The following is a 56,281-nucleotide window of genomic DNA, read 5'->3' on the forward strand; positions in this document are numbered from 1 at the left end:
AGCCCTTCGCGTTGCGCGAGGTCCGCTCAACTTTCCTGCCCACCCTAACGGCAGTCCGGCCGGTCGTGTTCCCGAGGGAGCCCCGCCCCCATCCCCGGCCGACGCCGCCCCCGCGTCCGGGGCCGCCATCCGCGCCTCGCACCAGCCCGGCCACGCGCAGCACCCGCGGGTGCCGGCTGATCGCCGGACGGCTGACGCGGAACGGCGCCGCCCATTCGTCCGTCGTCTTCCCCGTCGGGGCGCCGTCCGCACGCTGCAGCGTGCGGGCGGCGCCCCGAGGGCGAGAGCGGGGGACGCGACGGACCGGTCAGCGGACGCCGGCGAGCCGCGCGTAGACGACGACGTTGTCGCGGTAGCTGCCGCTGGCGCGGTCGAAGGAGCCCCCGCAGGTGATCAGGCGCAGCGCCGCGTGGGCGGTGTCGCCGTAGACCTCGACCGTCGGGAAGGCGTCCTTGGGGTACCGCGCGACCCGGTCGACGGTGAAGACCGCCGTCGTGCCGCCCGCGCGGTCGACGAGGATCTCGGCGCCCGGCTGCAGCTCGGCCAGCCGGAAGAAGACCGCCGGCCCCTCGGCCGCCGAGTCCACGTGCCCGGCGATGACCGCCGGGCCCAGCTCGCCCGGGGCCGGGCCGCCGCGGTACCAGCCGGCCACGTCGTAGTCCGCCGGTACCTCGAGCGAGCCGTCAGGCAGCAGCCCGAGCGACGCCAGCGGTGGGGTCGCCGTGTCGATGGAGGGGATGGTCACCGCGAGCGGTTCCGCCTCGGGCAGGACCGGGCCCACGACGGCCGGCGCCGGGGCGGGTGCCGGGGCGGGTGCCGGGGCGGGTGCCGGGGCGGGTGCCGGGGCGGTCGCCGCCCCCCCGGGCGACGGCCCGGCGGAGGGCGGGGCGGCCGAGGGCGGCATGGGTGCCGCCGCGGCCGAGGGGACCGTCGGCATCGACTCCTGGGTGGCCAGACCCGCGCCGATCAGCGCGGCGCCGCCGAAGGAGAGCGCGGCGATGGCCGCCCTCGCGAGACGAGGGCGGCCATCGGCACGGGAGTGTCGACCCATCTGCGACGGTCAGACGTCCCCGCGGGCGGTGCGACGGCGGTAGGCCAGCGCGCCGGCGCCGGCGAGCCCGGCCGCACCGAGGGCGAAGAGTGCCTCGTTCTCGATGCCGGCGGTGCCACCGCCACCGGCGTCGACGCCGCCGGAGGGCATCTGACCCATCTGGTCGGTGGCGCCGCAGAGAGCCGGCGCGGTCGCCTCGAGCGGCAGGTCCGGGTTGAGCGGGCTGGCCGGCGGCGGCGGGCCGTACTGGCCGTTCGGGCTGATCGAGTCGATGCCGTGCTGCACCACGACCACGTCAGCGAGGTTGATGTCGCCGTCGATCTGGCTCAGGTCGAACGTGCGCTCGTAGCTGACCTCGCCGCTGTCGCTGGCCACCGGGAACCGCTCGACGGCGAGCGCGCTGTCAGGCCCGAAGTCACCCTCGGTGGTGAGAGAGAGCTGGATGCCACCGTAGAAGGGCTGCCCTTCGGGCGTGCTGACGATGCCGTCGTCACCGGCGGCGGACATCGGGGGGCAGATGTTCTGGCCGCCGATGTGGATGTGCTGCGCGTGCGGCTGGCCCGGCACGACACCCGTCGTGTCGACGCTGACGGTGAGGCTGTTGGCCTCCTCGTCGAGGACCAGTTCGGCGGTACCCGAGGCGCCGCTGTCGTTGAGCGCCCCCAGATCGATCGTGGCGGACTCCGCAGCGGCGGCCGTGCCGGCGGTGGCGAGCGCCAGGGGGAAGGCGAGTGCGGCGGCGGACAGGTATCTCGTACGCATCGGGCGACATCCTTCTGTCGAACGCCGAGCTCCGGTCGAGCGTCGGTCACCCGACATCTGCCCAGCTCACCGGAGTGCGACTCGGCAGGACGCCGATCTGTCACGCCTGCAATTCACTGGATGACGATCCCGTGACGAGCCCCGGCCCGCGGTGCCGCAACCTGGCTCGCTCCCTAGGATCTTCGGCCCCGGATCCCCTACCGCCTACCCGACGGCGGAACCGGCATGTCTCCGGATGCCGCGCCGACCTCGCGACCTCCACCCCCGGCGCAAGGACGACGGCGGTGCCAGACGGGCGGAGGAGGGACTCCGCTCCCGCAGCCATCCGCGGGTGGGCGCGGCGCACGACTTGACCGGCTGGCATCGAGGCGCAGCGCCCCGGTTACCCGCGAGTAGCCTCCTCGTGCGCCCGCTATCGTGCGACGCAGTGCGGCAAGCTGCCCGCACGCGATCCGCGCGCCGACCCCAGGGCCGGCGCCGTCGGTGCGCGCACCACACACAGCTCCGGCCCCCTCCGTGGCGGACCGGGGACAGCCGACGCCGCCAGGCGTACGGGAGGGGAAGAGATGACGGGCCCGTTGCAGATCGTCCTGGGGACGATCAGCATCCTGTTCCTGATCGTGGCGAGCGTGATGGCCTACCGGGCCGTGCGGGCGATGGTGCGGATCATCCGCACCGGACAGCCCGACGGCACCCGCTTCGGCCCGGTCAAGAGCCGCCTGAAGACGCTGCTGGTCGAGTCGCTCGGCCACACCCGCATGCTCAAGTGGTCGAGCATCGGCATCGCCCACTGGTTCGTCTTCGTCGGCTTCTACGGCCTGTTCCTGACGCTGGTCGAGGCCTTCGGTGAGGTCTGGAACCCGGCGTTCCACCTGCCGCTGATCGGCGAGTGGGCGCTGTGGAACCTGTTCGCCGACATCATCGGCACCGGCACGATCCTCGGGATCGTCTACCTGATCTACCGGCGCCAGAAGGACCACCCGCGCCGGCAGGGCCGCAAGAGCCGCTTCGCCGGCACCAACGAGGGCCGCGGCTACTTCGTCGAGGCCGTCGTCCTCACCGTCGGGGTCGCCATCCTGCTGATCCGGTCGCTCAAGGTCTCCTCCGACCTGACCGACGCGCCGGCGTGGTCGCACCCGGTCTCCGGCGCGCTGGCCACCGTGCTGCCCGACAGCCCCGACCTGCTGAGCATCGTCGCGTTCGTCAAGATCGTGGTCTCGCTGACCTGGCTGGTCGTCATCAGCCGCATCCTGAACATGGGTGTCGCCTGGCACCGGTTCAGCGCCTTCTTCAACATCTACTTCAAGCGCGAGGCCGACGGCCGCCAGGCGCTCGGCCCGCTGCCGGCCATGACCAGCGGCGGCAAGCCGATCGACTTCGAGGACCCGGGCGAGGACGACGTCTTCGGCCGCGGCAAGATCGAGGACTTCACCTGGAAGGGGATGCTCGACTTCACCACCTGCACGGAGTGCGGGCGGTGCCAGAGCCAGTGCCCGGCGTGGAACACGGGCAAGCCGCTCAGCCCCAAGATGGTGATCATGGACCTCCGCGACCACCTCTACGCGAAGGCCCCTTACCTCCTCGGTGAGAAGACCGCCTCCGAGACGGCCCCGGACTACGACGTCCTCAAGCCCAGCGACGAGCAGGTCTGGGCGAGCGGCTACGCCCGCATCGAGGGCACCAACGACGCCCAGGCCCACCGCCCGCTGGTGGGCACCCTCGAGGAGGGCGGGGTCATCGACCCCGACGTCCTGTGGAGCTGCACCAACTGCGGCGCCTGCGTGGAGCAGTGCCCGGTGGACATCGAGCACATCGACCACATCGAGGACATGCGCCGCTACCAGGTGCTGATCGAGTCCAACTTCCCGTCCGAGGCCGGGGTCATGATGACCAACCTCGAGAAGCGCGGGAACCCGTGGGGCATGGGCGGCAACGTCCGCGAGGACTGGATCAAGGAGCTGGACTTCGAGGTCCGCGTCGCCGACGGTCCGCTCCCCCACGAGGTCGAGTACCTGTTCTGGGTCGGCTGCGCCGGCGCCGTGGACGACCGCGCCAAGAAGGTCACCAAGGCCGTCGCGGAGCTGCTGCACACCGCGGGCGTCGAGTTCGCCGTCCTCGGCAACGGGGAGACCTGCTCGGGCGACCCGGCCCGCCGCATGGGCAACGAGTTCCTGTTCCAGCAGCTGGCCATGGAGAACGTCGGGACCCTCGACGGCGTCTTCGAGGGGCGCGTCCCCGGTACCCGCAAGATCGTGGCGACCTGCCCGCACTGCTTCAACTCGCTCGGCCGGGAGTACCCGCAGGTCGGCGGCGAGTACGAGGTCGTGCACCACACCCAGCTGCTCGGCCAGCTCGTGGAGGAGGGCCGGCTCACCCCGGTCACCCCGGTCGACCGCAAGGTGACCTACCACGACCCGTGCTTCCTGGGCCGGCACAACAAGGTCTACACGCCCCCGCGGGAGATCCTCGACTCCGTCCAGGGCCTGTCCACGCAGGAGATGCACCGCTGCAAGGACCGCGGCTTCTGCTGCGGCGCCGGCGGTGCCCGCATGTGGATGGAGGAGAAGATCGGCAAGCGGATCAACATGGAGCGCACCGAGGAGGCCCTGGAACTCGATCCCGACGTCATCTCCACCGCGTGCCCGTTCTGCATCACGATGCTCAGCGACGCGCTGACCAGCAAGAAGCAGAACGGCGAGGCCGGCGAGCACGTCGAGGTGCTCGACGTCAGCCAGATCCTGCTGCGCTCGATGCAGCCGGTCGCCGTCGGCGCGCAGGGCGCCGAGCAGGGGGCCGACGTCGGGACCAAGGGCGACGACGTCGTCGGCCTCGACTCCGCCGCCACGGACCACGACCCGAACTGAAGGACCCCCTCGCCCCCCACCACTCGCTAGCTCGCGGTGGGACCCTGCGAGGGGGCCGACAGGGCAGCGACGGCGCGCATCCCGAGGGGTGCGCGCCGTCGTCGTTCCGGGGACGCCGGCCGGGCCCGAGGTGGTTGCCCTGCGCACCGACCCGGGGCCGGTGTGCGGCACGTCATGGAGGACGCTTGCCGGGTGACCCGCACCGCCCCCGACCGCAGCAGCACCGGCACCGGCACCGGCACCGGCACCGGCACCGATCGTCGTCGGGGTCTCGGCCTCATGGCCGTCGCCATCGTGCTCACGGCGCTCAACCTCCGGACCGCGGTCACCAGCGTCGGCCCCGTCCTGCAGGAGATCCAGCGGGGGCTCGGCATCTCCAGCGGCCTGGCCGGGGTGATCACCACCATGCCGGTGCTCTGCTTCGCGCTGATCGGGTTCACCGGCCCGGCGCTGTCGGCGCGCTACCGCGACGCGCACGTGCTCGCCGGCGCCCTCATCGCGATGACCGCCGGGCTCGCGCTGCGCAGCCTGGCCGAGGCCTTCCCCGTCTTCCTCGCCGGGACGGCGCTGGCCATGGCCGGCGGGGCCCTCGGCAACGTCATGCTCCCGGGCCTGGTGAAGCGCCATTTCCCGGGGCGGACCGGCCCGCTGGTCGGCGCGTACAGCACGGCGATGGGCCTGGGCGCGACCCTGGCCGCCGTCACCGCGCAGCCCATCGCCGACGCGACGGGCACCGACGGCGGGGGGTGGCGCTGGGCGCTGGTCGTCTGGGCGCTGCCGGCGCTCGTGGCGGCCGGCGTGTGGCTGGCCGTCCCGGCCGCTCCCGACGTCTCCCGCCGGAGCCACTCGGCCGTCCGGATGCGGGCGCTGGTGCACAGCCCGACGGCGCTGGCGATCACCGCGTTCTTCGGCGTCCAGGCGCTGCAGGCCTACGTCGTCATCGGGTGGTCGGCGCAGTACCTGCGGGACTCGGGGCTCAGCGCGGCGACGGCGGGGCTGCTCCTGGGCCTGAACTCCGTCGTCGGCCTGCCGCTGAGCGCCGTCATCCCGTCGCTCACCGTCCGGCCGCGCCTGCAGCGCCCGCTGCTGGTGGTCTTCATCGCCAGCTACGTGACCGGCTGGGTGGGCCTCTGGACGGCGCCGACCGCCGCGCCGTGGCTGTGGATGGTGCTGATCGCCGTCGGCATGGGCACCTTCTCGATGGTGCTGACCCTGATCGGCCTGCGCGCCCGGACGCCCGAGACCGTCTCCGCGCTCTCCACCGTGAGCCAGAGCTGGGGCTACGTCGTCGCGGGGGCCGGCCCGCTGCTCGTGGGCGTGCTGCGCGGGGCGACCGGCAGCTACGACGGCATGTTCGTCATCGTCCTCACCGGCGTCGCGGTGCTCGCCGTCGCCGGGTGGATCGCCACCCGGCAGGTGTTCGTCGACGACGAGGTGGACCGGTCGGTGCCCGGCTGGTCACCGGCGGGGCGCTGCTCCGAGGTGCTGGAGAGCGCCGGCGTCGAGGTCCCCGCGGCCGCACGGGTCGACGGCACCCCGCCGCCGCGCGGCTAGTACTGCGGCCGTCAACGTTCGCCCGCCCGGCGGCTGCCTTCCCGAGACCGCCGCGGATGGCGACGGAGTGCGCAGATGGCCAGTTTTCGGCACGGGAATGGCGCGTCTGCGCACACTGTCCTGACGCGAAGCGCTACCCGGCCCAGCTTGGACCAGTCGAAGGTTGCGTGACGCGGTACTAGGGGCGCCGGGTCTCCGCCCGGGTGAAGTTGCGGAACGAGCGCGACGGGGTGGGTCCGCGCTGGTCCTGGTAGCGGGAGCCGTAGACCGCCGAACCGTACGGGTGCTCGGCCGCGCTGGTCAGCCGGAACAGGCAGAGCTGCCCGATCTTCATGCCCGGCCACAGGGTGATCGGCAGGTTCGCCACGTTGGACAGCTCCAGCGTGATGTGCCCGGAGAAGCCGGGGTCGACGAAGCCCGCCGTCGAGTGGGTGAGCAATCCGAGACGTCCCAGACTCGATTTTCCCTCGAGCCTGGCTGCGAGGTCGTCGGGGATGCTGACGACCTCGAGCGTGGAGCCCAGCACGAACTCTCCCGGGTGCAGCACGAACGGCTCGTCGCCCTCGGGCTCGACGAGGGTGGTGAGGTCGTCCTGCTGCTTCGCCGGATCGATGTGGGTGTACCGCGCGTTGTTGAAGACGCGGAAGAACCGGTCCAGCCGGACGTCGATGCTGGACGGCTGCACCAGCCCCGGGTCGTAGGGTTCGATGCCGAGGCGTCCCCCGGCGATCGCGGCCGTGATGTCGCGGTCGCTCAGCAGCATGGCGCGGAGTCTAGGGAACGCCGTCCCCCCTCCGTCCGGGTGAAGGCCGCCGTCCGGCCCTCAAGCAGCAGCCGGCCGGCGCCGTAGCCGCCCCGGAGAGCCCCGCCGTGACCGGCCGGGCCACGCGGCGCGCCGGAGGACACGGGATGACGAGCAAGCGGGTGCTGGGCGCCGTGCTGACCGGGGCGGTCGTGGCCGGTTACGCGGGTGCGGCGGCCTGGTCGGCCTGGGCCGCGCCGACCATCGAGGAGGCGACCGGCTTCGGGCCGGGCGACGGGCTGACCCGTTACGCCCTCACCGCGCAGGCGGGCGTCGCGGGCGACCTGCTCGGCGCCCTCGAGGCGGTGCCGGGCGTCGCCAGCGCCCAGTGGGTCGGGGGCGGTCGCGCCCTCGTCGCCGTCGGCGGCGTGACGCCGGAGCGGCTGCGCGCCGTGCCCGGGGTGGCCGACGTCGAGCTCTCCCCGTCGGTCCCGGTGCTGGGCACCGTCACCGACCCGTTCTTCCCCCAGTACGGCTGGAACCTGGAGAACACCGGCAGCAACGCCTACCTGCAGACGGCCGTCGCCGACGCCGACGTGGACGCCACCGCGGGCTGGGACAGCGGTACCGGCGCCGGCCGCGTCGTCGCCGTCGTCGACACCGGCTTCGACTCCGACCACCCCGACCTGGCCGGTTCGCTGTGGACCAACCCGGACGAGCCGTGCGGCACGGCCGACACCGACGGCAACGGCCTGGCCGGCGACTGCCACGGGTGGAACTTCTACGCGGACAACGCGGACGTCGACAACGGCGCCATGGGAACCCACGGCACCAGCGTCGCCGGCGTGATCGGTGCCCGGGCCGGCAACGGCGCGGGCTCGGCCGGCGTCGCACCGGACGTGCGGATCATGCCGCTGGTCGCCGGCGGCGGGGAGACCGTCGACGTGTACCTGTGCGCCCTCGCCATCCGGTACGCCGTCGACCACGGGGCGGACGTCGTCAACGCCTCGTGGGGCGGGCCGTTCAGCGGCCCGGCGCTCGACGAGCTGCGCTCGGCCATCGCCTACGCCGAGGCGCACGACGTGCTGGTGGTCGCGGCGGCGGGCAACGACTCGGCCGACCGCGACACCACGCCGATGTACCCGGCGAGCCTGACCGAGGCCAACGTGGTCACCGTCGGCAGCTCGACGGCGGCCGACACGCTCGCCGGCCACTCGGCCTACGGCGCCGCCTCGGTCGACCTGTTCGCCCCCGGCTACAAGGTGGCCACGACCTCGAACGACGGTGGCCTGCGCCTGGTCGACGGCACCTCCGTCGCCGCGCCGCACGTCGCCGCCGCGGTGGCCCTGTACCGGGCCGCGCTGCCCGGGGCCTCCGCCGCCGAGCTGAAGGCCGCGCTGCTGGCCGACGTGGATTCCGTGCCCGCGTTCGTCGGCCGGTCGGTGACCGGCGGGCGGCTCACGCTGAGCCGGGTCGGGAACGCCCTCGCGGGCGCCCCCCGCTACGCGTTCACCTCCATGACCGCCCCGCCGGGCACCGTCACGCCGGCGATCGGGGTGAGCGGCTCCGCCGGGCCCGGCCGGTACTCGGTCGCCATCGGCCTCGGCATGGAGCACGCGGGCGAGATCTGGGCGCTCTCGCAGAAGCCGGTGACCCTGCACGGGGTGACCGTCCCCACCGACGACGCCGGTGACGCCGTCTTCGACCTCGGCGCCCTGGACGACTTCGACGGCATCGGGCTCTCCCCCGCCGTGGAGCTCGGCGACGGGCGCTACGTCCTGGCCGTGCAGCTGTACCGCGACGGGGAGCCGCTGGGCCGCACCCACGCTGCCCCGCTGCTCGTGTCGGCGACGGGCACGACGCCGGACGCGCCGGCGCCGGATCCCGCACCCGACGGCAGCACGCCGGACGGCACGACCCCCGACGGCACGACGCCCGGGGGCAGCAGCCCCGGCGGCACCGCTCCGGGCGGCACCACACCTCCGCCGACGACCGGCTCCCCCGGCCTCCCGGGGACGACGCCAGGCACCACCCCGGACGGCGGCAGCACCCCCGACGGCACCACGCCGGACGGCACGGCCCCCGAGGGGGGTACCCCCGAGGAGGTCGCGCCCGAGGGCAGCACCCCCGACGGCACCGCCCCCGAGGACAGCACCCCCGACGGCACGAGCCCCGGCGGCACCAGCCCGGGGAGCACCACGCCCGGTGGGACCACCCCGGACGGCACCACCCCGGGGAGCACCACGCCCGACGGCGGCACACCCGGGACGACCACGTACCCCGAGGTCGGCGTCTTCCGCATCACGTCGCTCAGCCCGAACCTGGTGGGCACCGACGGCGGCACGCTCGTGACGATCACCGGCCGCGCCCTGCCCGCCGACCCCACCGTGCGCATCGGGGCGACCACCACCGCGGCCGTCGTGCACGGCGACAGCGGCAGCGTCGTCTTCCGGGTGCCGGCACGGGTCGCGGGGGTCTACGACGTCTCGGTCTACGCGCCCGACGGCCGGTCGACCGTGCTGAGCAACGCGCTCACCTACGCCGAGGAGGTCGCCCCCGCACCGGAGGCGCCGTCCGGGACGGCCCCGGACGGCACCTCGCCCGAGGGCACCACCCCGGACGGCACGGCTCCGGAGCCGACCACGCCGGGTGGGAGCACCACTCCCGGCGCGCCCGCTCCGGGCGGCACCACGCCCGGCGGGCCGGCTCCGGACAGCGGGCCGGTGGTCCGCGAGGGTCCGGCCGGCGAACGGCTCGTGCGCTCGGACCGGTTCCGCGCCCTGAGCTCGATCTGGTCGGTGGACTGCGCCTCCTCCTGCACCGGCGTCGCCCTCTGACGGCCGCCGCGCCGCACCGGCGTCCCTGAGCCACCGCGCCCCGTCCGACTTCCCCATGCGGACGGGGCGCGGTGTCGTCTCGCTCGTACCGGCCGGGGGTGCGCCGGCCGAGGAACCGGACGCAGCCGGTCGGAGTGCGACGGAGGTGTCGCTGAACACCGGCCACGAGGACGTCACCGGGCTCTCGCAGATGGCGGAGGAGCTCCGGTCGGAGGCGACCGGCTTCCTGGCGGAGATGCGGCGCTGAGGAGGCCGCTGTCGCGGCGGCGGGGCGACGAGGTAGTCTCGGCGCCGTCCGCGGGTGTAGTTCAATGGTAGAACATCAGCTTCCCAAGCTGACAGTGCGAGTTCGATTCTCGTCACCCGCTCCACTCCCGAGGCCCCGGTCGCAGCGACCGGGGCCTCGGTGCGTTGCGGCCTTCCACCGGCCGATCACGGAACGGAACCGGGCCCTTGGTCCCTGGGGGACGAACGGATGGTGCCGCACCATGGCCACAGCGCTTCCCCCCGGCGGGTCGCGCTCCTACGGTCAGGCCGTGTCCCCGCCCGACCGCCGGCACCACCGGTGAGCGACGACGCCGCGGCGCTCACGGCTGCGCTGCGTGCCGCTGCCTCCGGCGGGCAGCTGGAGGCGACCCTCCGGGAGATCGTCGAGGCGGCCGTCCGGCACGTGGGCGCGAGCTACGGCGCCCTGGGCGTGCTCACCCCCGACGGGCGCGCCCTGGACCGGTTCGTCACGGTGGGCATGGACCAGGAGGACCACGAGCGCATCGGCCGGCCGCCCGCGGGCGCCGGCATCCTGGGCCTCCTGGTCCAGGACCCGACGCCGCTGCGGCTGGCCGACCTGGGGCGGCACCCGGCGTCCGTCGGCATCCCGCTCGGGCACCCGCCGATGCGGTCCTTCCTGGGCGTGCCGGTCCGGGTCCGCGACTCCGTGTTCGGCAACCTCTACCTCACCGAGAAGCGCACCGGCACGGCGTTCACCGACGCCGACCTCGAGGTGGCCCAGGGGTTGGCGGCGGTGGCGGGGCTGGCCATCGAGAACGCCCGCCTGCTGGAGCACGCGGAGCAGCGCCGGGCGTGGTCGCAGGCCGGTACCGACATCGCCACGGCGCTGCTGTCGGGCCGCCCGACCGGCGAGGTGCTGCGCGCCGCGGCGGCCGGCGTCGCCGAACTGGCCGGCGCCGACGCCGTCGGCATCCTCGCGCCCCTGCCCGGGGACGAGGGGACGCTGACCGTCACCGCCGCCGTCGGTCCGGAGGCCGCCGACTCCGAGGGCGTGCGCATCCCGCTGACCGGCACCCGCCTGGGGGAGGCGCACCGCTCCGGCACCCCGGTGCTGGTCGACGACGTCGCCATCCCGCAGAAGCCGGGCACCGTCCACGCCGCGGTGATCGGGGAATTCACCGACCGGTACGGCCCGGCCCTGTTCCTGCCGCTGGGCGGCCCCTCGCCGCCGACCACCCTGGTCGCGCTGCGCCTGCGGAGCCGACCACCCTTCGACCCAGCGGTGCTCGAGCCGGCCGCGGCCTTCGCCACCCACGCGACCGTCGCCATGCGCCTGGTCCGCAGCCAGCAGCGGGAGCAGCGGCTGCAGGTGCAGGCCGATCGCGACCGCATCGCCCGCGACCTGCACGACCATGTGGTGCAGCGGATCTTCGCCACCGCCCTGGCGCTGGACCGGCTGGGCCGCTCCCTGGGAGAGACCGCTCCCGACGTCGCCGGCCGGATCGCGGGGCACGTGGACGAGCTCGACGGGACGATCGCCCGGATCCGCGCGTCGATCTTCGAGCTGCACGGTGCGCAGGACTCCTCGTCGGACGCCGTCCGGCGACGGCTGGCCGAGGTGGTGCGGTCGGTGACCGACGGGCACGGCGTGCGCCCCGACCTGCGCGTGCGCAGCGAGGTCGAGGACCTGCCGCCGGACCTGGCCGGCGACGTGGTCGCCGTGGTCCGCGAGCTGGTCACCAACGTGGTGCGCCACGCCGGCGCCACCCGCGTGACGGTGGCGGTGGCCCTGGGCGACGAGGTCGGCGTCGTCGTCACCGACGACGGGGGTGGGCTGCCGGCGGTCACCGTGCGCAGCGGGCTGGCCAACCTCGCCGATCGCGCCGAGCGCCGCGGCGGGCGCCTGGCGATCTCCACCGGGACGTCGGGGACCGAGATCCGGTGGACCGTGCCGCTGCCGGCCTGACCGGCACCGTCGTCCTCAGCGGCGGACGTCGCGCAACTCGGTGGCCAGGATCGCGGCCTGGGTGCGGCGCTCCAGCCCCAGCTTGGCCAGCAGGTGGCTGGTGTAGTTCTTCACCGTCTTCTCGGCCAGCCCCATCCGCTCGCCGATCTGGCGGTTGGTCAGCCCCTCCCCGATGAGCGCCAGGACGGTGCGCTCCTGGTCGGTCAGCACCGCCAGCCGGTCACCACCGGACCTCGGTCGGGGCGGGGGTCCGGGCTCGGCCAGGGTGCCGCCGCCCGCCACGGTGCGCACCGCCTGCACCAGCGCCGAGCCGCGCACCTGCTTGAGGACGAAGCCCGCCGCCCCGGCCCGGACCGCCTCGTCGCGGGCCGCCCGGTCGGCGTAGCTGGTCAGCACCAGGCACCGCAGGCCCGGGAGGCGCGCGGTCAGGTCGCGGCAGAGCCCGGCACCGTCGCCGTCGGGCAGCCGCATGTCCAGCACGGCGACGTCGGGACGGACGGCGGGCGCGCGGGCCAACGCCTCCGCGCACGAGCCGGCCTCTCCCACCACGGAGATGACCGGGTCGTCCTCGAGGACGTCGGCCACGCCGCGGCGCACCACCTCGTGGTCGTCGACGAGGAAGACCCGCACGGTCGGTGGCCGGCCCGCTGCACGCTCCACGTGCCAACGCTAGACCCGTGACCCCCTCCAGGGCACCGCCCCGAGCGTGCGGGGGGCCCTTCCCTACGCCGGGAGCAGCAGCGCGGCGTACAGGGTCAGCCCCGGCCCGAACGCCATGGCCACGATCGGGCCGTCGACGTCGGCAAGCTCCTGCAGCACCAGCAGCACGGTCGCCGACGAGCAGTTGCCGTGCTCGGCCAGCACCCGGCGCGAGGCCCCGACCTGCTCCTCGCGCAACCCCAGCTCGTCGCGGACGACGTCGATGATGCGCGGGCCCCCGGGGTGGACGGCCCAGCCGGCGACGTCCTCGGTGCGCAGGCCGGCCCCGGCGAGCAGTTCCCCGACGACGTCGCCCACGTGTCGCGACAGGACGTCGGGCACGCGCGGCGACAGCCCCATGCGGAAGCCGAGGTCGGTGACGTCCCAGGTCATGTGGTCGGCGGTGGAGGCGTCGGTGCGCGCCACGACCCCGGCCAGCCGGCGCCCGCGCCCGGCGCCGGGTTCGACGACCACGGCCGCGGCGGCGTCGGAGAAGAGCGCGTGCGCGACGACCTGCTCGAGGTCGGCCTGGGCCGGCTGCACGTGCAGGCTGGTCAGCTCGCAGCAGAGCAGCACCGCGGGCCGGGACCGGGCGGTGACGAAGTCGGCGACGGCCGCGAGCCCGGGGATGGCCGCGTAGCAACCCATGTGCCCCACCAGCAGCCGCTGCAGCCCCGGCGGCATGCCGAGGTCGCTGGCCAGCCGGATGTCCAGCCCGGGGGTGGCGTAGCCGGTGCAGGTGGCGACGGCGAACAGCCCCACGTCGCCGGGAGCGAGCCCGGCGGAGTCCAGGGCGCCGGCCACGGCCTGCTTGCCCAGCGGCAGCGCCTCCTGGATGTACCGGGCCATCCGCGCGCCGGTGCCCCAGCCGCTGAGGTCCTCGTCCATCGGGTTGGCCACCGCGTGCCGACGGCGGACCCCGGCGCCCAGGAAGATCCGCCGGGCGGCGCGCACCCCCGCGTAGTGGGTCGAGAAGAACCCGTCCCAGGCGGCTTCCTGGTCCAGCGTGCTGGGCAGCGCGGCCCCCGCCCCGGTGAGGACGGCGGCGGTCACGACCGCGGCTCCACGGCCGCCCTGATCGGGATCATGCTGCCGACGGTACGTGCGCCGCCGTCGCGTCGCCCGGTCACCGCTTCCGGCCGTAACCGGCGAAGACGACGGCCGTGGACCGGATCGGTTTCATGCGCACCGAGTCGCGGCGGCCCAGCCGCCAGGCGATCGCGTCGCGCACCGACGGGCGCAGGCCGACCAGGCGGAGGTCGAGGCCCAGCCGGTCGGCGGCGGTGAGCAACCGGTCGCGGTCGACGAAGAGCGCCGGGTCGTGGATGCCCGGAGGGGGGCCGCCGGGGAGCCGCTCGGCCACGGTGACCATGAGGAAGCGGCCGATGCGGGTGGCGGCCAGCGCGTCGACGACCAGGACGCCGCCCGGCCGCAGCAGCCGGACGCACTCGGCGAGCACCGCGACGTCGTCCGCCACGTGCTCGAGGATCTCGCCGGCGACGACGACGTCCGCGCAGCCGTCGGTCAGCGGGACGGCGAGCACCGAACCGCGCACCGGCAGCACCCCGTGCGCGCGGGCGGTCCGCAACCCCTCCGTGCCGAGGTCGACGCCGACGTGCCGGTAACCGAGTCGGGCGGCGTGCGGGGCCATCAGCCCCCCGCCGCAGGCCAGGTCGACCAGCAGCCCGCTCCCGCTCGCCGGCGGGATGTGCTCGGCCCGGGAGGCGGCCAGCCAGTGCAGGGCGGCGAAACCGCCCGCGGGCTGCCACCACTGGTCGGCGAGGTCGTCGTACTGGGCGGGGTCGTTGCGCGGCAGAACGGTGTCTCGCACGGAGGCCTAGCCCTTCTTCAGCGGATCGTGCCCCCAGTTCATCAGGCTGTAGCGCCACCGGGAGGTCTCGACGTCCTCCTGGGCCGGCTGCTGGGCGAGGTGGCGCGCCACGTAGCCGTGCACCTTGCGCATGTGGGCGAGGTCGTCGTCGTCCAGGTCGCCCTTCTTCGTGCGCAGCAGCTCGACGATGCGCCGCCCCGAGGCGTGGCCGGTGGACGCACCGTCACCGTCCTTCTGCCCGACGGACTGCGACTCCTCGGTCTCCAGCCACTTCTCCAGCTCGCCCGCGGTCATGTTCACCGCCTCGCCGAACTCCCGCCGGATCGTGTCGGGGTCGTCGCTCGCCATGCTTCCTCCGCTCGGTCGGTCGCCCTCCCCGGTACCGCCGCACCGGCCGGGGGAAACGGGGCGTCTGGTACTGCTGGTACCCCTGTCCCGTCCCCGGAGGTCCCCGTGTCCGTCACCGTCGTCGGCAGCCTCAACGAGGACGTGCTCGTGTCCGTCGACCGGCTGCCCGGCCGGGGGGAGACGGTCGTGGCCCGCGACTCGGCGCTCGCCCCGGGCGGGAAGGGGGCCAACCAGGCCGCCGCCGCCGGCGTCCTCGGGGGCGGCGTGCACATGGTGGGCCGGGTCGGCGACGACCCCGCCGGTGACCGGCAGCTGGCCGCACTGGCCTCCTCCCGGGTCAACGTCAGCCGCGTGCTGCGCACGATCGGCACGCCCACCGGCACCGCGACCATCCCCGTGGAGGCGGGCAGCGGCGAGAACCTGATCGTCGTCGTGCCCGGTGCCAACGCCGAGCTCGCGCCCGAGGACGTCGACGTGCCGTCGGTGCGCTCGGCCCGGGTGCTGCTGCTCCAGCTCGAGGTGCCGCTGCCGGCGGTGGAGGCGGCGGCCCGGGCCGCGTCCGGCACCGTCGTCCTCACGCCGGCGCCGCCCGCCCCGCTGCCCGACGTGCTGCTGCAGCGGGTGGACGTGCTCGTCCCCAACGAGCACGAGCTGGCGCTGCTGGCCGGCGCCGAACCCGGCGACCGCTCACCCGCCGAGCTGGTGCAGCTCGCCCGCCGGGTGACGACGGGCGCGGTCGTGGTCACCCTCGGCGCGCGCGGCGCCCTGGTCGTCCCCGCGGAGGGCCCGGCCCTGCTGCAGGCGCCGCCGCCGGTCACCGCCGTCGACACGACGGGCGCCGGGGACTGCTTCTGCGGTGCGCTGGGGCAGGCGCTGGCCGGTGGCGCCGTCCTCGCCGACGCCGTCCGCCAGGCCGTCGCCGCGGCGGCGGCCTCCACCACCGGTCCGGGAGCGCGCGGCGCGCTGCCCGACGAGGAGGCCGTGCGCGCCCTCCTCCCCCGGGTGCCCCCGGCCGGCCCGGTGGGCTGACCCCCGGTTTCCCCGGCGGCCGACCGGGCACAGGCTCCCCGACCGAACCGAGGAGGAACCCGCGATGAGCGAATCCCACCGCACGCCCCGCAGCGCCGAACGCGCCGAGGGCGACCCGGCCGGCGAGCAGCCCGGCAGCGGCCGCACGCCGCACCCCGAGGAGCCGGCCGAGGGCCGTGCCGACACCGCCGGCGGTGGCGCCGACACCCCCGACACCTGACCCCCGGCGCCGCGCCGTGGTGACCGACGTCTCAGCCCTGTCCGGTCGCGCACCGGTTTCCCACCGCCACGGCACGGGCACGCACCGGCGCATGGAGGACAACCTGGACCACACCCGGACCACCCACGAGTCGACCGACGGAGCGCGGGCCGACTCCTCCACGGAGACCGCGGCGCGGGCCGTGGCCCGGCTGCTGGCCAACCCGCGCCGCACCCGCCGGGCCTGAGCCGACGCCGCAGTCACGCTGCGTCGTCACACGTTCACCTCCGCTCCCCGGCGCCCCGCGGAGCCCGGGCGCCCCTCGTCACCCAGAGCGATCAGCCCCGGCGTGCCGCGAACTGCTCCGTCACGTCCTGGTGCACCATCGCTGACGTGACCGCCGCCATGCCCCTGTCCGACGCCGACGACGCCACGGCACCGGTTCGCCGCAGCCGCGCCGAGCGGCAGGCGATCGTGCTGGACACCGCCGAGCGGCTCTTCGCCGGGCGCAGCTCCCGCAGCGTCGGCATGGACGAGCTGGTCCGCGAGACCGGCCTGGGCAAGATGACGGTCTACCGGCTGTTCAAGAGCAAGGACGACCTCGTCGGGGCCTACCTCAGCCGCAAGGCGGCCACCGTGCTCGCGTTCATCGACGCGGAGCTGGACCGGCTCGAGGGCGACCCGCGGGCCGCGCTGCTGTCCGTCGTCGACGCCGTCGAGCGCGACGTCACCCGCACCGGGTTCCGCGGCTGCCCGTTCACCAACGTCAGCAGCGAGTACGACGACCCGCAGCACCCCGCCCGCAGCGCCGCCGCCGACTACAAGTTCGAGCTGCACGCCCGGCTGGAGCGGCTGGCCGACGAGATCGTGCCGGGCGACGGCGAGGACCTCGCCGCGCAGGTCCACCTGATCATCGACGGCATGTACCTCTCCGGCGGCCTGCTGGGCCCCGACGGCCCCGCCGCCCACGGCCGGCAGCTGGCCGAGCGGCTGATCGAGATCGCGGCCGCCCGCGGCTGACCGCAGGATGGGCCGGTGACCGACGACCGCACGCGGCCCGACCTCGACGACCAGACCGTGGAGGCGCTCGGCAAGCTGTCCGAGGCCCTGGAGACCGTCGACCAGGCCCGTGGCTTCCTCTACGCCTTCCACCAGCTGACCGGCAAGGCCGACCGGCTCCTGCAGGAGTCCGTCGAACTGTTCCGCGAGGCCGGGGCCACGCCGCTGGCCGCCGACCTCGAGCGCGACCTGGTCGGGCGCAACGTCATCGCCGACCGGTGGACGTTCCAGGTCGTCGAGGACTTCGACGAGAACTACTGGGCCACCTTCCGCGCCTACGACGCCCGTGCCCGGGACGAGCTCGCCGGGGGCGACCGGCACGTGTTCGAGGCCCGGATGAAGCAGCGCGAGCGCACCGCCGGCCACCCCGCGCACGAGGCCGGTCCCGCGCTGGCCGAGTGAGCGCCACCGGCGCAGCCGCCCGGAGGTGGGCCGGTCGCGGGGGCCGGAGGCTCCCCGACCGGGACACGGGCAGCGGCTCCGCCCGCCGGGGACGGCAACTGGCCGCGGTGTCGCCCGGCGGGCGACAATGCTGCGATGACCATGCCGGACGAGAACAACGCGGGCTCCGACCGCGAGGCCCAGCCGCTCGGCGCGCAGCAGGCGCCCGGCGAGGACCGCGACTCCCTGGGCGCCACGGAGGGCCCGGCCGACGGCATCGCCGGCCCGGCCTACCCGCCCGCCGACACCGAACCGGACGCCCGGTGACCGGCCCCGGACGCGAGCCTGCCGGCGCGCAGCGCGACCCGCTGAGCGTCGGCCTGGGCTCCCAGGCCTCGGGCGACCAGGCCTCGGGCGACCCCGCCGTCGAACCGGACCGCACCGCCGAGCGGCCGGCCGAACCGGCCCCGGCCCGCGAACGGCACACCGGGAAGGCCATCGGCCGGTCGCTGGCGCTGGCGCTGCTGATCTTCGTCACCGTGGTACTGGTGCTGTTCGTCGTCTTCAACGGCCAGTCGGTGCAGATCAGCCTCGTCTTCACCGACGTCGAGGGCCCGCTTGTCGTCGCCCTGCTGGTCGCCGCGGCGCTCGGCGGCCTGCTGGTGTGGCTGGCCGGTGCGGTCACCCGCGCACGGCGGCGCAAGCGCTGACCCCTCCGGGTCAGGCTCCCGGCGCAGGCGTGTCCGGCGACCCGGTGCTTGCCGTTACTACTCGCGAGTAATAGTTTTTGTTACTCGCGAGTAGGACGACGCCGTCCGCCGGCACGGAGCACGGGAGCCTGAGCGCAATGACGCACTACACCGCCAACCTGCGGGACCTCGAGTTCAATCTCTTCGAGTTCCTGGACACCAAGGACAAGTTCGGCACGGGTCCGTTCGAGCAGATGGACGCCGGCACCGCGCGCGGGATCCTGGCCGAGGTCCGCAAGCTCGCCGAGGGCCCGGTCGCTGCGTCCTTCGTCGACGCCGATCGCAACCCGCCGGTCTTCGACCCGGCGACGAACTCGGTGACCATCCCGGAGTCGTTCAAGAAGTCGTACAAGGCCGTCGAGGACGGCGAGTGGTCCCGCCTCGACCTGCCCGAGCACCTCGGCGGCTTCGGCGCACCGCACGCCCTGACCTGGGGCGCTTTCGAGATGATCCTCGGCGCCAATCCCGCCGTGTTCATGTACGGCTCGGGCGCGGCCTTCGCGGCCATCCTCGACGAGCTGGGCACGCCGGACCAGAAGCGCCTGGCCGAACTCATGCTCGAGCACCGCTGGGGCGCCACGATGGTGCTCACCGAGCCCGACGCGGGCTCCGACGTCGGTGCCGGCACCACCAGGGCCGTGCAGCAGCCCGACGGTTCCTGGCACATCCACGGCGTGAAGCGGTTCATCACGTCGGCCGAGCACGACATGAGCGACAACATCATCCACCTGGTCCTGGCCCGCCCCGAGGGCGCGAAGGCGGGCACCAAGGGTCTGTCGCTGTTCGTCGTCCCCAAGTTCCACGTCGACCTCGCGACCGGTGAGCTGGGCGAGCGCAACGGCGCCTACGTCACCAACGTCGAGAAGAAGATGGGCCTCAAGGTCTCCACGACCTGCGAGCTCACCTTCGGTGACGGCCCGGTGCCGGCGCAGGGCTGGCTGGTCGGCGAGGTCCACGACGGCATCGCCCAGATGTTCAAGGTCATCGAGCACGCCCGGATGTTCGTCGGCGCGAAAGCGATCGCGACCCTCTCGGCCGGTTACCAGGTCGCACTGGACTACGCGAAGACCCGTATCCAGGGCGCCGACCTGACGGCGACCAGCAAGGACGCCCCCCGGGTGGCCATCACCCACCACCCGGACGTCCGCCGCTCGCTGATGCGGCAGAAGTCCTACGCCGAGGGCATGCGGGCGCTGTACCTCTACACTGCGGGCTTCCGCGACCGTGTCACCGAGGCCGAGGCCACCGGTGACAGCGAGGCGGCCCGGCTCGCCGAGCGGGTCAACGACCTGCTGCTGCCGATCGTGAAGGGCTTCGGCTCCGAGCGGGCCACGGAGCTGCTCACGTCCGAGTCGCTGCAGACCCTGGGCGGTTCGGGCTTCCTGCAGGACTACCCGATCGAGCAGTACATCCGGGACTCCAAGATCGACACCCTCTACGAGGGCACGACGGCGATCCAGGGCCAGGACTTCTTCTTCCGGAAGATCGTCAGGGACGGCGGCGTCGCGCTGACCTGGCTGGCCGAGCAGATCCAGGCCACGGTCGACGGCGACGCCGGCAACGGCCGGCTCAAGGAGGAGCGGGCACTGCTCGGCACCGCCCTGCAGGACGTCCAGGGCATGCTCACCGCGATGTTCGACCACCTGACCGCCGCCCAGGAGGACATGTCCTCGCTGTACAAGGTCGCGCAGAACACCAGCCGGCTGCTGCTGGCCACCGGCGACCTGGTCACCGCGTGGCTGCTCATCCGCCAGTCCGAGGTGGCCCTGGCCGCCCTCGCCGGCGAGGTCAGCGAGAAGGACAAGCACTTCTACGAGGGCAAGTTCGCCGCCACCCGCTTCTTCGCCACCCAGGTGCTGCCGAAGCTCGCGGCGGAGCGGGCGATCGTCGAGGCCACCGACAACGCCCTCATGGAGGTCGCGGAGGACTGCTTCTGATGTCGCCCTCCGGGCTCCGACCGCGGCCAGGGGGCGTCCCCCTGGTGCGCTGAGACTGAGCCGCTGCCCGTGTCCCGGTCGGGGACCCTCCGGGCCCCGCGACCGGTCCACCCCGCACGACGAGCGAGGCCGCCTTCCCGCTGGGAGGCGGCCTCGGTCGTTTGGGGCAGACGACGACGGGCATGGGCGAGAGGACAGCCGACGGACAGGAGGCCGGCATGACCGATCCCCAGGGCAGCGACCGCATCCAGCAGGACATCCCGACCGCGTCGGGCACGGGGGCCAACAGCGACCTGGCCTCCTCCTTCGACGACGTGCCGCTCACCGCCGAGGAAGGCGTCGAGCGGGACGCCGAGCAGGGGGACGACCTCCCGGCCCGCGCGGACGGCGACGTCGCCCGCGCCACTCGCGCCGGCGCCACCGGCGAGGTCTCGGGCCCGACCGACCGATCAGGAGACGACGGCCGATGAGCGAGTCTCAGCCGACGGGGTACCGCGAGTCCCCCGACACCACCGGCGACGCCGCCGCTCCGGCGGACGCCGACGACGTCACGCTGACCACCGACGACGAGGCCCAGCGGGACGACTCGGTCGCCCGCCCCGGCAACGAGGCCGACTGAGGGAACCCGCGGCCGCGGGTCGCGGGCTCCCCCGGTCGGTGTGCCGCCGCACCACCAGGTCGGGGCGGGCTGTGTGGGCGGCAACCGTGGGGCACATCGCACCGGCGGCCTAGCGTTCCCACCATGGCGGTCAACGGTCCCCTGGTCGGGCGGCGGGCACTCATCACCGGTGGTGCGTCGGGGATCGGCCGCGCCTGCGCCGTCCGGCTGGCGGCCGACGGTGCCGACGTCGTGGTCGTCGACCGGGACGCCGAGGCTGCGCGGTCCGTGGCCGCGGAGGTGGGCGGCACCGCGGTCACGGCCGACCTGTCCGACCTCGCCGCCGTCGACCGCCTCGACCTGGCCGTGGACGTGCTGGTCAACAACGCCGGCCTGCAGCACGTCGCCCCGGTCCACGAGTTCCCGGTCGACCGCTTCTCCCACATCCTGCGGCTCATGGTGGAGGCGCCGTTCCGGCTCGTCCGCGGCGCACTGCCGCACATGTACGACCGGGGCTGGGGCCGGGTCGTCAACATCAGCTCGGTCCACGGGTTGCGCGCCTCCCCCTACAAGGCCGCCTACGTGACGGCCAAGCACGGCCTGGAGGGGCTGTCCAAGGTCGTCTCCCTGGAGGGCGCCGCCCGGGGCGTCACGTCCAACTGCGTGAACCCCGCCTACGTGCGGACGCCGCTGGTGGAGGGGCAGATCGCCGCGCAGGCGGAGGCGCACGGCCTGTCGGAGGACCAGGTCGTGGAGCAGGTCATGCTGGCGCCGGCGGCGGTCAAGCGGCTCATCGAGCCGGCGGAGGTGGCCGACGCGGTCGCCTGGCTGTGCTCGCCCGCCGCGGCCTCGGTCACCGGCACCTCGCTGGTGATGGACGGCGGGTGGACCGCACGGTGACCGCGCGACCGGCCAGAATGCCGGTCGTGCCCCCGTCCCCGCCCGTCCCCGACCGCGACGGTCCGCGCCCGGCCGTGGGGCGGGCGGCGGAGTACTTCGAACTGCTGCTGGGCGACGCCGCGGCGATCGAGTACGAACGCCCCCTGGTCCGGGCGCGGGCGGCGGGGGCCGACGCCGACGAGCTGGCCGAGCTCGACCGGGTCAAGCTGCTGGCGCTGGAGGTACGCGAGGCGTTCGCCGCCCGGCGCCGGCGGGAGTCCGAGCTCACCGCCCTCTTCGACACCGCGAACGACCTCGCGGCGCTGCGCGGGGTCGACTCGGTGCTCACCGCCATCGTCCGGCGGGCCCGCCAGCTGCTGGGCAGCGACGTCTCCTACCTGACGCTGAACGACCCCGCACGGGGCGACACCTACATGCGGGTCACCGACGGCTCGGTCTCGGCCCGGTTCCAGGGGCTTCGGCTGCCGATGGGCGCGGGGCTGGGCGGGCTCGTCGCCCAGACCGCCGCCCCCTACGCCACGGCCGACTACTTCGCCGACCCGAGGTTCCGGCACACGACCGAGATCAACGACGGCGTACACGACGAGGGGCTCGTCGCGATCCTCGGGGTGCCTCTCGTCCGCGGCGCCCAGGTCATCGGCGTGCTGTTCGCCGCCGACCGCACCGAGCGCACCTTCGACCGGTCGCAGGTGTCCCTGCTGGGGTCGCTGGCCGCCCACGCCGCCATCGCCCTCGACAACGCCCGGCTGCTCGAGGAGACCCGGTCGGCGCTGGACGAGCTCTCGGCGGCCACCCGCCGGCTGCGCGCCCACACGGCATCGGTGGAGCGGGCGGCCGGCGCCCACGACCGGTTCATCGACGTCGTCCTGCGCGGCGGCGGGGTGGAGGACGTCGCCGCGGCGGTCACCGAGGCCCTCGGGGGCAGCATCACCGTGCTCGACGAGGAGGGCCGGGCCGTCTCGCCCGGTGCCGGTGCGGCCACCGAGCTGCCACCCGACCCCGCCGGCGCGCTGACCCTGGCCCGCGCCACCGGCCGGACGGTGCAGGACGGCAGCTGGTGGACCGCCGCCGTGACGGTGGGCAGCGAGCTGCTGGGCGGGCTGGTGCTCCACCGCGAGGAGGAGCTCGCCGACTCCGACCAGCGGATCCTGGAGCGTGCAGCGCTCGTCACCGCGCTGCTGCTGCTGATCCGGCGGACGGCGGGCGAGGCGGAGAACCGGGTGCGCGGGGAGCTGCTCGAGGCGCTCCTGAGCCCAGGTCTCCGGGATCCCGACGGGCTCCGGGAGCGCGCCCGCCGGCTCGGCGCGGACCTGGACCGCCCGCACGCCGTCGTCGTCGCCCGGGTCGATGCCCGGTCCCGCCCGCGGGCCCTGGCCACCGCGGCCCACCTGGCGGCGACCCGCGGCGGGCTGGCCGGCCTGCACGGGGGCTGCGTCGTCCTCTGCCTGCCCGGCCTGGAGCCCGGCCCCGCGTCGGCCACCGTGCGTCGCGAGCTCGGTGCCGCCGGCGCCGGTGCGGTCACCGTCGGCGGCGCCGGACCGGCCGTCGGCCCGGATGCCGTGGCCGCCGCCCACGCGGAGGCGGCCCGCTGCGCGACCACCCTGGTGGCGCTCGGCCGCGAGGGGGACGCGGCGAGCGCCGACGAGCTGGGGTTCTTCGGCCTGCTGGTCGGCGAGGGGCGCGACGTGCCCGCCTTCGTGCGGGCGACGCTGGGCCCCGTCCTCGAGTACGACGCGAGGCGGGGCACGGACCTGGAGGGGACGCTGGAGGCGTTCTTCGCGGCGGGCAGCTCACCGGCCCGGGCGGCGGAGAGCCTGCAGGTGCACGTCAACACCGTCACCCAGCGCCTGGACCGGATCGGCCGGCTGCTCGGTCGCGAGTGGTCCTCCCCGGCCCGCGCCCTGGAGGTCCAGCTGGCGCTCCGCCTGCACCGGCTGACCCGCGTCGACCCCGGCTGAGCGAGGACGCCGCCGCGCGCCGCCGGCCCGCCGGGGGCGGCCTCCTACCCTGGGCGCGTGCAGCCGCCCCTCACCCAGCCGCCGGTCCTGCCGGTCGAGGAGTGGCAGGGGCGGGCCGCCGCGCACGAGGCACGCGTGGACCGCTGGGCCGCGCCGCACCGCGAGCGCCGCCTCCGCGGGGAGGCGCACCCGGTCCTGGACTTCCTGTTCACCTACTACTCCGAGACCCCGGGCCGGCTGCGCCGCTGGCACCCCGGCGCGGACGTCGCCCTCGCCATTCCCGCGCCGTACGAGGGCCGGCGCTGGTACGCCACCGACGGCGCGACCGTGCGACTCGACACCGGTGCCTTCCTGGCCGACCGCGGGGACACCGTCCGCTTCGTCCGCCGGCTGCTCGTGGCCACCGCCGCCCGCCCGGCGTTCACCGGGTGCTTCGGCCTGCACGAGTGGGCGATGGTCTACCGCGACACCGGAACCCGGCACCCGATCCCCCTCCGCCTCGGGCAAGAGGGCACCGACGCCATCGTCGATGCCCACCCGGTGCGGTGCAGCCACTACGACGCGTTCCGGTTCTTCACCCCGGCCGCCGCGCCGCGGAACCGGCTGCAGCCCACCCGCGAGAGCCAGCCGCAGCTGGAGCAACCGGGCTGCCTGCACGCCGGCATGGACCTCTACAAGTGGGCCTACAAGCTCAGCCCCGCCACCCCGGGTGAGCTGGTCGTCGACTGCTTCGAGCTGGCCGTGGCGATCCGCGAGCTGGACATGCGGGCCTCGCCGTACGACCTGCGCGACCACGGCTACGCCCCCGTGGCGATCGAGACGCCCGAGGGCAAGGCCGAGTACGTGGCCGGGCAGCGGGAGTTCGCCGTCCGGGGTGCGGAGCTGCGGCAGCGCCTCGTCGACGTCTGCGACCGCCTCCTCGCCGGCAGCCCACCGCCGCCGTCCCCGCGATCCGGGATCAGGTGACCTGATCATCGCGGGCGGGCCGGGGTCGTCGATCAGACCCCGTCGTGCGGGCGGTTGCCGCCCACCCCGGCACCGATCTCGTCCCGGAGCCGCTCCACCGCCCGGCCCGGCGGCGGGTTCTCGGCCGGGCGACGGCGGCCGCGACGGCGCTCGCCCAGCCGGTCCACCAGCCCGGCGATGCCGCCGGGCACGAAGAGGACGACGAGGATGAACAACGTGCCGAGGATGAACAGCGGCTCGGACAGCGGCACCCGGAGCCAGGCGGGCAGGTCCTGCACCGCCGGCGAGGACGCCAGGTCGGTCAGCCGGCTGTCCAGGTAGGTGTAGAGCACGCCACCGAGCACCGCACCCCACCGGCTGCCGGCGCCGCCGAGCACGACCATGACCAGCAGCCCGATGGTGAAGTCGGCGGTGGTCACGCGGGGCGTGGAGCCACCCAGCAGCAGCAGGTGCACGATGCCGCCCAGGGTGGCCAGCAGCCCGGCCAGCACGAACACGAGCAGCTTGAAGCGGTAGGGCCGCAGCCCCAGCACCTCCACCCGCCGCTCGTTCTCCCGGATCGCCTGCCAGACCCGCCCCGCCCGGGAGCGGGTCACCCAGGTCACCACCGCGTACACCAGCACCAGGTAGGCCAGCGCCAGCCAGTACTTGTTCACGGTGTTGAAGACGCCGACGAACGCGTCGGGGATCGGGGTGCGGTCGACCGCCAGCCCCTCCTCGCCGCCGGTGAGCCCGCCGGGGTCCTGCAGCACGATGATCGAGCCGACCTGGGCGGTGGCGAGGGTGACCATGGAGAAGGCGATGCCGGAGACGCGCAGCGCCACGCTGCCGATCACCAGCGGGAGCACGATGCCCAGCACCGTCGTCGCCGCGATCGCCGCACCCAGCCCCCAGCCGAGCTCGGTCAGCAGCAGGTTGGCCCCGTACGTGCCCGCCGCGAAGTAGAGGGCGTGCCCGAACGAGAGCAGCCCGGTGAAGCCGAACAGCAGGTCGAAGGAGAGGGCGACGCCGCCGAACACCAGGCACAGCGCCAGGAGCTGCAACGTGCCCGGGCTGTTGAGCACCCCGTCGAAGAGCCCCGGCAGGTTCAGGGTCGAGTAGGGCAGCAGCGCCAGGACGACCAGCACCACCAGCGGAGCCAGCCGCCGCACGTTCCTCCGGTTCACGGCCCTGTCCTTCACGCCAACCTCGCACTCAGGCCGCTGGGCCGGGCCAGGAGCACCACCGCCAGCAGCAGCACCACCGACAGGTCACCCACCCCGCTCGCGGCGTAGTAGTTCGCGAACTGCTGCACCAGACCGACCAGCACCGCGGCGGCGGCCGTACCGGTGATCGAGCTCATGCCGCCGATGACCACGACGATGAAGGCGAAGATCAGCAGGGAGGTGCCCTGCCCCGGGGAGATGGAGCCCAGGTAGATGCCGCCCAGCGCCCCGGCCAGGGCCGCGAAGGCACCGCCGATCGCGAAGACCAGGGTGAACGCCTTCCGGACGTCGATGCCCAGCGCCGTCACCATGGTCCGGTTCTCCACGCCGGCCCGGATGATCAGGCCGACGCGGGTGAAGCGGAGGAAGGCGAGCACCGACACCAGCACGACCACCGCGCTGACGATGAGCAGGAACCGGTCGTTGGGCACGTTGGCGCCCAGCACCGACGTGGTGCCCTGCGCCCACTCCGGACGCGGGAACGGCCGGGGGTCGGAGCCCCAGACAGCCCGCACGAGGGCGACCAGGGCGAGGCTGAGGCCCACCGTGACGAGGACCTGCTCGATGTGCCGCTGGTACAGCGGCCGGATGAGCAGCAGTTCGATCAGGGCCGCGACCAGCGTGCCGACGCCGACGCCGAACGCCACGGCGAGGACGAAGCCCCAGCCGGTGGACCCGGCACCGGGGAGGTTGCCGGCGGCCCACCACGTCCCGTAGGCCCCGATGGTGAGGAAGGCGCCGTGGGCGAAGTTCAGCACGTCCATGAGGCCGAAGATCAGCGACAGCCCGGAGGCCACCAGGAAGTACAGCGCCGCGAGCCCGAGGCCGGTGATCGACAGCAGCACGAAGGTGGTCACCGGTGGTCACCTCCCCCGCTGGCGGCCACGCCGAGGAGCTCGCGGGTCCGGTCGGCGTCGGTCAGCAGGTCGTCGGCCGGCCCCGACCAGGCGACCCGCCCCTGGTCGATGACGACGGCGTCCTGCGCCATCCGCTGGACGACGGTCAGGTTCTGCTCGACGAGCAGGATCGTCACCTCCTCGGCCGCGCGGGCCAGCACGTCGGCGACCTCGGCCACCAGCAGCGGCGCCAGCCCCTTGGTCGGCTCGTCGATGAGCAGCAGCTGGTTGTCGTTGAGCAGCAGGCGCGCGATGGCGACCATCTGCTGCTGGCCCCCGGAGAGCGTGCCGGCGAGCTGCCGGCTGCGCTTCTGCAGCTCGGGGAACAGCTCGTAGACCCGGTCGTGGTGGTGGTCGGAGCCGCGCCGCTCGGCCAGCGCCAGGTTCTCCGCCACCGTCAGGCCGGCAAAGACCTCCCGGTCCTCCGGTGCGTAGCCGATCCCGCGGCGGACGATCTCGTGGGTCCGCCGGCCGTCGACCCGCTCCGTCCGGCCGTCACCGCCGGTGAGCTCGATGACCCCGGTGGACGGCACGAGCCCGAGCACGGCTTTGACCGTCGTCGTCTTGCCGGCGCCGTTGCGCCCGAGCAGGGCCGTCACCCCGCCGCGGCGGACGGTGAGGTCCACGCCCTGGAGGATGTGGCTGCCCGACAGCCGGACGTGCACGTCCGACATCCGCAGCAGCGGCGCGCCGCCCTGTCCGCTCACAGCGCCTCCCCGAGGTACGCCTGCTGCACGGCCGGGTCGCCGGTCACGCGCTCGGGGGTGTCCAGGGCCAGCAGCTTGCCGTGGTGCATGACCGCGACCCGGTCGGCCAGCCCGAGCAGGACGTCCATGTGGTGCTCGACCATCAGCACCGTCTTGCCCTCCTCGCGGTGCACCGAGGCGATCACCTCGGTCAGCCCGGCGACGTCCTCGATGCTCACCCCGGCCATCGGCTCGTCCAGCAGGACGACGGCGGGGTCGGTGGCCAGCAGGATCGCCAGCTCGAGCTTGCGCTTGTCCCCGTGGGACAGCGCCCCGGCCAGGTCGTCGCCGCGACCGGCCAGCCCGACCCGGGCCAGCGAGTGCGAGGCGATCTCCTGCGCCGCGTCCCCCGGCCGCACCAGCTGCCAGGGGCGCATGCTCCCGCCCAGCCGGGCCTGCGCGGCCAGCCGGACGTTCTCGCGGACGCTCAGGCCGGCGAAGACCGACGACGCCTGGAACGTGCGCCCCAGGCCCCGCCGGGCCCGCGCCGACGGCGAGGCCCCGGTGATGTCCGCCCCGGAGAGGGTCACGCTGCCGCCGGTCGCGGGGAGCAGCCCGGAGAGCAGGTTGAACAGCGACGTCTTGCCCGCGCCGTTGGGGCCGATGACCGCGACGAACTCCCCGGGGGCGACGTCGAAGGTGACGTCGTCGACGATGACCGCCCCGCCGATGGCGCAGCTGAGCCCGCGCACCTGCAGCACCGGCGCACCCTCCGCAGGGTGGGTGGCCGGTGCCGTCGTGGCACTGGTGGACAACGGGTCCTCCGGGCCGGTCAGGCGGTGGCGACCGGAGGAGCGGTGTCCTCCGGGGCCAGCGTGTCGACCAGCACCGGGACGAACTCGCCGCCCTGCTGCTCGAGGCGGGCCTGGAACATCGGCTGCAGGAGGGCGTGGTCCTCCGCGCGGATGGTCATCTCGCCCTTGACCCCGTCGAAGCTCCAGCCCTCGAGGGCCGAGATCATGCCGGCGACGTCGTCGGGGCTCTCCTCGACCGCGCGCACGATCATCTGCGCGGCGTTGCAGCCGTCGGGGGTGAAGATGTCGACCTCGCCGCCGGCGGCCTCGACGCCCTCGGCCACGGCCTGGCTCATCTCGTTGTCGACCGCCTCGGCGAAGAAGTGCGACAGGAAGTTGAGGTCGGCGACCTGCTCGCCGTAGGTGGGGTAGGAGGCGCGCATGTCCAGGCCGGTGACGACGTTCGTCGCGTCGAACACGCCCTGCTGGCCCATGGCCTGCCACATGGCGGGCGCCGTCTCCCCGGCCCACGCGACGAAGGTCAGGTCGGCGCCGGCGTCCCGCGCCTGCGCGGCGAACGGGGTGAGGTCGGTGGCGCTCGCGGGCACGAGCAGCGGTGTGACGGTGGCGCCGGCCTCGTCGCCCAGGACGGCGGTCACCGCGGCGACGTTGGCCTGCCCGAAGGCGCTGTCCTGGGCGAAGACGAGCACCTCCTTGCCTGCGGCCTCGCCGATGAAGGACTGCGCCGTGCGCACGTCCTGGTAGGTCTGCCGCCCGGAGCGGAAGGTGTTGCCGTTGATCCCGGTCAGGGCGTCGGTCGCCGCCGGGCCGGAGATGAACAGGACGTCGTTCTGCTCCGCCAGCGGCGCGACCTGGACGGCGACGCCGGAGGACGCCGAGCCGGCCAGGATCTGCACCCCCTGGCCGATGAGGTCGGTGGCCTCCGCGACGGCCTTGGCCGGGTCGCCGGCGTCGTCGCGCTGGATCACCTCGACCGGCCGGCCGCCGACCTCGCCGGTGCCGTCGGTCAGGTGGTCCAGGCACGCCTCGAAGCCCTGGAGGTACTGCGCCCCGTACGAGGCCAGCGGTCCGGACGTCGACGTGATGAGGCCGACCTGGACCGGGGCGCCCTCCTCGCCACCACCGCCTCCGCTGCCCGCCCCGCCGCCGGGGGCACCGGGGCTGCCGCACGCGGCGGTGAGCGCGAGGACACCGGCGGCCGCCGCGGTGCTGGCGGTCCGGGACCGGGAACGAGTGCGGGACATGGTGATCTCCTCCGGTGTGCGGGTGCACGAGTGGTCTGCACCACACCGTAGGGACGAGCTGATCATGTGCCCATGTGGACCGGCCCCATACCGATGGGCGCCGCTGTGGGGTTCCGCACCACCCGTGCCGGACGCGGCTCCGGGGAGCGCACCCGCCCGGGCGACGCCGTACCGTCGCAGCCGTGACCTCTCCGCACACCGACCGCTGGATCCGCCTGGACGGCACCACGAACATGCGCGACCTCGGCGGGCTGCCCACCGTCGACGGCGGGCGGACGGCGACCGGCCGCATCCTGCGCAGCGACAACCTGCAGACGCTCAGCGACGCCGACGTCCGGCGCCTGGTCGGCGAGCTCGGGCTGCGCCAGGTCGTCGACCTGCGCACCACCGCGGAGATCCTGCTCGAGGGCCGGGGCCCGCTGCGCGGCGTCCGGGAGGTCACCCACCGGCACTTCACCCTGCTGCCCGAGCGGGGGCACCACACCGACGTCTTCGCGGTGGAGGAGGAGGACCCGCAGCTGGAGCTCGGGGCCGGGTGGACCGAATCGCTGCTGCCCCGGCAGGTCGCGGCCCACGACGAGGGCGAGCCCCCGGCGGTGCGGTCCTACCTGGGCTACCTCGGCCAGCGCTCGGAGAACGTCGTCGGCGCCCTGCGGGCGCTCACCCGGGCCCCCGAAGGCGCGTCCGTGGTCCACTGCGCCGCCGGCAAGGACCGCACCGGCGTGGTCTGCGCCCTGGCGCTCGCCGTCGCCGGGGTGCCGCACGAGGAGATCGTCGCCGACTACGCGCTCACCGCGGAGATCATCGACGCGCTGGTGGCGAAGCTGGCCGCCTCCCCCACGTACGCCGAGGACATGGTCGCCCGCGACGTCGCCAGCCACACCCCGCGTGCCGAGACGATGGACCGCCTGCTGGTGCTGCTGGACGAGCGGTTCGACGGCCCGGTCGGCTGGCTGGACGCGCACGGCTTCGGCGCCGACGAGCAGGCGGCGCTGCGGGCGCGGCTGCGGAGCTGACGGGTCAGCGGGCCGCGCGGGCCGAGCGGCCCCGTCGCTGCTTCTCGAGGTACATCGCCGCGTCCGCCTCGCGGAGCAGCGCGTCCGCGTCGCGCTCCTGGGCCGGACCCAGCACGGCCGCCCCGACGCTGGTGCCGACCCGCACCGGGGTGCCCTCGAGGCGGAACGGCTCGTCGAAGCAGGCCGCGATCCGGTCGGCGAGGGTGCGCGCGTGGTCGGCGTCGGCCAGGTCCGGGAGGACGATGGCGAACTCGTCGCCGCTGAGCCGGCCCACCGTGTCCCCGGGTCGGACGGCGGCACGCAGCCGCGCCGATACCTGGCGCAGGAGCTCGTCGCCGGCCGCGTGACCCAGCGAGTCGTTGACGTCCTTGAACCGGTCGAGGTCGCAGAAGAGCACCCCGAGCCCACCGTCGGGGCCGGCCTCGGCGAGCGACGCCTCCAGCCGCTCCAGGAACAGCACCCGGTTGGGCAGGCCGGTCAGCGCGTCGTGCGTGGCCTGGTGCCGCACGGTCTCGAGGAGCCGGGCCTTCTGCAGCGCCGTGGCGGCCTGGTCGCCGACGCCGCGCAGCCGCGCCAGCACGTCCCCGCCGAGCTCCTCGGGTGCCTCCCCGGGCTGCCAGCCGACCGTCACCACCCCCAGGAACGCCGAACCGGCGAGCAGGGGGACGGCCACCACGCGCGCGCTCCCGACCCCCCGCAGGAGCGCGCGGAGGGTGGGGCTGCTCGTGGCGTCATCGAAGATCAGCGGTTCCCGGTCGGTCAGCAGCCCCATCACCTCCGGGGTCTCCTCCGGGCGGAGCGCGGTCCGGCGCATCACCGCCGCCTGCTCGTCGGACAGGCCGGCGGTCGCGGACGCCCGCAGCACCCCCGCGCCGGGATCCCACAGCAGCAGGCTGGCGCGGGCGCACCCGACGACGCGCAGGAGCGCTGCGGCGACCAGCCGGGCCACCTCGGCCGGATCCGCCGCGGCGGCCAGCTCGTGGGACAGCTCCAGCAGGGCACCTGCCCGGTCCGCCTCCGTCCGGGCGTCCTCCAGGGCGATGATCAGGTCCAGCGCGGCAGCCGCGTGCCCGGCGTAGGCGGCCAGCATCGCGTGCTCGTCGGCCATCTCGCCGTCGCCAGACGGGTAGATCGCAGCCAGCTTGCCGTGCCGCCGGCGGGCCGATGCGACGTCGACCACCACGGCGGTGCGCCCCAGGTCGTCCCCCGACAGGATGCGCTCGGCCAGGTCCGGCAGCCGGGCCCCGGGGATGCCGGCGCCGTGCACCAGCGGTGGCCCGCCGTCCGGTGCGGCGACGACGAGCAGGTGGGCCGGGGCGAGGACGGCCTCGCCCGCGCGGGCCACGATGCGGTGCAGGACCGTGTCGAGGTCCTCGCCGGCGACGAGGTCGCCGGCGGCCGACTGGAGCGTGCGCAGCTGACCCCGGAGTGCCGCGAGCTCGGGGTCGGCCTCCGCCGCGTCGCGCCGCCGGCGGCGGCGCAACCGCGACCGACGCTCCCAGGTGAGGCGGTAGACGCAGGTACCGGTGCCCTCGACGCAGCACTCGGTGTGCGTGAGGACACCGGGGGGCAGGCCGAAGATGGCCGGGATCATCACCGCCAGCCCGCGCGCGTACGCGCAGTCCAGCGCCGAGTGGGCGTAGCCGTCGGCCAGGTGCAGGGCGACCGTGGCCGACGTCGCGGTGGTCTCGCGGACCTCCATGCGGGAGACGGTGGTGAACTTGGCCGCCGCCCGCGGCAGCTGGCGGAACACCTGGCGGGGCGTGCCCAGGGCGCGCAGGACCAGGAGCAGGGAGTGCCCCAGGCCGCTGCGGATCGCGGCCGTGCCCACGTGGAACATCGTGTCGGGGTCGCCCAGCACCTCGGTCGCCGCCGCGAACAGCCGGATCCGGGTGTCGTAGCTCCACCAGCGGGCCTGGTCCTCGACCTGGTCGGCGACCTCACCCAGGCCCGCCCGGTCGAGCACCGCCGCGACGGCGTCGTCACCACCGTGGCGCCGGACGTAGGTGAGCACCCCGGCCATCGTGATGCCCGGGGTCTCCCGCGCCTCGGCCGGTCGCGCGGCGGCCGTGCCGTCGCTGCCCGGTGCTCCTGTGCCCACGGATCGGTGATCGGCGGACCCGCACGCCTGCTTGAGCGGAACCGACCGGTTCGGGTGAGCCGGCTCGCGGGCGCCCGCCCCGGACGCACGCGACCCCGGTCCCTGAGGGGAACCGGGGTCGGTCTTCCGGGCCGCGCGGGGCGCGGTCGGGGGTCAGCGGCCGAGGAAGTGGCTGCCGTTGGCCATCGTCAGGAGCTCGTCGCGCATCGCCGGGCTGCTGCTGCGGGCCAGCGCCTTGTCCAGGGCCCGCCGGGTACGCGCCACCTGCCGACGCCGCCGCCAGCTGGTCGTCACGCTGCTCATCGCTACTGCCTCTTTCGTCGGAGTGTCACGCCTGCAGCCGTAGTAACGCAGGCGATCACCACTCTAATCCGACGAAACGTCGGTTGACATGAGTCATGGCCGAAGGTTCATCATCCCTTCGGGTGAGAGTCGTCACGTGCACCGGACCTCCGGACACGACGACGGCGCCCACCCCCGTGGGGTGGGCGCCGTCGTCGTCCCCGCGCTCAGCTGGGGCGCTGCACGTCACCGCGCCAGGCACCGGTCTCGGTGCCCCGGCTCTCGATGAACTCCTTGAACTTCTTCGCGTCGGCCTTGATCTGCCGGTCGTCGAAGCCGAGCGCCGCGCCGGCCTTCTCGACCAGGCCCCCGGGCTCCCAGTCGATCTGGATCATCACGCGGGTCTTCGCGTCGTCCAGGCGGTGGAAGGTCACCACACCGGCGTGCTCGGCCTCGCCGCTGGTGCTGGTCCAGGCCACCCGCTCCTCGGGGTGCTGCTCGGTGATCTCCGCATCGAACTCGCGCTTGACGCCGTCGATGTTGGTGACCCAGTGGGTGTGGGTCTCGTCGATCTGCGTGATCTTCTCGACCCCGCCCATGAACTTCGGGAACGTCTCGAACTGCGTCCACTGGTCGTAGGCGACGCGGATCGGGACGTCGACGTCGACGGACTCCTGCACGCTGGCCACGTTCTCAGCTCCTCGTATCGCTGGGTTCGGTCGTGGGCCCACCTACCCCTGCGCCGAGGGGCCGACACGTGCAGCCGCCGGTCAGCGCAGCGCGGCCGCGATGCCGCCCCGCACCGGCCGGTCGGCCACGAGCAGCATCTGGGCCAGGTGGTAGGCGTCGGGCTGCCCCGCCCACGTGCCCTCGGCGACCTCCCCCGACGGCGTGAGCTCGTGGTGCCAGCTCCCCGTGACGGGGTCGGCGAACCGCTCCTCGCCGTGCGCGCGCCAGCGGTCGGCGAGCTGCCGGTACCGCGCCTCCCCGGTGACCCGGGCCAGCACGACGGCGGCCGCGACCGCCTCGCAGATGACCCAGTGCATGCGCGCGCCGACGACCGGCCGGTCGTCCCAGTCGAGGGTGTACGGGAAGCCGTCGGCCCCGTCGGCGGCCCAGCCCCGCGTCGCCGCGGCGTCGAAGAGCGCCACCGCGTCGTCGAGCAGCCAGGCCGGCGGGTCGGGCAGGGCCGCGCGCAGGTGCAGGGCGAGCCGGCCCCACTCGAACTGGTGCCCGACCGTGACGCCGTAGGGCTGGAACGGGTCGGCCGGGCGGTCGCGGTTGTGGTCGGGCAGCGCCTCCCAGGCGGAGGTGAAGTGCTCGGGCAGCCGCCAGTCGCGCGCGCGGGCGAAGCCGTGCACGACGCGCTCCGTGCTGCGCAGCGCCTGCCCCCGCAGCCGGTCGGCCAGCGCCGCGTCGTCCACCGCGTCGGCGGCGGCGAGCACCGCCTCCACGCCGTGCATGTTCGCGTTGGCGCCGCGGTACCCCGACAACCTCGTCCAGCCGGCGTCCCACTCGTCGACCGCGAGCCCCGCGTCGGCGTCCCAGAACCGGCCCTGCCAGACGGCGAGCGCCTCCTCGAGCAGCGCCCGACCGCCGTCGACGCCGGCGGTGGTGGCCGTGGCGCCGGCCAGGACGACGAACGCGTGGACGTAGGCCGCCTTCGTCCCGTCGTCGCCCGCCGCGCACCAGCCGCCGTGGCGGGTGTCGCGCAGCGGCCCACCGCGCAGCGCGGCCACCCCGTGACGGGCCAGTTCGTCCGCGCCGGGCCGGCGCAGCAGGGTGGCCAGCCCGAACACGTGGGTCATCCGCGCGACGATCCACGTCTCCTGCGGTCGCGGCAGCACCGTCCCGTCCGAGCCGAGGTACCCGAACCCGTCGGGCAGCCGGGATCGGGCAGCGAATTCCAAGAGCCCGTGGAGGTCGGTCACGTCGCCTGGCCTACCACGTCGCGCATGTCAGGTCGATGACGAAGCAGCCGGGCCGTGCGGTGGTCGGCCGACGGACGGGGAACTCACAGGGGCAAGGAGTCGGAAGGGGACGATCATGGCAAGCAGTCGCACGCACACCTCCGGGGGCCGCGCCGCGGTGGTCGCCCTCGCCGCCGCCACGGGGCTGATGCTCACCGGCTGCGGTGAGGACGAACCGGCGGCGGAGGGTTCCGCCGAGAACGTGCTCGGGGACGTCGCCGAGGACGAGGCACCCGAGGAGGAACCGGAGATCCCGTTCGACGAGATCCCCGGCGACGAACTCGTGGAGCCCGCCTTCGACGGTCTCTACGATGACGAGTTCCTGGCCGACATCGACTCCTACCTGGAGCGCCCGGTCGTGCTCTCCGGTGAGGTCGCCGACCTGCTGACCGATGGGGTCTTCGCCATGACCGCGGCCGACGACCCGGGGATCGCACCGATCCTCGTGGTGACCAGCGATGCGGTTCCGGAGATCGCGGACGGCGTCCCGGTCACGGTGACCGGCACCCTCGAGGACGCCCTCGAGATGGGCGCCGTCGAGCAGATGCCGGACTTCGAACTCGACGATCCGCTGTTCGAGCAGTACGCGGGCGCTCCGTTCGTCTTCGCCGAGACCGTCGAGGTCTCCCCGGCCGCCGGCTGACCCGCCCGCTGGACGGATCCGTCCAGCGGGCGGCGCGGCGCGCGCTCCCGTCGGCACCCGCTGGACCGGCCGTGGCTCCGGCCCGCAGGATCAGCCCGGGGACGCCGCACGGGCTGCGTCCGCAGCCGTCAGCCTGCCGCCCCCCGATCAGAACGCCAGCGCCGCCCCCGGATCGTGAAGCATCGCGCCGACATCGGCCAGGAACCGCGAGCCCAGCTCGCCGTCGACGATCCGGTGGTCGAAGCTCAGCGCCAGCTGGGTCACCTGCCGCGGCCGCACCGTGCCCTTGTGCACCCACGGCATCTCGCGCACGGCACCGAAGGCCAGGATCGCCGACTCCCCCGGGTTGAGGATGGGCGTGCCGGTGTCGACGCCGAAGACGCCCACGTTGGTGATGGTCAGCGTGCCGCCGGCCATGTCCTCCGGCGCGGTGCGGCCGGCCCGCGAGGTCTCGGTCAGCTCGGCCAGGGCGCCCGCCAGCTCGGCCAGGGTGAGCCGCCCGGCGTCCTTGATGTTGGGGACGATCAGCCCGCGCGGCGTGGCCGCGGCGATGCCGAGGTTGACCTGCCCGTGGACGACGATCTCCTGCGCCGCCTCGTCCCAGGAGCTGTTCACCACCGGGTGCCGTCGCGCGGCCAGGAGCACCGCCTTGGCCACGAACAGCAGCGGGCTGACCTTCACCCCGGCGAGCTCCGGCCGGGCGGCGAGCCGGGTGCGCAGTTTCATCATGCGGGTGACGTCGACGGCGAGGAACTCGGTGACGTGCGGCGCGGTGAAGGCGCTGGCCACCATCGCGGCCGCGGTGGCCTTGCGGACACCCTTGACCGGGATGCGCTGCTCGCCGGCGGTGGCCGCCACAGGGGCCTGGGCGGCAGCGGAGCCGTCGGAGCGCGCGGCGACCGCGGCATCGACGTCGGCCCGGGTGATGCACCCGTCGGTGCCCGTTCCCGAGACGGTGGTGAGGTCCACGCCGAGGTCCTTGGCGTACTTGCGGACCGGCGGCTTGGCCAGCGGGCGGGGGCCCCGCCGGCCGGGCGCGGAGCCCCGCCCCGGTGCGGCGTCCTCCCGGCGCGCCGCGGCCTCGGCCTGCCGGCCGACCTCCAGCCCGCCGTGGCGCACCGGCTTGCTGCGCATGTCGGGGGCGGTCGCCAGCAGCGGCGGGCCGTCGTCGGAGGGCAGCGAAGGCCGGTCGGTCCCGCCCGAGCCGTAGTCCGCACCGGGCAGCGCGGTCGCGCGGGCGGCCGCCGCGGCACCCGAGCGGCGCGGCCGGCGGCGGGCCTCGGTGGTGCGCGGGCCGTAGCCCACCAGGACGGCGGTCCGGCCGCCCGGGGCGGCTCCGCCGATCAGCCCCGCGGCCGGCTCCTCGCCGGCGGCGGCCCCCTCGTCGACCGGCTCCGCCGCCGGGGCTGCACCGCCGGTGCCTCCCCCACCCGCCCCGCCGGTGTCGATGGTGATGATCGGCGCGCCGACGTCGACCATCGTCCCCGCCTCGTGCAGCAGCTCGACGACGGTGCCGGCCCACGGCGAGGGCAGCTCGACGGCGGCCTTGGCCGTCTCCACCTCGCACAGCGGCTGGTTGACCGTGACGGTGTCGCCGACGGCCACCATCCACTGGAGGATCTCGCCCTCGGTGAGCCCCTCCCCGACGTCGGGCAGCTTGAACTGTCGCTGGGTCATGGTTCAGAGCTCCATCGCGCGGTCGACGGCGTCCAGCACCCGGTCGAGATCGGGGAGGTACTCCTCCTCGAGCTTCGACGGCGGGTAGGGCGTGTCGAAGCCCCCGACCCGCAGCACCGGCGCCTCCAGGGAGTGGAAGCAGGCCTCGGTCACGCGGGCGGCGATCTCCGCGCCCAGCCCGAGCGTCACCGGCGCCTCGTGGACGACGACGCAGCGGCCGGTGCGGCGCACCGACTCGAACACCGGCTCCAGGTCCAGCGGCGAGACCGTGCGCAGGTCGACGACCTCCAGGGAGCGCCCCTCCCCGGCGACCGCCTCGGCGGCCTGCAGCGCCGTCTTCACCATGGGGCCGTAGGCCAGCACGGTGACGTCGTCCCCGCCGCGGACGACCCGGGAGGCGAAGAGCGGGTCGGGCGTGGCGTCGGTGTCGACCTCCGCCTTCTCCCAGTACCGCCGCTTGGGCTCGAGGAAGACGATCGGGTCGGGGTGGGCGATCGCCTGCTGGATGCCCCAGTAGGCGTCGACCGGGTTGCTGACGGCGACCACCTTGAGCCCGGCGGTGTGCGCGAAGTAGGCCTCGGGGCTCTCGCTGTGGTGCTCGACGGCCCCGATACCGCCGCCGAAGGGGATGCGGATGACGATCGGCATCGGCAGCCGACCCTTGGACCGGGCGTGCATCTTGGCCACCTGGGTGACGATCTGGTTGTAGGCGGGGAAGACGAACCCGTCGAACTGGATCTCGCAGACCGGCCGGTAGCCGCGCATCGCCAGCCCCACGGCGGTGCCCAGGATCCCGGCCTCGGCCAGCGGCGTGTCGACGACGCGGGCCTCCCCGAAGTCCTTCTGCAGGCCGTCGGTGATGCGGAAGACACCGCCGAGCTTGCCGATGTCCTCGCCCATGAGCACGACCTTGGCGTCGTCCTCCATCGCCTTGCGCAGGCCGAGGTTGAGGGCCTTGCCGATGGTCAGGGTGTCGGTGCTCATTCGCCGGCCTCCTCGAAGCTCGCGCGGTAGGCGACGAACTCGTCGCGCTGGGCGGCCAGCCACGGGGTCTGCTCCGCGTAGACGGTGTCGAACATCGACGCCGGGTCCGGGTCGGGCATGTCGACGGTGCCGCTGCGGATCCGCTCGGCGAGCTCGTCGGCCTCGCGCTCGACCGCGTCGAAGAACGCCGCGTCGGCCTTGTCCTGCCGGGAGAGGTGCGCCTTCAGCCGGGCGATGGGGTCGCGCAGCTTCCACTCCTCCAGCTCGCTGGCCAGCCGGTAGCGGGTGGGGTCGTCGGAGGTGGTGTGCGCCCCCATGCGGTAGGTGAACGCCTCGATGAAGGTCGGGCCCTGGCCCTCGCGCGCGGCCTGCAGCGCCTGGCGCGTCACGGCCAGGACGGCGAGGACGTCGTTGCCGTCGACGCGGACGCCGGGGAACCCGAAGCCGGCCGCCCGCTGGTACAGCGGGACCCGCGACTGCCGCTCGAGCGGGACGCTGATCGCGTACTGGTTGTTCTGGCAGAAGAAGACGACGGGGGCGGAGAAACTCGCCGCCCAGATCATCGCCTCGTTGACCTCGCCCTGGCTGGTGGCGCCGTCACCGAGGAACGCCAGCGTCGCGTTCTCGGCGCCGTCGCGCTGCAGGCCCATGGCGTAGCCGGTGGCGTGCAGGGTCTGCGCGCCGATGACCACGGTGTAGAGGTTGAAACCGGTGGCCACCGGGTCCCAGCCGCCGTTGTCCACGCCGCGGAACAGACTGATGACGTGCAGCGGGTCGACCCCGCGGGTCCAGGCGACGCCGTGCTCGCGGTAGGTCGGGAACGCCATGTCCGAAGCGGCCATCGCGCGGCCGGCGCCGACCTGCGCCGCCTCCTGGCCCAGCAGCGAGGCCCAGATGCCGAGCTCGCCCTGCCGCTGCAGGGCGGTCGCCTCGACGTCCCACCGGCGGACCAGGACCAGGTCGCGGTAGAGGTCGCGCAGCTCCTCGTCGGAGATCTCCAGCGCGTAGTCGGGGTGCTCGACCCGCTCGCCCTCGGGCGTGAGCAGCTGGACCAGCTGGGACCGCTGCGGCAGGTGGGGGGCGTCGGCCCCCGGGACGGGGTCGACCATCTCGGTGGTCTCTGGCAACGCTGTCACCGGTCGCGCTCCTCGCCGTCGGCCACCGACGCCGGGGTCACCGGCGATGCGGTGGTGCTGGACGTTCCGACCCGCCGGGTGTGGCGGCCCTCACACATCCTGGCACGGCCGCCCCGCCGCTCGCCACCCCCGCGGCACGACGATCTGCGCAGGGCTCCCTCGGGAGATTGCGCAGAAAGGTGCCCACGCGCGGTCCGGAGCTGCCAGACTGCGCAGCGTGCCGGAGATCGACGCCACGGATGCGCGACTGCTGCTGGCCCTCACCGAGGACCCGCGGGCCAGCGTGATGGCGCTCTCGCAGCGGCTGGGCCTCGCCCGCAACACCGTGCAGAGCCGGCTCGCCCGGCTCGAGAGCAACGGCGTCCTCGGCCCGCTGGACCAGCGGGTCCGCCCGGAGGCCCTGGGCCACCGGCTGGCTGCCTACATGTCGGTGCAGGTGGCGCAGCGCGGGCTGGCCGAGGTCAGCGATGCGCTCGCCGGGCTCCCCGAGGTCCTCGAGGTGACCGGCCTGTCGGGGGCCACCGACCTGCTCGTCCACGTGGTGGCCACCGACGCCGACCACCTGTGGCGCATCACCGAGGCGGTGCTGGCCATCCCGGGCGTCCAGCGGGTGGACACCGCCCTGGCGATGCGCCGGTTCGTCGAGCGGCGCGTGGGCCCGCTGCTGCACCGCGCCGCCGGGCCGCCTCCCGGCTGACCCACCCGTTCCAGGCCCGGCGCGTCACCCCGGAGGGCGAGGTGGGCCCGCGGGGGCCCGATCTAGGGTGCGCCGTGCCCATCCGCCGGCCGCGCCGCGCCGCGTCGCTGCTCGTCGTCGCCCTCGTCGCCGTGCTGGGCCTCGCGGGGTGCGCCCCGGAGGTCGTCGACGGCACCATCGAGCCCTTCACCAGCACCGGTGGCGACCTGGTGGGCCGGGAGCCCTGCCCGGCGAGCGAGTTCGAGTGCATCACCCTCACCGTGCCGGCGGACCACCGTGCGGCCGCGTCACCCGCCTGGGAGGTCACCTTCGCGCTGCGCCCGGCCGACGTCGAGGCCCGCGGGGTCCTGGTGACGGCGACCGGCGGCCCCGGCTCCAGCGGCATCGCGCTGGCCGACCGCTACACCTCGGCCATGGACCCGGAGATCACCGACCACTACGACCTGGTCTTCTTCGACCAGCGGGGCATCGGCCGGTCGGAGCCGTTCGTCTGCGACCGCGCGCTCTCCTCCTTCGAGGAGGTGCTCGACGCCTCGTCCGACGCCGGCGAGCGGGACGGCTACGCCGCGGCGGCCGAGCGGTTCGCGGGGAACTGCTTCGCCGAGGCCGGCGTCGCGCCCTCCGACGCACCCCTGTTCGCCACCGCGCAGGCCGCGGAGGACCTCGAGGTGTTCCGCCGCTGGTACGGCGCGGAGCGGCTGGTGCTCTACGGAGAGAGCTACGGCACCCAGTTCCAGCAGGCCTACGCCGCGGCCCACCCCGACCGCGTCGAGAGCCTCGTGCTCGACGGCGTCGTCGACCTGCAGACCCCCCTGCGGTCCTTCGCCGCCGAGAGCGCGCGGGCCTACAGCGACGTGCTGGCCGCCACCCTGGCCGGCTGCGACGCCGAGCCCGTGTGCGCCGAGGACGGCCCGGGCGCGTCGGCGGCCGCCTACGACGCGCTGGCCGCCGAGCTCCGCGCCGCACCCCGGCCCTACGACCACCCCCTGGCCGACGGCGGCACCGAGGAGCGCGAGCTCACCCTCGAGGAGCTCGAGGGCGCGGCGATGGCCTCGCTGAGCAGCCCGCACGCCCGCCGCCAGCTGCAGCGGGCGCTCAACGCCGCGGCCGGCGGCGACGAGCTGCCGCTGGCCCGGCTGGCCGCGGCCACCGCGGGCGCCGATCCCGAGACCGGGGAGGTGGCCGTCGACCCCTCCTTCTCCCCCGCGTTGTTCTACGCGGTGGAGTGCCAGGACTACCCGACCGTGCCCGACGGCAGCACCGGCCGGGCGGAGCTCGACCGCTGGCTGGACTCCGCCGCCGCCGACGGCGTCGCCGGGGTACGGCTGGACGACGTCTACTACGGCGACCTGCCCTGCCTGTTCTGGCCGCGCGGGGAGGAGCCGGTGCGCCCGCCCGCGGCGATCGCCGACCCGCCGTACCCGCTGCTGCTGCTGACCGCCGACACCGACCCGAACACCCCGGCCGGCAACGCGCAGCGGGTGCTCGAGCGGGCGCCCACCGACGCCGCGCTCCTCGTCCTCACCGACGGCCCGCACGTCCTCTACGGCTGGGGCTACGCCTGCGTCGACCGGGCGGTCACCCGGCTGGTCACCACCGGCCGGCTGCCCGCCCGGCCCGTCACCACCTGCACCGACAGCCTGGCCGAGGCCTACGTCCCGCTGCCGCCGGCGTCCGCCGCCGGCTATGACGACCCGTGGGAGACCGTCGACCTCCTGCTGGCCGAGCTCCTCGGTCCCTCCTTCGAGGCCTGGCCCGGCACGGACGCCCTCGACCTCGGCTGCCCGGCCGGCGGGAACGCCGGGTACCGGATCACCATGGCGGGCGCGGTGCGCATCGCGCTGGACGGCTGCGCCTGGACGCCGGGGGCGCCGGTCGACGGCGTGGCCACGGTCGCCGACGGCGGGACCGGCGAGGTCACCCTCGACGTGACGCTACCCTTCGCCGAACTCACCCTCTCGGGCGACGGCAACCTCGGTGGGACCTTCCGCGGGGAGCGCGTGCGCTGAGCCTGCGGTCGGGTGTGCCGTGGCAGCCGGCGGGTAGGGCACCGCCCATGGCGAAGCGGACCCCACTGGGGCGTACGGGCAAGGGCAAGCGCGGGATCAGCACCCTCGGGTGGGCCCTGCGGGGCGCGGCCGCCGGCGCGGCGGGCACCACCGCGCTCAACGCCGTCACCTACCTGGACATGGTGGTGCGCGGCCGCGGCAGCAGCTCCACCCCCGAGCAGACCGTCGAGAAGCTCGCCGAGGCGGCGCACGTGCCCATCCCCGGGGACGAGCAGACGCGGCAGAACCGCGTGCAGGGGCTGGGGCCGATGACGGGCCTGGTGGCCGGCGTCGGGGTGGGCGTGGTGGGCGGCCTGGCCCGGGCGTCCGGCTTGGTCTCGGCGAAGCCGGTCGGGATCCTGCTGACCGGGCTGGGTGCGATGGTGGCGGGGAACGGGCCGATGACGGTCCTGGGCATCACCGACCCCCGCAGCTGGTCGGCGTCGTCCTGGCTCAGCGACCTGGTGCCGCACCTGGCCTACGGCGTGGTCGTCAAGAACACGATCGACGCCTTCGACCGCCCCTGACCGCTGCGGGGCAGGATGCCCCCGTGCACGAAATCACCAGCGAGGACGAGCTGCGGGAGCTGCTCGGTGAACCGGCGCCGGCGGCCCTGGCCAAGGAGCGCACGGCGCTGCACGACCTGGACCGCGAGTGGCTGGCGGCGTCCCCGTTCTGCCTGATCGCGACCAGCGCGGCGGACGGCACGTGCGACGTCTCGCCGAAGGGTGATCCGCCTGGGTTCACCCTCGTGCTCGACGACCGGACCGTCGCGATCCCCGAGCGGGCCGGCAACCGCCGGGCCGACGGCTACCGCAACGTCCTGGCCAACCCGCACGTCGGCCTGATCCACCTGATCCCCGGACGGACCGACACGCTGCGCATCAACGGCCGCGCCCGCCTGGTCCGGGATGCGGCCCTGCTCGACCGCATGGTGGTGCGGGGGCACCGCCCCCTGCTGGCGCTGGTGGTGGAGATCGAGCAGGTCTTCCACCACTGCGGTAAGGCGTTCCTGCGCTCGGGGCTGTGGGACCCGGCCGGCTGGGACCCCGACGCCGTGCCCCCGCGGTCCCGCATCGCGCACGCGCTGGAGCGCAGGGAGGAGCCGCTCGAGGAGCTCGAGCGCTACTACTCCTCCGCCACATACTCGGCCGCGCTCTACCCGACGGCCTGACCTTCCGCCCGCCCGACGGCTCGCGACGACCAGGTGGCGCCACCGTGCCCGCACCGACTGCCGGGCGTTGGCCCGCAGGAGGACATCCAGGCGAGACGGATGTCCTACTGAGGGACAACGCCTCGTCCACGCCTCCCCGTACCGACGTCGCCGCGCGGCTCGGGGTGACCGCCGGGGAGGGCGGGCGGGAGCTGCGTCAGCGCCAGCCGTGCTCGTCGACGCCGCCGGGCACCGGGGCGGCCGGGTCGTAGGCGGTGCGGGTGAACACGAACGTGTCCAGGTCCAGGTGGTCGGCGGCGATGCGCAGCGTCTCCCCGGCGAAGTAGCCGTCCAGCCCGCGCCAGGTGCCGTCGTCCGCCCTGGTGAAGCGGCTGGCCCGCCCCGGGCGCCCGGGGAGCGGGCCGAGGTGCAGCAGCCCGCCGCTGACCGAGCGCAGCACGTAGGGCGCAGGCCCCCAGAACCAGACGCCGAGGCTCTCCAGCGGCACCGGCGAGGGCGCGGGCACCCACGGCTCGGCGATCCGCGGCTCGGCGCCGCGGAGATCGGCCAGCAGCCCGAAGACCAGCGGGTCCAGACCGCTGGTCGTGTTGGCCAGCGACACCGCGCCCGTCTGCTCCTCGCGGTCGACGAAGACGCCGGCGAGGAAGCCGGGCATCGAGCCGCCGTGGCCGACCAGCGTCCGCCCGTCGACCCGCAGCACCTGCAGGCCCAGCCCGTAGGCCGACCAGCCGGGCGCCGACGGGTCCACCCCGGCCGGCACCGTCATCTCCTCCAGCGTCGCCGGGTCGAGCACGTCGGCGGTGTCGCCGAGCAGGAACGCGGCGAACCGCCCGAGGTCGGCCAGCGAGGCCCACAGCTGCCCGGCTGCGGCCATCACGCCGGCGTGGTGCTCGGGCTCGGGCAGCACGACGTCGGCCCACGGGTGCACCGCCCGGCCCTCGACGGCCGGCGCGACCGGCCGCGGCGTGGTGCGGGCCATGCCGAGCGGCGCCAGCACCTCGGCGGCGACGGCGTCGTCCCACGAGCGGCCGCGCAGCCGGGCGACGAGCTCGCCGAGCAGGCCGAAGCCGAGATTGGAGTAGTGGAACCGCCGCGCGGCGCCGAGGACGACGTCGGTCTCCGCCAGGCCCAGGTCGTCCAGCGAGCCGCCCGGCGTGCGCTCCCACCAGCCGCCGGGGCTCTCCGCGGAGGCGCCGGCGAGGTGGGAGAGCAGCTGCCCGACCGTGCGGTCGCCGAACGGCGTCCCGGGCAGGTGGCGCTCCAGCGGGTCGTCGAGCCGCAGCAGCCCCTCGTCGCGCAGCCGCATGACGACGACCGCCGTCACGGTCTTGCTGATCGAGCCGAGCCGGTACTGGACGTCGGTGTGCGGCCCGGGCACCTCCCCGCGGCCGGCCGACCACGCCAGCCCGCCGTCGCGGACGACGCCGGCGACGAGGCCGGGCGCCCGTCCGTCGCGCTGCACCCGCGCCGTGCGGGCCAGCAGGAGGCGGGCGGTCGAGGGCAGCACGGGCTCGGGCATGACGGCGACCGTAGCGACCGCCCCCGCCCAGCGGATCAGGCGGCCAGCGCCTAGCGTGCGGGCAGCGCACCGGTGCGGGTGGCCCGCCGCTCGAACCAGACGGTGGCCAGCGGCGGCACGGAGGCGGCCAGTGCGAGCAGCGTCGTGGGCAGCGACCAGCGCAGCACCCGCGCGGCGACGAGGGCGACCAGGACGTAGGCGACGAAGACGCCGCCGTGGATGGGCCCGAACACCTGGACGCCCACCTCGGAGGTCTGCAGCACCCACTTCACGAACATCCCGGCCAGCAGGCCGACCCAGGTGATCGCCTCGGCGACGGCGACGAGGCGGAAGGCGGTGGTGACGGTGCGCGGGCTCAACGGGCGTCCTCGGGTCCGGGGGCGGGGTCCGGGACGTCAACGACCGGGCCGCCGGCGGCGTCCCCGCGCACGGTGTGACGTTCGCGGCAGTCGGCGCGGTGGCAGGGTCCCCCCGTGCGCGGTCTGGCCCGGCGGGAGTTCTGCCTCGTGCTGCTGCGCCGGATGGCCGACGTCCGGCCCGACCTGACCGCGCAGGCGCTGCCCCGGCTCGGCGCCACCCGGGGCGAGGCGCACGCAGCGCACACCCGCTGGCAGGCGCTGCAGCACTCCCGGCGGGCCCCGCGCGGGCTGGCCCTGCGGACGGCGGTCCTCGGCCCGCCCGAGGAGCTGGAGGACCGGCGCGTCGGCGACCTGGACATCCAGGTGCGGCGCTGGCCGCTGCCGCTGTGGCCGCACCAGTGGTGGGAGGTCGTCAGCGGGCCCGGGGGCGCCGTGCTGCACGAGCACCTCGCCCGGGCGCCGGGCTCACCGGTGCCGGCGGCCGGCCCGAACCGGCTGCTGGTGTGGCAGCACGTGCTCGACGACGTCGCCGGGCTCCCGGGCGCGCGCGGCGTCGGGACCGGCGTGCCCACCCGCTCGGAGGTGCTGCTGCCGGGCGGGGTGCGCGCGGTGTTCGTCTGGGGGCTGCTCCAGCAGGTCGGCGGGCCGGGCGCGGGCTGAGCCCCAGGCGTCAGCCCGCGACGCGCCGGGCCCCGGCGTAGCCGCCCATCGAATCGATGCTCGCCACCTTGACCACGTCGCCCGACGTCGGCGCGTGCACCATCTGGCCGTTGCCGATGTAGATGCCCACGTGGCTGATCGGGCTGTAGAAGAACACCAGGTCACCGGGGCGCAGCTCGGCGCGGGAGACCGCCCGGCCGACGCCCGCCTGGTTCCGGCTGGCCCGGGGCAGCGAGATCCCCGCCGCCCGGTAGGCGTAGGAGGTGAGGCCGGAGCAGTCGAAGGCGTTGGGCCCGGTGGCCGCCCACACGTAGGGCTTGCCGCGCTGGGCCATGGCAGCGTCCACGGCCTTCTGCGCGGCGGCGCTGTCGGCCACCACCGGGGCGGCGGGCGCCGGTGCCGGCGCCTCGCGGTCCCCGCGGCTGGCGCGCTGCGGCTCGCCGCCGCGCTCCTCGGCGTGGTGGGCCTCGGCCACGGCCTGGCGCTCGGCGGCGCCGAGCCGGTCGAACTGGGCGCGGAACTCGTCGACCTGCGCCTGCAGCTCGGCCTGCTGCGCGGCGATGGAGTCGTAGGTGGCCCGCGCCTGGGCCGCGGCCTCCTGCGCGGTGGCCTGGGCCTGCGCGGCGGCCACGTTCGCCTCGGCAGCCCTGGCCAGCACCACGCCCTGGTGCCCGGAGATCGTCTCCAGCGTGCTCACGCGGCTCACGAACTCGTCGGCCGAGTCGCTGGTGAGCAGCGCCTGGAAGGAGCCCAGGCCCTCGCCGGTCCAGGCGCTGCGGGCGATGCCGCGCACCTGCTCCTGGGCGCGGGCGAGGTCGGCGGTGGCCTGCTGCAGCTGGGCGGCCGCGGCCTCCGCGGCGGCCTGCTGGGCCGTCAGGGTGTCGCGCGCCTCGTTGAACTGCTCGGTGACGATCTCGAGCTGGTGGCCGCGCTCGGCGACCAGCCGGGCGGCCTCGCCCGACGTGGCGGGCGAGCCGGGATCCGCGGACGCGGGGACCGTGGCGAGCAGGATGCCGACGGTGCCGGCCAGGGCCAGCCCCACCCGGCCGGCGGTGCGGCGGCGGGCGGGCGTGCGCAGGGGGGTCGCCATGGTGCGGCGGCTCTCCGATCTCGTCCACGGCCGTCTTCCGGGCCCGGCCGGGCGCACGCTCGCACGTCGGGACGGAAGGGTCCGTCCCAGATCGGTGCCGCGGTGGTCCCGGCCCGGTGACCGCGCCTGTGGCGGGTGCCCGGCTCGCTCGACGGCGCCCGGCGGAGGTCACTCGGCAGTGACGGAAAGCCCCGACGGACACACTCACCGTAGGCGGCGTGACCCGGTCGTGACAATGCCCGGAACAACATTCGTGTAGTTCTCCCTGCGCGTCCCGTCACAGCCGTCCCAGCCACCAGCGCGTTCGCCCCGGAGAGGCGTCGGGAGCCCCGCCGGGACCGGTTTCGGTGCGGCCCCGCGCGACCACTACCGGAGGATGGATCGCCGTGAGCCCCGCCCGTGATCCGCAGCGCGTGAGCCGGTCCTCCCGGGTGGCCGCCGTGCTGCGCGGCCTCCCCCCGGGGGTGCGGGCCCGCCTCCGGGGACGCGACCTCATGCTGATCGCCGCCGGGCTGACCTTCTACGCGGGCATCGCCGTCGTCCCGCTGCTCGTGCTGTCGTTCGGGCTGACCGCCTGGATCACCTCGCCCGAGCGGGTGCGCGAGCTCGGCGAGCGGGTCGGCGACCTGCTGCCCTCCGAGCTGGGTGCGCCGGCGGCGGTCGACCGGTTGGTCGAGGCCGGCGCCGGCCTGGACCCGCTGGGGGCGCTGCTGGCCCTGCTGCCCATGTCGCTCTACGGCGAGGGCCTCCGGCGCGCCCTGCTGCGGTTCTCCGAGCGGCACGAGGGCCACACCGCCTGGCGCGGCCGGCTCGCCGCCCTGCCGCTGCTGCTCCTCGCGCCGGTGCTGCTGTACCCGCTGCTGCTCGCCGCGGCGCAGATGGCCGACCTCGCCGACCGCGGGGGCGTCGCGGCCACGATCGGCCAGGTGGCCCTCGGCTACTACGCGGTGCTGGCGGCGCTGACGCTGCCGCTGGCCTGGGGGTTCCGGGTCGTCGGCGGAGGCCGGGCGCGGTGGCGGTCGCTGCTGGTGGGGGCGCTGTTCACCGCCGCCTGCCTGTCCGGCTTCCTGCAGGGTTTCGTGCTGTTCCTGGCGCTGCCGCTGGATCTCGGCGCACCGTTCGGCGACCTGGACGTCGTCGGGGGCGTGGTCGCGCTGGCCTTGTGGCTGTTCCTGCTCCACCTGGTCGCGCTGCTGGGCTGGCTGACCACCCAGACGCTGGACGAACTGGCCGGCGACCGGTCAGCGCCGCGGCGGCGGGTAGGGGAACCGGTCGAACCAGGCGTCGGCTGACACCGGTTCGTCGGGTGCCTGCGGACCACCGGGCCGGGCGCCCGGGTCCTGCGGCACCGGCGGGGCCGGAGGCACGGTCGCCGGGTCCGGCACCGGCGCAGGAGGCGGCTCGGGTGCCGGTGGCGGTGGCGGCGGGGGCGGCACGTAGCGGGAGCCGTTGCTGACCAGGATGGCGATGACCTGGCCCGGCACGGCACGGCCGCCCGCGGGCGGGCTGGTGCCCACGAGCGCGCCGGGGGCGAGGTCGCTGTCCACCCGGAAGACGCGGTGGAGGAAACCGGCGTCGCCGAGCACGTCCTGGCACCGGAGCGGGTCGTCGCAGGACGGCACCCGGATCGTGTTGCCCCGCACCACCGTGGGGTCCGCGGGCGGGAAGTCGCTGCTGCCGCGCGCCGTGAGGATCGGCGCCATCGCGTCGTGCCAGATGGTGGCGCCCTTGCCGCCGCCGAAGCCGCCGACGTCCTCGGCCTCCTTGGGGTTGAACACCATCACGCTGGCCGCGATCTCCGGCGTGTACCCGACGAACGCCACGGAGACGTTCTGCTGGGTGGTGCCGGTCTTCCCGGCGATCTGGTGGCCCGGCACGTACGCCCGCCGGCCGGTCTGGCCCCCGTAACCGGGCTCGACGTCCTTGCGGAGCATCTGGTTGAGCGTGTCCGCGACCCCGGGCGGGATGGCCTCGGGGGTGCAGCGGTCCCCGCCGACCAGCGGCTCGCCGTCCGGGCCCAGCACGGGTTCCCCCTCGCGGTCGAGCAGCGCGGTGACCGGGACGACGTCGCACCGGGTGCCCGAGGCCGCGAGCGTCGAGTAGGCGCTGGCCAGGCCCAGCGGGCTGGTGGCCTCGGGGCCGAAGGCGAACGAGCCGTTGTTCTGGTCGATCGTGCGCTGCGCCAGGCCGGAGGGGCCGTAGGCGTAGAGGCCCATGCGCTCGGCCATGCGCACCGGCTCCTCGACGCTGCCGAGGGCGTCCTCGAGGGCGAGGAAGTAGGTGTTGGAGGACTGGTAGAGCGCCGTCGTCAGGTCCAGCGAGGCCCGGTAGCTGCCGGAGTTGCGGACGTCGTAGGGGCCATCGCCCTCCCGGTAGACCCGGGAGATGTACGGGCTGGGCGCGGTGAGCGTGTACTCGGTCGAGTAGCCGCGGGCCAGCGCCGCGGCGGCCACGAACACCTTGTAGGTCGACCCGGCGCCCCGGCTCGGCAGCGCGTTGAGGTTGACCGACTCCTGCCGCAGGTCGCCCTCGTCGTGGCCGTAGATGCGGTTGACGCTCATGGCCAGCAGGTGGCCGGTGCCCGGCTCCACCGCGGTGAAGGTGGCGGCCAGCGAGCTCTCCAGCGGCTGGTTCGCCAGCACGGCGGCGTCCCCGGCGCGCTGCAGGTCGGCGTCCAGCGTGGTCTGGACGACGTAGCCGTTGCGCTCGAGGTCGTCCTGGGTGAGCCCGAGCTCCTCGATGAGGTACTGCTGGACGAAGTCGCAGACGTAGGCCCCCACGGACGCCTCGACGCAGCCGCGGCGCGGCGCCGGCACCGGGGCGAGGCCGAGCGGGGCGGCCGAGGCCTCCGCCTGCTGCTCGGGGCTGATGTAGCCCTGCTCGGCCATGCGGGCCAGCACCAGGTTGCGCCGGATCGTGGCGCCCTCGGGGTCGGTGAAGGGGTCGTGGTCCTTCGGGCTCTGCACCAGCCCGGCCAGCAGCGCCGCCTGCGGCAGGGTCAGCTCGGCGGCGTCGACGCCGAAGAACGCGCGGGCCGCGGGCTGCACCCCGTAGGCGTTCTGGCCGAAGTAGACGATGTTGAGGTAGCGGGTGAGCAGCTCGTCCTTGGTGTAGGTCGACTCCATCGCCAGCGCCAGCCGGGCCTCGCGCAGCTTGCGGCCGAACGTCTTCTCGGTGGCGGCGTCCCGCTCGGCCTGGGTGCGCGCGGACTGCAGCAGGGTCTGCTTGACCAGCTGCTGGGTCAGGGTGGAGCCGCCCTCCTCCACCTCGCCGGCGGCGATGTTGGTGACCAGGGCCCGCGCGGTGCCCTGCACGTCCAGCCCGCCGTGGTCGTAGAAGCGCGCGTCCTCGACGGCGACCAGGGCCTGGCGCATGACCTCGGCGATCCGGTCGAACTCCACCGGCTCGCGGTTCTCCCGGTAGAAGGAGGTGATCACCTCGCCGTTGGCGGCGAGCACCACGGTGTTGCGGGCGGGGACCTCGACGGAGAACTCCTCGGGCGGGTCGCCGAGCAGGGCCGAGGAGCCGCGCGCGGCCAGGGCCGGACCGCCGACCCAGGGCAGCAGGAGACCGGCCACGAGGGCACCGGCGAGCAGGACGGCGCACGCGAGCCTGAGCAGTGTGCGACCCGTCCCCGTGCGCGACTCCATGACCCTCCTCCGCGTGAACGCCCAGCTCAACAGGGATGATCACGATCCACAACCACCCGCGCGGGCCGTGACGCAACCGGAACCGTCTCGTCCGCCTCCCGGTCCCCGCCCGCCACACGCGGCTCTCCCTGCCGCCGGGCGGCCCGGCTCGTCGGCGCAGCGTCCACGGCGTTGGATGAGGGCATGCCTGACTCGATGCTGGCCGGCCGGCTGAACGTGCGCACCCGTGAGTTCGTCGTGAAGGAGGTGCCGAAGCCCGCACCCGGCCCCGGCGAGGTCCTGATCCAGGTGGCCGCCGCGGGCATCTGCCTCTCCGACGTCCACCTGATCGAGGGGCAGCTGTCGCCGCTGTTCCTCGCCGGCGACGAGGTGACGCTCGGCCACGAGGTGGCCGGCACCGTCGCCGAGCTCGGCGACGGCGTGACCGGCTGGGCCGAGGGGCGGCGGGTGCTGCTGCAGGCCGGGGAGGAGAAGGACGGCTGGATCCACACCCGCGGCGTCGACTACGACGGCGGCTGGGCGCAGTACGCGCTCGCCACCGCGGAGACGGTCGTGCCGATCCCCGACGACCTGCCGTTCGAGCAGGCCTGCATCGTGCCCGACGCGGTGTCGACGCCCTGGGCCTCGATCGTGCGGACGGCGCAGGTGCGGGCGGCCCAGCCGGTGGGTGTGTGGGGCATCGGCGGGCTGGGCGCCCACGCGGTCCAGCTGCTGCGGCTGGCCGGTGCGGCGCCGATCGTCGCCGTCGACCCGGTGCCGGCCGCCCGGCAGCGGGCGCTGGACTTCGGCGCGGACCTCGCGCTGGACCCGTCCGAGGACCTCGCCACCCGCGTCCGCGAGCTCACCGGCGGCGCCGGGCTGGCGTTCGCCTTCGACTTCGCCGGCGTCGCGCCCGTGCGCGAGCAGGCCGTGCGCTGCCTGGAGCGGGACGGCGCCCTGGTGCTGGTGGGCCTCACCGACCAGCCGCTGGAGATCCGTAACGGCACCCAGTTCAGCTACTTCGGGCAGCGGATCCTCGGCCACTACGGCTCGGAGCCCGGCCACGTCGAGGAGCTCGTCGCGCTGGTCCGCCACCGCCGGCTCGACCTGTCCCGGTCGATCTCGGGGACCCTGCCGCTCACCGAGGCGGCCGACGGCGTCGAGCGGCTGGCCCGCAAGGAGGGCGACCCCATCCGCCTGGTCATCACGCCCTGACCGAGGCAACGGGATGACCTCGGGGGGGCCAGCCGCTCCACCGCACGTTCAGCCGGGTCATGGCGCGGCCCGACGTCCGGCGGTGCGGCTCAACCCGGGGATGGCTCGCGGATGAGCACCTGCACCGCGCGGAACTGCTTCGGCGTCTCCAGCAGCACCGCCTTCGTCGGCTCCCCCACGTCCAGGGCGGGGTCGCGGCGCAGGGCCGTCAGCGGGCGCAGCCGGGAGTCTGCCAGCACGTCGTCGGCCAGCCCCCGGTCGCCCCCGGTGAACAGCGCGGCCACCCCGTCGGCGTGCGGCAGCAGCACCCGGACGGCGGTCTCCACCGCGTGCCCGACGACGGCGTCGGTCTGGTTGGCCCGCCGGCGGGCGAACCGCTGCTGCGACCAGCCACCGGCCGCCGTCCGGCCCTGCACCTGGCGGGCGTCGACCTTGGAGACGACCAGCTGATCGCCGTCGAAGACGCCGACCGCCCACCGGCCGCGCCGCACGAGCAGCACGGCGGCCCGCCGGTCCCGCTGCGCGGCCGCGGTGAAGCCGGCCAGCAGCGGCGGTTCGGGCGTCCAGCCGAACGGGGCCCGCAGCGTGACGGCGGTGGTGTCCGCGCAAACGATGCGCAGCCCGTCATCGGCCGGCTCGACCGCGGTGAACGCGCCGTGCCGGGTGGCGACGCCGTCCAGCCACCGGCCCAGCCGCTCGGGGGCCACCCCGAGCCGGCGCCCGCCGCCGGCGGCCGGCCGGGCGCGGGTCACCCGGGGTCGGCGACGGCTGCGGCGACCGGGGGCACGAGGACCGACCCTACGGTCCGGAGACGGGACGCGCACGCCGCCATGGCCTGAGGTCAGTCCATTGGTCAGCCGGCTGTTACGGTTCCGCGGCAGGCGACCGGACGCGGAGGTGGCGGTGGGCGAGGGCGGACCCGCGGTCGCGCACCTTCCGCCCCGGAGCGGGGACCGGTGAGCAGCCGACGCGATGCGACGGCGTCGGCGACCGGCGCCGGCATCTACTCCCTCTCCCTGAGCACCGCCAGCGTCGCCCTCCCCCTGCTGGCGATCGAGGCCGGCTACTCGGCTTTCGAGATCGGCGCCCTCACGGCCGCCTCGGCCCTGTCCCAGATGCTGGTCCGGCTGGGGCTCGGCTGGGCGATGCGCCGATGGCCGGACTGGATGCTGATCGCCGCGGCGGGGGTCCTGCTCGCCGTCAGCAGCCTCACCGTCGCCGTGTCCGCGGCCCTGGTCCCCTTCGCGGTTGCGCAACTGCTGCAGGGAGCCTCCCGCGCGCTGTTCTGGACCGGCAGCCAGACCCACGTCGTCCGGGGGACCGGGCGCGCCGCCGGCGCGCTCGCCCGGGTGAACCTCGCCGCCTCCCTCGGCCTGCTGGTCGGGCCCCTGATCGCGGGCGTGCTCTCCGAGGGCAGCGCGGCGCTGGCGCTGCTCGTCGCCGCGGCGGTCGCCCTGCTCGGCCTGGTCCCCAACGCGCTGCTGGACCGGCTGCCGCCCTTCGTGCCCCCGGCCGACCGGCCACCGGGCCGGCTCTGGCGGCGGCCGGGGGTCGACGTGGCCTGCTGGGCCGGGATGACGGCCGGAGCGTGGCGGGCGCTGCTCACGTCCTACGTGCCCCTGGCCCTGGACCAGGCGCGCCAGTCGGCGACCACGATCGGGGCGCTCGTCGCGGCGGCCAACGGCGCATCCCTCGTGGGCACGGCCGTGGCCGGCCGCGTCCGCGGGCGCTGGACGACACCGGTGCTCGGCGCGGGCATCCTGCTGACCGGCGTGGCCACGGCGCTGGCCGCCGCCGTGGCGGAGAGCGTCGCGCTCTCCGCCCTGGTGCTCGTGGTCAGCGGCATCGCCGCCGGCGCCGTCCAGGTGCTCGGCCCGGCCATCGCCGCCGAGGCGGTGCACCCGGAGGAGCGCGGGGAGGCCATCGCGGTCTCCGGCACCTTCCGGGCCGCCGCCCTGTTCGCCGCGCCGCTCGCCGTCGCCGGCATGGTGGTGGCCGTGCCGCTGACGCCGGCCATGGCCGTGGTCGGCGTGGGGATGGTCCTCCCGGCCCTGGCCCTGCGCCGGCGTGGCACCGCCGGCTGACCCGGATCAGCCCCGGTCGAGCCGGCGCACGAGGTATTCCCAGGCGCCCTGCAGCAGCGGGTCGGGATAGCAGTGCTCGCGCTTGGCGAGGGACTCCTGCGGGGCGGACCAGGTCGCCCACCCGCCGGCGGCCATGGCGGCCAGCTGCATCCGGCAGGCCCGGTCGAGCAGGTAGGCGGTGACGGTCGCCGTCTGCACGTCCGGCGCGGCGACGACGATGCCGTGGTTCACCAGCAGGCAGGCGTTGCGGTCGCCCAGCGCGGCGGCCACGGCCCGGCCCAGCTCGGCGGTCAGCACCAGGTCGCCGGTCGCGGTGAACCGGGCGATGTCGGGCGGGACGAACAGGTTCGCCTCGTGCGAGATCGGCCGCAGCGGAACCCCGAGCGCACCCAGCGCCACCGCCGCCGGCGAGTGCGTGTGGATCACGCTGCCGACGTCGGGCCGCGCCCGCACGACCTCGGTGTGGATGGGGTACTCGGCGTGCCGGCGACCGGTGCCCTCGAGCACCTCGCCGTCCCAGGACACGAGGAGGACGTCGTCGGGCCCGACCTCCTCGAACCCGAGCCCCGACGCCTTCATCCACACGCCGCGCCCCCCGGGGTCGCGGGCGGAGACGTGGCCCCAGATGAGGTCTCCCTGGTCCGCGTCACCGAGGACGCGGCATCCCAGCGAGACCAGGCGGCGCAGGTCCTCGGTCATCTCTCGCCCTTCGGGGGTGTGTCGTGGCACAATGGTCATACCATTCCACGCCGATCATCGGAGACATCATGCCGCCCGAGGAGCGAGAGGCCGGCACGCTCGTCGTCGGCGCCAGCCAGGCCGGCGTCCAGCTGGTCGCCTCGCTGCGCCAGCTGGGCGACACCGCGCCCATCACGCTGGTCGGCGCCGAGGCCCACCCGCCCTACCAGCGCCCCCCGCTGTCGAAGGAGTTCCTCGCGGGGACGGCGGCACCGGAGACGCTGGCCTTCCGCACCACGTCCTTCTACGCCGACCACGACATCGAGCTGATCTGCGGCGAGCGGGTCGTGGACGTCGCCCTCCCCTCCGGCGGCCGGCCCGGCCTCGCCCGGACGTCGAGCGGCCGGGAGCTGCCGTTCGGCCGGCTCGCCCTCACCGTCGGCGCCCGTCCCCGGCGGATCGACGTCCCCGGCGCCGACCTCGACGGGATCCTCTACCTCCGCGACCTCGACGACGCCGTCTCGCTGCGCGACCGGCTCGCCGACGCGTCGCGCGTCGTCGTCGTGGGCGGCGGGTTCATCGGCCTGGAGGCCGCGGCGGCCGCCCGGGCCCAGGGCAAGGAGGTCGTCGTCGTGGAGGCGGCCGACCGGCTGGTCGGCCGCGCCGTGGCGCCGGTCGTCTCGGACTTCCTCCGGGCCGCGCACGAGCGCCGCGGCAGCTCCGTGCTGCTGTCCGTGGACGTCGTCGGGTTCAGCGGCGCCGGCGGCCACGTCGACGGCGTCCTGCTCGCCGACGGCCGCAGCCTGCCTGCCGACCTGGTCATGGTGGGCATCGGCGTCGTCCCGCGCACGGAGCTGGCCGAGCAGCTCGGCCTCGAGTGCGACGGCGGCATCGTCGTGGATGCACACGCGCGCACCAGTGCGCCGTCCGTGGTCGCCGCCGGGGACTGCACCGTCCTGCCCCACCCGATGACCGGCGAGGGCCGGGTGCGCCTGGAGTCGGTGCCCAGTGCCGTCGCGCAGGCCACGCTCGCCGCCGCGACGCTGGCCGGCAGGGAGGCCGTCACCCGCAGCGTGCCGTGGTTCTGGTCGAACCAGGGCGATCTGAAGCTGCAGATCGCCGGCCTCTCGACCGGGTTCGACCGGCACGTCGTCCGGGGGGACCCCGACACGGAGAGCTTCTCGGTCCTCTACTACCGGAGCGGCACCCTGCTGGCCGTCGACGCGGTCAACGCTCCCGCCGACTACCTCGCCGTGCGCAAGGCGCTGACCCAGGGGATCGCGCTGCCGGCCGAGCTGGCCGCCGACGCCGGCACGCCGCTGAAGGCGCTCCTCGCCGCGCCGGCCGCCTGATCCGTCCCCTGGGTGGCGAGCCGGCGCGCCGGCTCGCCACCCAGGGGCGGGACTACCGCAGGTCCGCGAGGTCCTCGCGGGTCAGCTCGGTCACCAGCGGCCGCAGGGCCCGGACCAGCGGCACGTCCACCCCCGCGTCCTCGGCCATGGCCAGCGCGACCTCCAGGTCCTTCGCCGGCCAGCGCAGCCGGTGCAGGCCCCAGTCGGCGAGCACCTGGTTGGCCCCGGTGCCGGCGCCCAGGACGCTGCGCAGGCGGCCCGGGGGGACGCCGAGGGAGCGGGCCAGCCGCAGCACCTCGACGTCGGCCCGCAACGCCGTCCACATGAGCACGTTGTTGGCGCTCTTGGCCACCTGACCGGTCCCCGGGCCGCCGATGTGGCAGACGTCGGTCGCGAACGCGGCGAAGGCCTGCGCGCACCGGTCCAGCACTGCGGCGTCCCCGCCGCACATGAGGGTCAGGCT

54 protein-coding genes and 1 tRNA gene (1 of these 55 running past the window's edge) are annotated in these 56,281 nt (G+C 75.0%); 29 read left to right on the plus strand and 26 right to left on the minus strand.

The features are described from left to right. Positions 1–307: 307 nt before the first annotated feature. Both BMW62_RS07090 and BMW62_RS07095 read right to left on the minus strand, forming a co-directional pair. Positions 308–1,051 (minus strand): class F sortase, encoded by a 744-nt coding sequence (locus BMW62_RS07090; RefSeq protein ID WP_244523888.1) that lies wholly within the window; start codon positions 1,049–1,051, stop codon positions 308–310. Between the two features lie 9 nt (positions 1,052–1,060). Further along, complete coding sequence (locus BMW62_RS07095) at positions 1,061–1,813, minus strand: CHRD domain-containing protein (RefSeq protein WP_091930151.1); 753 nt, start codon at positions 1,811–1,813, stop codon at positions 1,061–1,063. A gap of 566 nt (positions 1,814–2,379) precedes the next feature. Between BMW62_RS07095 and BMW62_RS07100 the strand changes: the two genes are divergently transcribed. Beyond that, positions 2,380–4,677, plus strand: a complete 2,298-nt coding sequence (locus BMW62_RS07100) for a (Fe-S)-binding protein (RefSeq protein ID WP_091930152.1) — start codon at positions 2,380–2,382, stop codon at positions 4,675–4,677. A 192-nt stretch (positions 4,678–4,869) separates the two neighbouring features. Continuing rightward, positions 4,870–6,231, plus strand: a complete 1,362-nt coding sequence (locus tag BMW62_RS07105) for a CynX/NimT family MFS transporter (protein WP_244523889.1) — start codon at positions 4,870–4,872, stop codon at positions 6,229–6,231. Positions 6,232–6,409: 178 nt separating this feature from the next. Here the strand turns inward: BMW62_RS07105 and dcd are convergent, their stop codons facing one another. Then, on the minus strand, positions 6,410–6,994 hold the full coding sequence (gene dcd / locus BMW62_RS07110) for a dCTP deaminase (RefSeq protein ID WP_091930153.1): 585 nt from the start codon (positions 6,992–6,994) through the stop codon (positions 6,410–6,412). 146 nt (positions 6,995–7,140) lie between these two features. Between dcd and BMW62_RS07115 the strand changes: the two genes are divergently transcribed. The 3 genes from BMW62_RS07115 (at position 7,141) to BMW62_RS07125 (ending at position 12,004) form a co-directional block, all read left to right on the plus strand. Beyond that, positions 7,141–9,810, plus strand: coding sequence for a S8 family serine peptidase (locus BMW62_RS07115; protein ID WP_091930154.1), 2,670 nt, complete (start codon positions 7,141–7,143; stop codon positions 9,808–9,810). 297 nt (positions 9,811–10,107) lie between these two features. Continuing rightward, positions 10,108–10,181 (plus strand) — tRNA-Gly (locus BMW62_RS07120). A 194-nt stretch (positions 10,182–10,375) separates the two neighbouring features. Then, positions 10,376–12,004 (plus strand): GAF domain-containing sensor histidine kinase, encoded by a 1,629-nt coding sequence (locus BMW62_RS07125; RefSeq protein ID WP_244523890.1) that lies wholly within the window; start codon positions 10,376–10,378, stop codon positions 12,002–12,004. Between the two features lie 15 nt (positions 12,005–12,019). Here BMW62_RS07125 and BMW62_RS07130 read toward each other — a convergent pair whose 3' ends face one another. From BMW62_RS07130 to BMW62_RS07145, 4 genes are all read right to left on the minus strand, one after another. Next, positions 12,020–12,664, minus strand: coding sequence for a response regulator transcription factor (locus tag BMW62_RS07130; RefSeq protein ID WP_091930156.1), 645 nt, complete (start codon positions 12,662–12,664; stop codon positions 12,020–12,022). A 63-nt stretch (positions 12,665–12,727) separates the two neighbouring features. Then, a complete protein-coding gene (locus tag BMW62_RS07135; protein ID WP_091930157.1) occupies positions 12,728–13,756 on the minus strand; it encodes a type III polyketide synthase in 1,029 nt (342 codons plus the stop codon). Between the two features lie 73 nt (positions 13,757–13,829). Beyond that, positions 13,830–14,534 (minus strand): methyltransferase domain-containing protein, encoded by a 705-nt coding sequence (locus BMW62_RS07140; RefSeq protein ID WP_244523891.1) that lies wholly within the window; start codon positions 14,532–14,534, stop codon positions 13,830–13,832. A gap of 6 nt (positions 14,535–14,540) precedes the next feature. Further along, a complete protein-coding gene (locus tag BMW62_RS07145; protein WP_091930158.1) occupies positions 14,541–14,882 on the minus strand; it encodes a DUF3140 domain-containing protein in 342 nt (113 codons plus the stop codon). Between the two features lie 105 nt (positions 14,883–14,987). Here BMW62_RS07145 and BMW62_RS07150 point away from each other — a divergent pair, with 105 nt between their 5' ends. From BMW62_RS07150 to BMW62_RS07195, 13 genes are all read left to right on the plus strand, one after another. After that, positions 14,988–15,911 carry a ribokinase gene (locus BMW62_RS07150; protein WP_091930159.1) on the plus strand — a complete coding sequence of 308 codons (924 nt, stop codon included), beginning with the start codon at positions 14,988–14,990 and terminating at the stop codon, positions 15,909–15,911. Between the two features lie 64 nt (positions 15,912–15,975). After that, positions 15,976–16,131: a hypothetical protein gene (locus BMW62_RS22525; RefSeq protein ID WP_170852250.1), complete on the plus strand. Its 156-nt coding sequence runs from the start codon at positions 15,976–15,978 to the stop codon at positions 16,129–16,131. A gap of 91 nt (positions 16,132–16,222) precedes the next feature. After that, positions 16,223–16,357 (plus strand): hypothetical protein, encoded by a 135-nt coding sequence (locus tag BMW62_RS23425; protein ID WP_280138624.1) that lies wholly within the window; start codon positions 16,223–16,225, stop codon positions 16,355–16,357. A 146-nt stretch (positions 16,358–16,503) separates the two neighbouring features. Then, a complete protein-coding gene (locus BMW62_RS07160) occupies positions 16,504–17,130 on the plus strand; it encodes a TetR/AcrR family transcriptional regulator (RefSeq protein WP_244523892.1) in 627 nt (208 codons plus the stop codon). A gap of 15 nt (positions 17,131–17,145) precedes the next feature. Continuing rightward, positions 17,146–17,571: a hypothetical protein gene (locus BMW62_RS07165; protein ID WP_091930161.1), complete on the plus strand. Its 426-nt coding sequence runs from the start codon at positions 17,146–17,148 to the stop codon at positions 17,569–17,571. 135 nt (positions 17,572–17,706) lie between these two features. After that, on the plus strand, positions 17,707–17,877 hold the full coding sequence (locus BMW62_RS22530; RefSeq protein WP_170852251.1) for a hypothetical protein: 171 nt from the start codon (positions 17,707–17,709) through the stop codon (positions 17,875–17,877). Then, positions 17,874–18,260 (plus strand): lipopolysaccharide assembly protein LapA domain-containing protein, encoded by a 387-nt coding sequence (locus tag BMW62_RS07170; RefSeq protein ID WP_091930162.1) that lies wholly within the window; start codon positions 17,874–17,876, stop codon positions 18,258–18,260. Before BMW62_RS22530 ends, BMW62_RS07170 begins: the two co-directional genes overlap by 4 nt. A gap of 137 nt (positions 18,261–18,397) precedes the next feature. Beyond that, on the plus strand, positions 18,398–20,236 hold the full coding sequence (locus BMW62_RS07175) for an acyl-CoA dehydrogenase (protein ID WP_091930163.1): 1,839 nt from the start codon (positions 18,398–18,400) through the stop codon (positions 20,234–20,236). Positions 20,237–20,454: 218 nt separating this feature from the next. After that, the gene (locus tag BMW62_RS07180; RefSeq protein WP_091930164.1) at positions 20,455–20,706 is read left to right on the plus strand and encodes a hypothetical protein; all 252 of its coding nucleotides are present in this window, start codon (positions 20,455–20,457) and stop codon (positions 20,704–20,706) included. Beyond that, on the plus strand, positions 20,703–20,855 hold the full coding sequence (locus BMW62_RS22535) for a hypothetical protein (protein WP_170852252.1): 153 nt from the start codon (positions 20,703–20,705) through the stop codon (positions 20,853–20,855). The genes BMW62_RS07180 and BMW62_RS22535 overlap by 4 nt, the downstream gene beginning before the upstream one ends. Before the next feature lie 123 nt (positions 20,856–20,978). Continuing rightward, a complete protein-coding gene (locus tag BMW62_RS07185) occupies positions 20,979–21,734 on the plus strand; it encodes a 3-hydroxybutyrate dehydrogenase (protein ID WP_091930165.1) in 756 nt (251 codons plus the stop codon). A gap of 17 nt (positions 21,735–21,751) precedes the next feature. Further along, positions 21,752–23,692 (plus strand): helix-turn-helix domain-containing protein, encoded by a 1,941-nt coding sequence (locus BMW62_RS07190; RefSeq protein WP_091930281.1) that lies wholly within the window; start codon positions 21,752–21,754, stop codon positions 23,690–23,692. A gap of 57 nt (positions 23,693–23,749) precedes the next feature. After that, on the plus strand, positions 23,750–24,658 hold the full coding sequence (locus tag BMW62_RS07195; protein WP_091930166.1) for a 3-methyladenine DNA glycosylase: 909 nt from the start codon (positions 23,750–23,752) through the stop codon (positions 24,656–24,658). A 32-nt stretch (positions 24,659–24,690) separates the two neighbouring features. Here BMW62_RS07195 and BMW62_RS07200 read toward each other — a convergent pair whose 3' ends face one another. From BMW62_RS07200 to BMW62_RS07220, 5 genes are read right to left on the minus strand one after another with little or no spacing between them, the layout of a single operon-like run. Then, the gene (locus BMW62_RS07200) at positions 24,691–25,824 is read right to left on the minus strand and encodes a branched-chain amino acid ABC transporter permease (protein ID WP_211435026.1); all 1,134 of its coding nucleotides are present in this window, start codon (positions 25,822–25,824) and stop codon (positions 24,691–24,693) included. Positions 25,825–25,835: 11 nt separating this feature from the next. Further along, positions 25,836–26,720: a branched-chain amino acid ABC transporter permease gene (locus tag BMW62_RS07205; protein ID WP_091930168.1), complete on the minus strand. Its 885-nt coding sequence runs from the start codon at positions 26,718–26,720 to the stop codon at positions 25,836–25,838. Continuing rightward, the gene (locus tag BMW62_RS07210) at positions 26,717–27,466 is read right to left on the minus strand and encodes an ABC transporter ATP-binding protein (RefSeq protein WP_211435027.1); all 750 of its coding nucleotides are present in this window, start codon (positions 27,464–27,466) and stop codon (positions 26,717–26,719) included. Before BMW62_RS07210 ends, BMW62_RS07205 begins: the two co-directional genes overlap by 4 nt. Next, positions 27,463–28,260, minus strand: coding sequence for an ABC transporter ATP-binding protein (locus BMW62_RS07215; protein WP_211435028.1), 798 nt, complete (start codon positions 28,258–28,260; stop codon positions 27,463–27,465). Before BMW62_RS07215 ends, BMW62_RS07210 begins: the two co-directional genes overlap by 4 nt. A 17-nt stretch (positions 28,261–28,277) precedes the next feature. After that, positions 28,278–29,504 carry a substrate-binding domain-containing protein gene (locus BMW62_RS07220; RefSeq protein WP_091930170.1) on the minus strand — a complete coding sequence of 409 codons (1,227 nt, stop codon included), beginning with the start codon at positions 29,502–29,504 and terminating at the stop codon, positions 28,278–28,280. A gap of 182 nt (positions 29,505–29,686) precedes the next feature. Between BMW62_RS07220 and BMW62_RS07225 the strand changes: the two genes are divergently transcribed. Continuing rightward, on the plus strand, positions 29,687–30,520 hold the full coding sequence (locus tag BMW62_RS07225) for a tyrosine-protein phosphatase (protein WP_091930171.1): 834 nt from the start codon (positions 29,687–29,689) through the stop codon (positions 30,518–30,520). Positions 30,521–30,524: 4 nt separating this feature from the next. Here BMW62_RS07225 and BMW62_RS07230 read toward each other — a convergent pair whose 3' ends face one another. The 4 genes from BMW62_RS07230 to BMW62_RS07240 all read right to left on the minus strand — a co-directional run bounded on the left by BMW62_RS07230 (position 30,525) and on the right by BMW62_RS07240 (position 34,834). Continuing rightward, positions 30,525–32,621 carry a sensor domain-containing diguanylate cyclase gene (locus BMW62_RS07230; protein ID WP_244523893.1) on the minus strand — a complete coding sequence of 699 codons (2,097 nt, stop codon included), beginning with the start codon at positions 32,619–32,621 and terminating at the stop codon, positions 30,525–30,527. A gap of 153 nt (positions 32,622–32,774) precedes the next feature. Further along, positions 32,775–32,924, minus strand: coding sequence for a hypothetical protein (locus BMW62_RS22540; RefSeq protein ID WP_170852253.1), 150 nt, complete (start codon positions 32,922–32,924; stop codon positions 32,775–32,777). A 206-nt stretch (positions 32,925–33,130) separates the two neighbouring features. Beyond that, positions 33,131–33,592, minus strand: coding sequence for an SRPBCC family protein (locus BMW62_RS07235; protein WP_091930172.1), 462 nt, complete (start codon positions 33,590–33,592; stop codon positions 33,131–33,133). A gap of 81 nt (positions 33,593–33,673) precedes the next feature. Next, positions 33,674–34,834, minus strand: coding sequence for an AGE family epimerase/isomerase (locus BMW62_RS07240; RefSeq protein ID WP_091930173.1), 1,161 nt, complete (start codon positions 34,832–34,834; stop codon positions 33,674–33,676). A 115-nt stretch (positions 34,835–34,949) separates the two neighbouring features. On the opposite strand from BMW62_RS07240, the gene BMW62_RS07245 reads away from it, so the two are divergent. Then, entirely contained in the window at positions 34,950–35,516 is a 567-nt protein-coding gene (locus BMW62_RS07245) for a hypothetical protein (RefSeq protein ID WP_139206213.1), read from the plus strand. 147 nt (positions 35,517–35,663) lie between these two features. Here the strand turns inward: BMW62_RS07245 and BMW62_RS07250 are convergent, their stop codons facing one another. From BMW62_RS07250 to pdhA, 3 genes are read right to left on the minus strand one after another with little or no spacing between them, the layout of a single operon-like run. Beyond that, positions 35,664–37,193, minus strand: coding sequence for a dihydrolipoamide acetyltransferase family protein (locus BMW62_RS07250; protein WP_091930175.1), 1,530 nt, complete (start codon positions 37,191–37,193; stop codon positions 35,664–35,666). A 3-nt stretch (positions 37,194–37,196) separates the two neighbouring features. Beyond that, entirely contained in the window at positions 37,197–38,177 is a 981-nt protein-coding gene (locus BMW62_RS07255) for an alpha-ketoacid dehydrogenase subunit beta (protein WP_091930176.1), read from the minus strand. Next, complete coding sequence (gene pdhA / locus BMW62_RS07260) at positions 38,174–39,313, minus strand: pyruvate dehydrogenase (acetyl-transferring) E1 component subunit alpha (RefSeq protein ID WP_091930177.1); 1,140 nt, start codon at positions 39,311–39,313, stop codon at positions 38,174–38,176. Before pdhA ends, BMW62_RS07255 begins: the two co-directional genes overlap by 4 nt. Before the next feature lie 217 nt (positions 39,314–39,530). On the opposite strand from pdhA, the gene BMW62_RS07265 reads away from it, so the two are divergent. The 4 genes from BMW62_RS07265 (at position 39,531) to BMW62_RS07280 (ending at position 43,232) form a co-directional block, all read left to right on the plus strand. Continuing rightward, positions 39,531–40,010 (plus strand): Lrp/AsnC family transcriptional regulator, encoded by a 480-nt coding sequence (locus tag BMW62_RS07265; protein WP_091930178.1) that lies wholly within the window; start codon positions 39,531–39,533, stop codon positions 40,008–40,010. Between the two features lie 74 nt (positions 40,011–40,084). Further along, positions 40,085–42,019, plus strand: coding sequence for an alpha/beta fold hydrolase (locus tag BMW62_RS07270; RefSeq protein WP_139206214.1), 1,935 nt, complete (start codon positions 40,085–40,087; stop codon positions 42,017–42,019). Positions 42,020–42,066: 47 nt separating this feature from the next. After that, the gene (locus BMW62_RS07275) at positions 42,067–42,585 is read left to right on the plus strand and encodes a hypothetical protein (RefSeq protein ID WP_091930180.1); all 519 of its coding nucleotides are present in this window, start codon (positions 42,067–42,069) and stop codon (positions 42,583–42,585) included. A gap of 23 nt (positions 42,586–42,608) precedes the next feature. After that, on the plus strand, positions 42,609–43,232 hold the full coding sequence (locus BMW62_RS07280) for an MSMEG_1061 family FMN-dependent PPOX-type flavoprotein (protein ID WP_091930181.1): 624 nt from the start codon (positions 42,609–42,611) through the stop codon (positions 43,230–43,232). A gap of 196 nt (positions 43,233–43,428) precedes the next feature. On the opposite strand, the gene BMW62_RS07285 is transcribed toward BMW62_RS07280, so the two are convergent. Further along, positions 43,429–44,751 (minus strand): serine hydrolase domain-containing protein, encoded by a 1,323-nt coding sequence (locus BMW62_RS07285; protein WP_091930182.1) that lies wholly within the window; start codon positions 44,749–44,751, stop codon positions 43,429–43,431. A 50-nt stretch (positions 44,752–44,801) separates the two neighbouring features. Then, complete coding sequence (locus BMW62_RS07290) at positions 44,802–45,110, minus strand: DUF3817 domain-containing protein (protein ID WP_091930183.1); 309 nt, start codon at positions 45,108–45,110, stop codon at positions 44,802–44,804. A 114-nt stretch (positions 45,111–45,224) separates the two neighbouring features. Here BMW62_RS07290 and BMW62_RS07295 point away from each other — a divergent pair, with 114 nt between their 5' ends. Further along, complete coding sequence (locus BMW62_RS07295) at positions 45,225–45,770, plus strand: hypothetical protein (RefSeq protein ID WP_170852254.1); 546 nt, start codon at positions 45,225–45,227, stop codon at positions 45,768–45,770. Between the two features lie 10 nt (positions 45,771–45,780). Here the strand turns inward: BMW62_RS07295 and BMW62_RS07300 are convergent, their stop codons facing one another. Next, positions 45,781–46,860 (minus strand): C40 family peptidase, encoded by a 1,080-nt coding sequence (locus BMW62_RS07300; RefSeq protein ID WP_091930184.1) that lies wholly within the window; start codon positions 46,858–46,860, stop codon positions 45,781–45,783. A gap of 386 nt (positions 46,861–47,246) precedes the next feature. Between BMW62_RS07300 and BMW62_RS07305 the strand changes: the two genes are divergently transcribed. Then, positions 47,247–48,152, plus strand: coding sequence for a YhjD/YihY/BrkB family envelope integrity protein (locus BMW62_RS07305; RefSeq protein WP_244523894.1), 906 nt, complete (start codon positions 47,247–47,249; stop codon positions 48,150–48,152). Here BMW62_RS07305 and BMW62_RS07310 read toward each other — a convergent pair. After that, the gene (locus tag BMW62_RS07310; protein WP_091930185.1) at positions 48,102–50,510 is read right to left on the minus strand and encodes a transglycosylase domain-containing protein; all 2,409 of its coding nucleotides are present in this window, start codon (positions 50,508–50,510) and stop codon (positions 48,102–48,104) included. The two genes, BMW62_RS07305 and BMW62_RS07310, sit on opposite strands and share 51 nt — an antisense overlap. Before the next feature lie 183 nt (positions 50,511–50,693). Between BMW62_RS07310 and BMW62_RS07315 the strand changes: the two genes are divergently transcribed. After that, a complete protein-coding gene (locus tag BMW62_RS07315) occupies positions 50,694–51,704 on the plus strand; it encodes a zinc-binding dehydrogenase (protein WP_170852255.1) in 1,011 nt (336 codons plus the stop codon). Between the two features lie 89 nt (positions 51,705–51,793). Here the strand turns inward: BMW62_RS07315 and BMW62_RS07320 are convergent, their stop codons facing one another. Continuing rightward, a complete protein-coding gene (locus tag BMW62_RS07320; protein ID WP_091930186.1) occupies positions 51,794–52,456 on the minus strand; it encodes an acVLRF1 family peptidyl-tRNA hydrolase in 663 nt (220 codons plus the stop codon). A gap of 204 nt (positions 52,457–52,660) precedes the next feature. On the opposite strand from BMW62_RS07320, the gene BMW62_RS07325 reads away from it, so the two are divergent. Then, positions 52,661–53,788, plus strand: coding sequence for an MFS transporter (locus BMW62_RS07325; protein WP_170852256.1), 1,128 nt, complete (start codon positions 52,661–52,663; stop codon positions 53,786–53,788). Between the two features lie 6 nt (positions 53,789–53,794). Here BMW62_RS07325 and BMW62_RS07330 read toward each other — a convergent pair whose 3' ends face one another. After that, entirely contained in the window at positions 53,795–54,487 is a 693-nt protein-coding gene (locus tag BMW62_RS07330; protein ID WP_091930188.1) for a class II aldolase/adducin family protein, read from the minus strand. A gap of 68 nt (positions 54,488–54,555) precedes the next feature. Between BMW62_RS07330 and BMW62_RS07335 the strand changes: the two genes are divergently transcribed. Beyond that, positions 54,556–55,818 (plus strand): NAD(P)/FAD-dependent oxidoreductase, encoded by a 1,263-nt coding sequence (locus tag BMW62_RS07335; RefSeq protein WP_091930189.1) that lies wholly within the window; start codon positions 54,556–54,558, stop codon positions 55,816–55,818. A gap of 52 nt (positions 55,819–55,870) precedes the next feature. Here the strand turns inward: BMW62_RS07335 and BMW62_RS07340 are convergent, their stop codons facing one another. Beyond that, positions 55,871–56,281 carry the 3' portion of an NAD(P)-dependent oxidoreductase gene (locus tag BMW62_RS07340; RefSeq protein WP_091930190.1) on the minus strand. 411 nt of this gene lie beyond the right edge of the window, so only the last 411 of its 822 coding nucleotides appear in the window; the start codon falls outside the window, past its right edge; the stop codon is at positions 55,871–55,873.

This window comes from Blastococcus sp. DSM 46786 (genome assembly GCF_900109665.1).
Taxonomy (GTDB): Bacteria; Actinomycetota; Actinomycetes; order Mycobacteriales; family Geodermatophilaceae; genus Blastococcus; species Blastococcus carthaginiensis.

What these genes read in the sequence shown, in the direction of transcription:
- BMW62_RS22535 (WP_170852252.1), top strand. Translation starts at nt 20,703, where the DNA reads ATGAGCGAGTCTCAGCCGACGGGGTACCGCGAGTCCCCCGACACCACC.
- BMW62_RS07310 (WP_091930185.1), bottom strand. Translation starts at nt 50,510, where the DNA reads ATGGAGTCGCGCACGGGGACGGGTCGCACACTGCTCAGGCTCGCGTGC.
- BMW62_RS07190 (WP_091930281.1), top strand. Translation starts at nt 21,752, where the DNA reads ATGCCGGTCGTGCCCCCGTCCCCGCCCGTCCCCGACCGCGACGGTCCG.
- BMW62_RS07185 (WP_091930165.1), top strand. Translation starts at nt 20,979, where the DNA reads ATGGCGGTCAACGGTCCCCTGGTCGGGCGGCGGGCACTCATCACCGGT.
- BMW62_RS07100 (WP_091930152.1), top strand. Translation starts at nt 2,380, where the DNA reads ATGACGGGCCCGTTGCAGATCGTCCTGGGGACGATCAGCATCCTGTTC.
- BMW62_RS07250 (WP_091930175.1), bottom strand. Translation starts at nt 37,193, where the DNA reads ATGACCCAGCGACAGTTCAAGCTGCCCGACGTCGGGGAGGGGCTCACC.
- BMW62_RS22525 (WP_170852250.1), top strand. Translation starts at nt 15,976, where the DNA reads ATGAGCGAATCCCACCGCACGCCCCGCAGCGCCGAACGCGCCGAGGGC.
- BMW62_RS07335 (WP_091930189.1), top strand. Translation starts at nt 54,556, where the DNA reads ATGCCGCCCGAGGAGCGAGAGGCCGGCACGCTCGTCGTCGGCGCCAGC.
- BMW62_RS07145 (WP_091930158.1), bottom strand. Translation starts at nt 14,882, where the DNA reads ATGGCGAGCGACGACCCCGACACGATCCGGCGGGAGTTCGGCGAGGCG.
- BMW62_RS07095 (WP_091930151.1), bottom strand. Translation starts at nt 1,813, where the DNA reads ATGCGTACGAGATACCTGTCCGCCGCCGCACTCGCCTTCCCCCTGGCG.
- BMW62_RS07245 (WP_139206213.1), top strand. Translation starts at nt 34,950, where the DNA reads ATGGCAAGCAGTCGCACGCACACCTCCGGGGGCCGCGCCGCGGTGGTC.
- BMW62_RS23425 (WP_280138624.1), top strand. Translation starts at nt 16,223, where the DNA reads ATGGAGGACAACCTGGACCACACCCGGACCACCCACGAGTCGACCGAC.
- BMW62_RS07275 (WP_091930180.1), top strand. Translation starts at nt 42,067, where the DNA reads ATGGCGAAGCGGACCCCACTGGGGCGTACGGGCAAGGGCAAGCGCGGG.
- BMW62_RS07330 (WP_091930188.1), bottom strand. Translation starts at nt 54,487, where the DNA reads ATGACCGAGGACCTGCGCCGCCTGGTCTCGCTGGGATGCCGCGTCCTC.
- BMW62_RS07315 (WP_170852255.1), top strand. Translation starts at nt 50,694, where the DNA reads ATGCCTGACTCGATGCTGGCCGGCCGGCTGAACGTGCGCACCCGTGAG.
- BMW62_RS07255 (WP_091930176.1), bottom strand. Translation starts at nt 38,177, where the DNA reads ATGAGCACCGACACCCTGACCATCGGCAAGGCCCTCAACCTCGGCCTG.
- BMW62_RS07115 (WP_091930154.1), top strand. Translation starts at nt 7,141, where the DNA reads ATGACGAGCAAGCGGGTGCTGGGCGCCGTGCTGACCGGGGCGGTCGTG.
- BMW62_RS07090 (WP_244523888.1), bottom strand. Translation starts at nt 1,051, where the DNA reads ATGGGTCGACACTCCCGTGCCGATGGCCGCCCTCGTCTCGCGAGGGCG.
- dcd (WP_091930153.1), bottom strand. Translation starts at nt 6,994, where the DNA reads ATGCTGCTGAGCGACCGCGACATCACGGCCGCGATCGCCGGGGGACGC.
- BMW62_RS07180 (WP_091930164.1), top strand. Translation starts at nt 20,455, where the DNA reads ATGACCGATCCCCAGGGCAGCGACCGCATCCAGCAGGACATCCCGACC.
- BMW62_RS07285 (WP_091930182.1), bottom strand. Translation starts at nt 44,751, where the DNA reads ATGCCCGAGCCCGTGCTGCCCTCGACCGCCCGCCTCCTGCTGGCCCGC.
- BMW62_RS07220 (WP_091930170.1), bottom strand. Translation starts at nt 29,504, where the DNA reads ATGTCCCGCACTCGTTCCCGGTCCCGGACCGCCAGCACCGCGGCGGCC.
- BMW62_RS22530 (WP_170852251.1), top strand. Translation starts at nt 17,707, where the DNA reads ATGACCATGCCGGACGAGAACAACGCGGGCTCCGACCGCGAGGCCCAG.
- BMW62_RS22540 (WP_170852253.1), bottom strand. Translation starts at nt 32,924, where the DNA reads ATGAGCAGCGTGACGACCAGCTGGCGGCGGCGTCGGCAGGTGGCGCGT.
- BMW62_RS07175 (WP_091930163.1), top strand. Translation starts at nt 18,398, where the DNA reads ATGACGCACTACACCGCCAACCTGCGGGACCTCGAGTTCAATCTCTTC.
- BMW62_RS07300 (WP_091930184.1), bottom strand. Translation starts at nt 46,860, where the DNA reads ATGGCGACCCCCCTGCGCACGCCCGCCCGCCGCCGCACCGCCGGCCGG.